This window comes from Pasteurella sp. P03HT, from assembly GCF_054052285.1.
In genome coordinates this window covers 115,344-173,014 of record NZ_JBSIUM010000003.1, presented here as the reverse complement: position 1 = coordinate 173,014, position 57,671 = coordinate 115,344, and the positions used below count along the sequence as shown (strand labels likewise).

Sequence of the window (57,671 nt, the reverse complement as noted above, 5' to 3'; positions counted from 1 at the left end):
GAGTTAAGTAAGTATTCCTTTGCGGATAACGGAACTTTAGTGTTGTGCAAATATAACTTTTTAGCGACAGATTATTTGTTTATTGCCTTATTAGATAGTCGTGCCAGTATGCTGGTGGATGAAAACTTAGAGATTCATCGTACTGAATATTTAGAGATTAGCCAATTTGATATTGCTGCGCGAATTAATCTTACGGAATTGACGCTAGATGCAACATCAAATCGTTATTTGACTTTTGTGAAAGGGCGTGTAGGACGTAAAGTTGGGGATTTCTTCATGGATTTTTTAGGTGCAGAAGAAGGATTAAACCCACGCGTTCAGAACCAATGCTTATTACAGGCAGTGAGTGATTATTGTGAGCAAGGCGAATTAAATGCTGAACAAGTTCAGACAGTCAAAAAACAAGTGTTTGATTATTGCAAAGGGCAGATTCATTCTGGGGAAGATATTGAATTAATGGAACTTTCTGCCACTATGCCGACTCTAAATGAGCGAGCATTTGCTGACTTTACTGCAGAACAAGATTATGGATTAGAAAGTCATATTCCACCAGTTCGTTCTGCGTTAAGAGCATTGACAACGTTTTCAGGTGCTGGAAAAGGCGTAACGATTAGCTTTGATGCGGCACTGATTAATCAGCGTATTTTTTGGGATGAAACGACAGACACTTTAACTATTAAAGGCTTGCCACCTAATTTACGTGATCAATTACAACGACAATTGAAGGAGTAGAATTGATTTGGCAATCGAATAAAGTTTCGGTATTATCATTTCATCATTTGCAGGGTATAAAAAGGTAAAAACTATGCAATTTAAATCAGTTATCAGTGTTATCGTACTTGCACTCAGTGTTACCGCGTGCTCAAGTATCGATAAAATCGTTTATCGTATTGATGTGCCACAAGGCAATTATTTAGAAGCGGCCACGGTAAAACAATTACAAGTTGGCATGACCGCACAGCAAGTTCAATATTTGTTGGGAACCCCAGTATTAATTGAGCCTTTTAATAGTGGTAAGTGGTACTACGTCTTTTTACAACAGAAAGCTTATCAAACACCAGAACAATATACGTTAGTGGTGAATTTTGATCAGCGTGGTATGGTGACCAGCTTTGATTTGGATAAACCTTTACCCGATGAGAGTAAACCTGATGTAAATAATGCCATTATTCAGGCAGAAAATATGGCACCAAAATACTGGTGGCAGTTCTGGAAGTAATCACACATATGTAGCACGTTATCAGAATAACGTGCTTTTTCTTGATGAGCCAACATTGAGGATAGTCTATGCCTAAGATTTTATTAGTTGATGATGATGTTGAATTAATTGAATTGCTTGCTGAGTTATTAACGTTAGAAGGCTTTGAGATTGATATGGCAAATAACGGTTTAGAGGCGTTAAAAAAATTAGATCTCAGTTATGATTTGGTCTTATTAGATATCATGATGCCTGTTTTAAATGGCGTTGAAACATTGAAAAAAATTCGTCAGGAATTCAGTGTGCCTGTTATTATGCTCACGGCTCGTGGTGATGATATTGATCGTATTCTTGGTTTAGAACTTGGTGCAGATGACTATATTCCAAAACCATTTAATGATCGAGAGCTTGTTGCGAGAATTAAGGCGATTTTACGTCGAACTCAGCAACCATCTGCTTTAGCGATTGAGCCCAAAGATAGTCGAAATGAGTTCGTTTTCTGTGGCATTACGCTTTATCCAGGACGTCAACAAGCATTTTGTAATGATCAAGACTTAGAGTTAACGGGCACTGAATTTGCGTTATTACAAAAACTTGTTTTAAATCCAGGACAAATTCTTTCAAGAGAGTCGTTAAGTATTGAAATTTTAGGTAAGCAACTGACACCATTTGATCGTGCGATTGATATGCACATGTCAAATTTACGTAAGAAACTTCCACCACGTAAAGACGGGTCACCTTGGTTTAAAACACTAAGAGGACGCGGTTATTTATTGGTATCAGAAAAGTAAGATAACAAGGCATAGTTTTTTGCCTTAATTTGAGGGTTGTATGCCGTTTGCTAACGAAAGTTTTTTTAATACGATTTCATTCCGTATTTTTGCATTTTTCTGGCTAACATTTTCGTTGTTATCAATTCTTATTTTTTCTATTCCTTATTTTGACTCAAGAATTTATTCAGAATTAAGTGATAAAGAGCTTTCTTCCTATCAACAAGAAATCATTACCTCAATTCGTCATAATCAAATTGCTCGTATTTTAGCGGGTGTTCCCCTATCACATGCAGATCGTTTTGATGCAATTCGTCCTATTTTAGTCGATGAAACAGATGATCATAATATTTTAGGGGCAACTGCCGCTGAATCTGTATTGTTGTCACAATTTATGTATTCCTCATCGAATCCCGCTAAACCACTGAAAAAAGTCTTTGGTGATGTGCGTATTGTGGGGCCTTTTTCCATTCATCTCGGTGGTGAAGAAAACAAATCTTATACGCTTTATTTTATTGATCGTGTTAATGCTCAAAAAGAAATAATGAGCTTTGTGTTTGCGAATCCAGTGGTACTTGTTGCCTTATTGATTTTGGTTTCTACGCCTTTGCTTTGGTGGTTGGCTCGCAGTATTGGTAAACCCATCAAGAATTTACAAATGTCGGCTAAAGCCGTCGCTTTGGGGGATTTTAAAGTAAATAAAGACTTAGAAACTAAAGGTTCATTGGAGTTGCGACAAGTTGGGCAAAGTTTCAATCAGATGACCGAATCGTTAGAAGAATTATTGTCTAGTCAACAAGTATTGCTTTCTTCCATTTCGCATGAATTGCGTACCCCGCTTACTCGTTTACAGCTTGCATTAGCATTATTACGTCGTCGCTTTGGTGAAGAAAATACAGAAATCCAGCGTATTGAAATTGAAGCAAAACGTTTAGATAACATGATCAATGATTTGTTGCTTTTATCTCGGCAGCAACTCAATAGCCATGTCGTGCGAGAAATTTTTCCAATTAATGAGCTGTGGGATGAAGTGTTAGAAGATGCGATGTTTGAGGCAGAGCAACGTAAGCTGGATTTTGTCGTTAGGTTAAATGTTGTTCAGCCGAGTAAATATTATATCAATGGTAATAAAAGCTTATTAGTCAGTGCAGTGGAAAATGTCATTCGGAATGCACTCAAATATACGCAAAGTGAGATTAAAGTATCAATTTTCTTGAAAAAACAAGAGGTTATGATTGTAATTGATGATAATGGAAAAGGGCTAGATGCCTCTGAATATGACAAAATTTTTCAACCATTCTATCGTGTAGATGAAACGCGAACGAGAGAAACGGGTGGGACGGGACTTGGTTTAGCGATTGTGGCAAATGTTGTAAAAGAACATCACGGTGCTGTTTGGGCAAGTGCGAGCCATTTGGGTGGCTTATGTATTAATTTACGTATTCCTCTTTGGATTAATAATTAGTCAAAAAAGATGTAATAAAAAATGCCACAAGCGATTGTGGCGTTTTGTTTTGTTAAGATACGAACTGTGCTTTAACCGTCAGTGCTTGAATCTTGCGTAAAATAAGATTGAGTACGACACCATAAGCGGGCACAAATAATAAGATCCCTACGGCGAGCTTAAATAAATAATCAACGAAACCGAGTTCCATCCAATGTTCCGCCATGAATGGATCGCTACTGGCGTAGAATGCAATCGCGAAAAACAAGAAGGTATCTGCCATTGAGCCAAATACCATTGAGCTTGTTGGAGCAACCCACCAGGTTTTTAATTGACGTAAACGATTGAATACTAAAACATCTAATAATTGACCGAAGACGTAAGCAAAGAAACTCGCAATCGCAATACGGAAGACAAATAAATTAAATGTGGTTAAAGCGGCTAAGCCTTGATACTGCGTATCTGAAAATAATGTTGAAATCACATAACTGATAAACAACGCTGGAATCATGACAACAAAGATAATCCATCTTGCTTCTTTTGCACCAAAAATCCGCACCGTTAAGTCAGTGGCTAAAAAGATAAAAGGAAAAGTCAGGGTTCCCCAAGTGCTATGAAAGCTGAAATCGGTTCTGGCACCCAGTTGAGTCAGAGGAAGTGTGATTTCAAAGGGAAGTTGGACTAAGTAGTTACTCGCCGCAATAATAAAAATATGAAAGAAACTCAATATCATGAGTGCACGACGAGTTTGTTGATCTGTAAAGATCGAAAATGTATGTTTCATGTTGTACCTTTTTGATTGTGAATTGGGGTGAGGGAACCCAAATGTGAATACTAACTTCTCTTTCGCAATATGCGAGGGGCAGATCATACGGATTTTCGTTCAGAATGCAAGCAGCTTTGTTGATTAAACATTTGCAGGGCAAGGGAATCTCGCTACAATAAGTTAAATGTTAATAAGTTAGGACAATTATGTTTATTCTTTATACTCTAATAGCACTTGCTGCGGGCGTTGCTCTGGCTTCTCAAGCGGCGATTAATTCACAATTGGCGAAAGCAATGGGAGATGAACCATTAATTGCAACATTCATCTCATTTGGGACAGGGGCGTTGCTTTTACTAGTGATTACAGCTATTAAAACAGATTTAGTGACTCATCTTTCTACTGTGACACAACATTCGTGGTGGAAGTTTATTGGTGGAACACTAGGCGTAATAGTGGTGTTTACGACGATTTTGTTATCGCCCAAAATGGGGATTACGAATATGCTGTTTTTTATTATCGTCGGACAATTGATTACCGCAATGATTATCGACCACTATGGATTAATTCATATGCCAGTGCGAGAAGTGAATGTGTTCAAACTGATTGGACTGGGGATTGTCGGGGTAGGACTTGTGACTTTCTTTTTTGGTGATAAGCTAATGAAGCTGTTCAATTGATATAAGATGAAACGTGCGGTCGATTTTCAGCAAATTTTGGTTATACTAAGTACCTCATGTTGAGGTGGAGACGGAGTTAATTATGCAAAAAGTAACATTAAAAATTGAAGGTATGCATTGTGGCGGTTGTACTAAAAGTGTCACTCGTCTTTTACAAGAATTTGAAGGAGTTGCCCTTGCAGAAGTCAGTTTAGATACCGCGAGTGCAGAGGTGACTTTTGATCAAAGTAAAGTGAGTATTGGAGAGCTGATTGACGCCATTGAAAATGCAGGATTTGATGCACAACAAGCGTAGGCGTGCATGACAAGAATAGACTGATTGCTCAGTCTATTTTTTTATGAAAATAAATCAGGCGTGGATAGGATAGTAAATGCAACAGAAAATCACGATTCAAGTTGAAGGCATGACGTGTCAGGCTTGTGCAAGCCGGATAGAGAAAGTATTAAATAAAAAACCATTTGTACAACAAGCGGTAGTAAATTTTGCAAGTGAGCAGGCACAAGTCACCTTTGATGACGCGGAAAAATCGATAGATGATATTTTACAAATTATTCAGAATACGGGTTTTTCGGGAAAAATTAAGCAAGACAAGCAATTTACGCTAAATGAAAAAATGGCACCACCTTGGCGTTTATGGATCTTATTATTGATTAATATTCCATTCGTGATCGGTATGTTTGGGATGATGTTAGGTTACCATCATTGGATGTTGCCAGCGCCATGGCAAGCAGCCTTAGCGACAATTGTTCAATTTTGGTTAGCTGTGCCATTCTATAAAAGTGCATGGGGCAGTATTAAAGGTGGGCTAGCCAATATGGATGTATTAGTCAGTTTAGGTACACTAAGCATCTATTTTTATTCTCTTTTTATGTTGTTCTACTATGCTGACTTGTCAACAGATGTCATGCCACCCGTGTATTTTGAAGCTGGTGTGATGGTGTTAGGTTTTGTAAGCTTAGGCAAATATTTAGAAGAACGGACAAAAAAACACAGTTTAAATAGTTTAGGATTACTCCTGAAATTGACCCCAAAACAAGTGAATGTGTTACGAGACCAGCAGTGGCAAAGGATTCCGTTAGATCAGGTACAAGTCGGTGAAATATTACGTGTTAATCAGGGAGAACGGATTGCAGCAGATGGGATCGTGGAAAATGGAAGTGGCTGGGCAGATGAAAGTCATTTAACAGGAGAAGCAAAACCAGAAATTAAACAAGCTGGAAGCAAAGTATTGGCTGGCGCTGTGCTGAGTGAAGGGGCATTAGTGTATCGGGCGGAACAACTAGGGAGTCATACTTTGTTAGGTGACATGATGAATGCCTTATCAGAAGCACAAGGCAGTAAGGCTCCAATTGCGCGCTTTGCTGATAAAGTTGCCGCGGTATTTGTCCCTACTGTGATTGCTCTTGCTTTCATCACGTTCGTGTTAACGTATTGGATAAAGCAAGAGGCGGTGACGGCTTTGATTCATGCAGTGGCAGTGTTAGTTATCGCTTGTCCTTGTGCATTAGGGCTCGCTACGCCCGCTGCGATTATGGTGGGAATGGGAAATGCAGTGACACGGGGAATCTGGTTTAAAGATGCTGCTGCAATGGAAGAAAGTGCTCGAGTTAATGCTGTGGTGTTGGATAAAACAGGAACCTTAACGGAAGGAAAACCACAGGTTGTTGCCTATTGGTTAGCACAACATTGTGAGTATTCAGAAAATGAACTATTACAACTTGCTGCTTCAGTTGAACAGAATGCGACTCATCCTTTGGCGAAAGCGATTGTGAAGCAAGCAACAGAACGACAACTTTCCTTCTTGCAAGCGACACATATTCAGACCGCACTGGGAGCAGGCATTCAAGCAGAAGTCGACAATATCGGTACGGTTAAAGTGGGGAAGGCAGAATATTGTGCGCTTTCGCTCCCTGCAATGCGTGACAAAATTTGGCAGATCGCAAGTGTTGTCGCTGTTTCTGTCAATGATCGTCCTATTGGTGCCTTTGCCATTGCAGATCAATTGAAAACTGACTCAGTGATAGCAATTGAACGTTTGAAAAAACAACATATTGATGTTTATATTATGAGTGGTGATCAACAAAGTGCGGTCGACTATATTGCACAACAGCTTGGTATTCAAGAGGCGTATGGCAATTTATCGCCACGTGATAAAGCTGCGAAGATTCAGCAACTTCGTCAACAAGGAAAAGTCGTAGCGATGGTTGGGGATGGTATTAATGATGCGCCTGCGTTAGCCACTGCGAATGTGAGTTTTGCGATGAAAGATGGCGCAGATGTAGCAGAACATACTGCTTCTGCTACCTTAATGCAACATTCTGTTAATCAACTGGTTGACGCATTATGTGTTTCACAGGCGACATTAAAGAATATTAAACAGAATCTCTTTTTTGCTTTCATTTATAATATTCTCGGTATTCCACTTGCCGCCTTTGGTTTACTGAGTCCGATTATTGCAGGGGCTGCCATGGCAATGAGCTCTGTTTCTGTCTTGATGAATGCGCTGCGCTTAAAGTCATTAAAACTTGAACGCTAGCATATCCCCAAAAAGATAAACGCCGAGTATATTGCTAATATGCTCGGCTTTTGATGAGCGTAGCTTAGTCTGTTTTCTTTGCCACAAGGATGAGAAAGCGCAGATCATAAGGATTGTTCTCATCCGCTGAGCGCCACGCTTCATATTCGATGTGCCAGGTATCCCAATTGATTGCAGGGAAATAGGTATCGCCTTCTAACTCTGTTTGGATTTCCGTCAGATAGAGTTTATCCGCTTGAGGTAAATATTGTTTAAACAGTTCACCTCCCCCAATCAGCATCACCTCACTGGAATTTTTTACGTAATCTATCGCACTTTCAAGACTCTCTTTCCAAATCACACCAGGGTGTGTATAGGGCTGGCGTGACAGTACAATATTCGTTCTTTTTGGCAGTGGGCGCCCAATACTTTCGAAAGTTTTACGCCCCATGATGACAGGCTTACCCGTTGTGTTTTGTTTAAACCAAGCTAAGTCAGCAGGTAAGTGCCAAGGCATTTGGTTATCTTTGCCAATCACGGAATTTTTGGTCATGGCAACAATGAGGCTTAACGTCATAGATGCGTCCTAGAATGTTGGAATCAATAAGATTACTATAGCATAACTTTTATTTGAGAAAAGCACTTATCTCCTTGTTTTTAGAATGATAAAACGGGTGCTTTTTTTACCGATTAATGATAAGTTAGCCACCAATTTTGAACAAAAAACATAAGATAATAAACGGTATGAGAACAGAGAAAACTATTGTAGTGAAATTTGGTACCAGTACCTTAACTCAAGGTTCTGCCAAATTAAACTTACCTCATATGATGGAGATTGTGCGCCAATTAGCGCAGCTTCATCAAGCGGGGTTTCGTTTAGTGATTGTCACTTCAGGCGCGATTGCAGCAGGGCGTCATTATTTGAATCAACCACAATTGCCCCCTACGATTGCATCAAAACAATTATTAGCAGCGGTGGGACAAAGTCAGCTGATTCAAACTTGGGAAAGATTATTTGCGATTTATGATATTCATATTGGGCAGATTTTGTTAACCCGTGCAGATATAGAAGATCGTGAGCGTTTTTTGAATGCACGAGATACATTACATGCGTTACTTGATAACCACATTGTCCCCGTCATTAATGAAAATGATGCTGTTGCTACATCGGAAATTAAAGTGGGGGATAATGATAATTTATCTGCGTTAGTTGCGATTTTGGTTCAAGCAGAGCAACTTTATTTATTAACTGATCAACAAGGTTTATTTGATTGTGATCCACGTAAAAATCCAGACGCGACCTTGATCGCAGAGGTGGATAAAATTACTGATCAGATTCGTGCGATTGCAGGAGGAAGTGGTACAGCGTTGGGGACAGGTGGGATGTCTACAAAAATCATGGCAGCGGATGTAGCAACACGTTCTGGCATTGAAACCATTATTGCACCAGGAAATCGTGCTAATGTGATGATAGATTTAGCCTATGGTGAGGCGATTGGGACGAAATTTAACGCACAAGCAGATCGTTTGGAAAGCCGTAAGCAATGGCTTTATGCCGCACCTTCTGCAGGTATTGTCACTATTGATGAAGGAGCGGAAAGTGCGGTACTCATTCAGCATAAATCATTATTACCCGCGGGGATCATTCAAGTAGAAGGCCGTTTTTCTCGCGGTGAAGTGGTGCGTATTCGTACTGCAAAAGGCAAAGATATTGCTCTGGGCATGCCGCGCTACAATAGTGACGCGCTAATGTTACTGAAAGGAAAAAAATCCCAAGATATTGAACACGTATTGGGATATGAATATGGTCCAGTGGCGGTACATCGTGATGATATGATCGTATTGTGAGGCATGCAAAATGAGCAATAAGAATGGATTATTAGTCGGCATAATGATCTTGGGGGGAATACGCTGTACTCCACTTCAGCCTATTGAACCACTCATCGAGGCACATCAGCCTTTTGCTGTTACTGCAAGTGAAAAGCGCATTAATACGATGGTTTGTCACGATAAGGATGACTGGTATTTAGATGGATATCGTGTGGGTAAATCTTTTCGTACTTACCAACAAAAGCTGTTAAAGCAACGCACAGTTTATTGTGAGAAACAAACCAAACAGCCTATTTCAACGGGGTTGTTGAAAGCCTGGCAGAAAGGCTATCAGCAAGGAATAAAGTGAGGGCTGACAAAAAGAAAAGCGGTGAATCTCACCGCTTTTTTATTTAAAGAATAGCTAATAATTCGACTTCAAAGACTAATGTACTGAATGGGGGAATTGAAGCACCCGCACCACGTTCACCGTAAGCAAGGTTGTGAGGAATAGTTAAACGCCATTTTGAACCCACAGGCATCATAGATAATGCCTCAATCCAGCCAGCAATAACGCCATTTACTGGAAATTCAGCTGGTTGACCACGTTTGACCGAGCTATCAAATACCGTGCCATCGATTAGTGTGCCAGTGTAATGTACACGAACCTTGTCTTCACGAGCAGGAACCTTGCCGTTGCCTTCGACTAGCACTTCATATTGCAAACCCGATTCGGTGGTGTTTACGCCTGCTTTTTGTGCATTTTCGGCTAAGAATTGTTGACCTGCAATTTCAATTTCTTTGAATTGTGCCTGTTGTGCTTCAACAGCTTGTTGTTGTAACGCGTGTAACGCTTGGCTGACTTCATTTAATTCAAGCGCAGGTGGTTGTTGATTAAGAACATCAAAGATCCCTTTGGCTACGGCTTCTGCGCTGACATCAATCTGACTTTCTAATAATTGTTGACCGATTTGTAAACCGATACCATAGCTACCTTTTGCAGACAGACTTTCTAATGATACGTTATCGAAAAATTGTTGGCTCATTGTTTTTCCTATGTAGTTAAAAGTGGTTAAATATTACTTTTGGTGTGCAAGAATTTCACCCATACGAACAGGGCTGTCTACTTGTAAATGATCGGCAAGTTGTACCCGATCTTTTGCAAATAAATTGATTACCGTTGAACCTAATTGGAAGGCACCCATTTCTTGACCTTTCATCAATTTGATCGCTTTTTCACTTTCATAAGTCCAAGTAGTGACTTGATTTGGGCGCGGGGGATTAATGACACCCGCCCAGACTGTACTCATGCTCGCTGTAATTGTTGCACCAACGAGAATTTGGATCATCTTGCCAAATTCCGTATCAAAGGCACAAATCAGGCGTTCATTACGCGCAAAAAGATTCGGTACGTGTTCGGCTAAGAAAGGATTGACTGAAAATAAATCACCAGGCACGTAAATCATTTGGCGCAATGTTGCATCGCATGGCATATGAACACGGTGGTAATCACGTGGTGAAAGATAAATTGTCGCAAATTCACCATCTTGAAATTGTTCTACTAGCTCTTGGTTACCCGCAAGTAAGTCATGCAAACTGAAATGATGACCTTTCGCTTGCAGTAAGAGATCGTTGTCAATATGACCTATTTGGCTAATTCGACCATCTGCGGGTAAACAAAGTGCGGTTGGATTTTGGTTAATTGGTCGAGCATTTTCTGCTAATGGACGAATAAAAAATTCGTTGAAGCTAGCGTAGTCACTAAATGCAGGTCGAGCGGCCTCACTCATATTGACTTGATATTTTTTGGCAAATAATTTAATCACAAGATGTGTGACTGCGCCCCATTGTTGTTTAGCAAACCAACCTGCCAGTTGGGTTAAGTAAAGCTGTGGCATCACATATTGGAATGCAATTTTGATACGTTGCCAATAACTAAGTTGTGGTTTTTTTAATACATTCATACCGATAAATCATCTTTAAAGTGAAAATAATAGGCGTTAAAAGCCAAATGCTCGGCGATTATAACAAGTTATTCCATTTATGTAAGTATTTGTGTGTATTTATAGCAACATGTCGAAAACAGAAAAGAAGCGGATTTATCCATCTATTGATTGAAATGCGTATACTGATTTCTTGTCCGCCACAAGAAAGAGTGAGGTGCAGGTCGTGAAAAATAAACAACCGCACAAATGGTGCGGTTGTGTGATTTAATTAGATTTGAAACATGCCACAAAGTGATGGTTTTGTCCCTTCAAAATGGGTTTATCTGCAATGCAGTGTTGATCGGCAAGTGGACAACGTGTTCTAAACACACAGCCAGAAGGCGGATTGATTGGTGAAGGGAGATCCCCTTCAAGCAATTGGATCTGTTTGTTTCGCTCTAATCTTGGATCAGGAATCGGTACGGCAGACATTAACGCTTTGGTATAAGGATGTTTCGTATCATGATAGACCTGATCGTAATCGCCTAATTCAACCGCATTGCCTAAATACATCACCAACACACGATCGGAAATATGTTTAACCACAGCAAGATCGTGGGCAATGAAAATCAATGATAAGCCCATTTCACGTTGTAATGATTTTAGCAAGTTCACGACTTGGGCTTGAATCGACACGTCTAACGCAGAAACAGGTTCATCACAAATAATCAATTTCGGTTCAACGATTAAGGCACGAGCAATACCGATACGTTGACATTGACCACCAGAAAATTCGTGCGGATAACGGTTGATTAAGTTCGGCAATAAGCCCACTTTCATCATCATCGCACGCACTTTTTCTTTCACTTCTTCATTGGTTAAGTGCGGTTGATAAATTTTCAGTGGCTCAGCAATAATACTACCAATGGTCATACGTGGGTTCAGTGACGCAAGGGGATCTTGGAAGATCATTTGAATATCACTGCGCACATTTTTCCATGCTTTTGCATTTTGCTTCGTTAAGTCTTTGCCCAACCATAAAATGTTGCCACCAGAACTACTTACTAAACCAGTAATCGCACGTGCAAGCGTCGATTTACCGCAACCAGACTCACCCACCACACCTAAGGTTTCGCCTTCATACAAATCAAAAGAAACGTGGTTTACGGCTTTTAAGGTTTGGTGTTTGCTAAACAGCAACGATTTTGTATCTTTAATTTTAAAATGGACGCTTAAATCTCTGACTTGGAGAATCACTTTTTTTTCTGCGTTCATGATGCGTTACCTCTTATTAATTGCTCCGCAGGGACAAAACAAGCGCGTAAACGTTGATCCGCTAATAAATCTAAACTTGGCGCTTTTAAGCAGCGTTCAGTGGCGTGAACACAACGTGGTTGGAATGGACAGCCACTTGGTAAATGTAACAAGTTTGGTGGGTTACCAGGAATAGTGATCAACTCTTCTTCTTGTCCGTCAACACGTGGTACCGCACCAATTAAACCCATTGAATATGGGTGGCTTGGCGTATAGAAAATTTGCTCTGCTGTGCCATATTCCATTGTGCGACCCGCGTACATCACTAACACGTTATCGCAAATTCCAGCCACGACACCAAGGTCGTGGGTAATCATAATAATCGCAGTATTAAACTCGCGCTTTAGTTCATTCAATAAGGTCATAATTTGCGCTTGTACGGTTACGTCTAACGCAGTGGTTGGTTCGTCCGCAATTAATAATTTCGGGCGACAAAGCAATGCCATTGCAATCATTACACGTTGGCGCATACCGCCTGAAAATTCGTGCGGGTACATATTCATACGTTTGCGTGATTCTGGCATTTTCACTGCATCAAGCATACGTACAGATTCTTCAAATGCGGTTTTACGATCCATTCCTTTATGCAAAATCAGTACTTCCATTAACTGTTCACCAATTTTCATATAAGGGTTGAGTGAGGTCATGGGATCTTGGAAGATCATTGCAATTTGTTCTGCACGCAAGCGGTTAAGTTGTGCTTCAGGCAAATTCAAGATTTCTTGACCATTGAATTTTGCAGATCCTGCAATGCGACCGTTATCTGCCAGTAAGCCCATTAAGGCAAATGCAGTTTGTGATTTGCCTGAGCCTGATTCACCCACGATCCCTAAGGTTTCACCAGCTTTTAATGAAAATGTTAAATTATTGACCGCAGTTACATCACCGTCAGGGGTTTTAAACGTAACACGTAAGTCTTGCACATCGAGTAGTAAGTCATTTGTTGTCATTTTTCTCTCCAAGAACGTGTATTAGCGATCTTTCGGGTCTAGCGCATCACGCAGGCCATCACCGATAAAGTTAAAACAAAATAGCGTAATTACTAAGAATAGGGCTGGGAAAACCAACAACCAAGGCGCAGCTTCCATGGATTTTGCACCGTCATTTAATAATCCACCCCAGCTACTTAGCGGCTCTTGTGTCCCTAATCCTAAGAAACTTAAGAAAGATTCAAATAAGATCATGCCTGGTACAAGTAATGAAGCATAAACCACCACAACACCAAGCACATTCGGCACGATATGACGCCATACAATTTGGCGTGACGACACACCACATACGATAGCCGCTTCAATAAATTCTTTTTGTTTTAAGCTTAATGTTTGACCGCGCACAATCCTTGCCATATCAAGCCAAGACACCATCCCAATCGCTACAAAAATGAGGAAAATATTGCGACCGAAGAACGTCACTAACAAAATGACAAAAAACATGAAAGGGAAAGAATTCAGAATTTCAAGGAAACGCATCATAAACGTATCGATTTTTCCCCCTAAATAACCTGAAGTTGCACCGTATAAAGTACCAACTAATACAGCAATGAGGGCCCCCGCAATACCGACTAATAATGAAATACGTCCGCCAATTGCTACGCGAACTAATAAATCACGTCCCGAAGCATCTGTACCAAAGTAGTGCATACTTTCCCATTCTGGTGGCATCGAAATCGCCGTGAAATCTAATTCGTCATAAGGATAAGGTATTAACATTGGCGCAAAGATCACGAAAAGGCTAATACAAAATAAAACAAATAAACTGGTTAAGGCAGCTTTATTATGAAAAAAACGACGGCGGGCATCTTGCCATAAACTGCGACCTTCCACGGTATCCAGTTTTTCTGCCACGTTTTCGAGTAGTACGGAATCTTTTTGATTTTTTAACATACTTGTCTTCCTGTCATCACAGCAAAATTAATAACGGATTTTTGGATCAATAATGGCGTATAAAATGTCTACGATGGCATTAAATGCAATCGTTAACGCACCGACTAAAATTGTTAAACTTAACACTAAGGAGTAGTCACGATTTAATGCTCCGTTAACGAAAAGTTGACCAATACCAGGAATACCAAAAATACTTTCAATCACCATTGAACCTGTGATAATCCCCACGAATGCAGGACCCATATAAGAAATAACAGGCAATAATGCGGGACGTAATGCGTGTTTCAATAAAATACGGCGCATTGGTAAGCCCTTGGCTTTTGCAGTACGAATAAAGTTGGAATGAAGTACTTCAATCATTGAGCCACGAGTAATACGGGCAATACTTGCGATGTAAGATAAGCAAAGTGCAATCATTGGCATGAGCATAAACTTAAATGCGCCCCCTTCCCAGCCACCTGAGGGCAACCACTGTAATGAAATAGAAAAAATCAGAACAAGTAGCGGAGCAACAACGAAACTTGGAATGACCACCCCCGTCATTGCAAATGTCATAATCAGATAATCAATCCATTTATTTTGTTTTAAAGCTGCAATCGTTCCTGCGGTGACGCCGAGCGTGAGCGCAATCAAAAAAGCGGAAAAGCCTAATTTAAAGGAAACGGGGAAAGCGGCAGACACGAGCTGATTAACAGTATAATCTTTATATTTAAAAGAAGGCCCAAAATCACCATGCGAAAGGTCTTTCAAATAAATAAAATATTGCTTATAGAGCGGTTCATTTAAGTGATATTTGGCTTCAATATTAGCGATGACTTCTGGCGGGTAATTTTTTTCACTAGTAAATGGGCTGCCTGGTGCCAAACGCATCATGAAAAAAGAAATAGTAATTAATATAAACAGTGTTGGAATTGCCTGTAAAAGACGACGAAGAATTAATTTAAACATACAAGATAATCCAATCCAAACATCGCAATGTGCGAAAAAGAAGAAAAGTGCGGTCGGGTTTAAAGCAAGATTGACCGCACTAAATTAAAAATAATAAAAATTAATGTTTAACTAGGTAAACATCTTTCAAGTAGAAGTTTTTACCAGGATGGTTGATTGGGAAACCTTTTACATAAGGTTTAACCATACGTGGATCAACATAGTAATACATTGGGATCAACGCTGCATCATTGGCTAATTGTGCTTCCAACTTCGCATAAATTTCAGCACGTTGTTCATCAGTCTCTGCTAAATAAGTGTCTGACAGTAACTTATCAAATTCGGCACTATTATAGAATGCAGTGTTGTTACTACTGGTTGATAAGAAGTAGTTCAAGAACGTACTTGCTTCGTTATAGTCAGCACACCAACCCGCGCGTGTCACTTGGTAGTTACCTTGGTGACGCGTATCTAAGTAAGTTTTCCATTCTTGGTTTTCTAACGACACTTTCACCGCACCACCTAAGTTTTTCTGCCATAAAGAGCTTGCAGCAAGTGCAATTTTCTTATGGTTTTCAGAGGTGTTGTATAACAACGTGAAATTCAATGGATTGCTCTTATCGAAACCAGCTTCTTTTAACAATTCAATCGCTTTTTTGTTACGATCCGCTTGAGATAATTCTGCCCAGTCTGGTTTGGCAATTTTCTCACCACCATTAATATATGGAGGCGTAAAACTATAAGCAGGAACTTGACCTTGAGCCGTCACTTTTTCAGTGATGATATTGCGATCCATTGCCATAGCAAGCGCTTTTCTTACACGTACATCGTCAAATGGTGCTTTCTTGTGATTGATTTCATATAAATAAGTACATAATGAAGACGGCGTATACACTTCATTCGGATATTCTTTTTTCAGTTTAGTGAATAATTCCACTGGCAACGCATGGTTCGTGATATCGAGATCACCTGCACGGTAGCGTGCTACGTCAGTATTTTCTGATTCGATTGGATAGAGTGTGACATTCGTTAAGACCGTTTTAGCATGATCCCAGTAATGTGGGTTCGGAACTAATTCTAATTTTTCGTTGATCGTCCAGCTGGCAACTTTAAATGCGCCGTTACCCACGATGTTTTTCACATCAGTCCATTTATCACCAAATTGCTCAACTAATTTTTTATTTACTGGCGCTAATACATAGTGTTCGCTGAGTTTATCTGCATAAGGGACACTTGCTGATAAGGTTAATTCTAATGTGTGATCATCCAATGCTTTCACACCTAGCTCTGTCACAGGTTTTTTACCTGCAACTACGTCTTCAGCGTTGAGTAATTTCAGGTAGTTTAAATAGCTTGAATAAGGTGATGCGGTTTTCGGATCAGCTAAACGTTGGAAAGAAAAGACAAAGTCTTCAGCGGTAACGGGGTCGCCATTTGACCATTTTGCATCGGGACGAAGATAGAACGTCCATTTTTTAAAGTCAGGACTGTGTTCCCATTTGATCGCAGCACCAGGAATGATGTGACCTTCTGCATCTGAAATCACAAGGGTTTCAAATAATTGACGAGAGGCAAAACCCTCTGGGGTTCCTTCGATTTTATGAGGATCTAATGATGCTGGATTTGAACCAATATTCCAACGTAGTTCTTGTTTTGCTGCGAGCTCTGTACCCGCAGGGACAGTCGCGGCAAGAGTAGCGTGTGCTGCAAAGAGACCCAATGCGCTTGTTAACGCAATGTTAAGAAATGTTTTTTTCATTGTGTTTGCCATAATTTTACCTTTTTTTGTGAGTAAAAGAGTTTCTATTAATAAAGGAAAAATGGGGGACTGTAAAGCCTTGAGCGTATTATTTGTGAACTATATTCTAATAATTTGATTTAGATTATTCGTTTAATCTTAAGTTTTGGAGTTTTTCTACAGATTCTCTTTTATTCATCTCGGGAGAGGGAAAACGATTTGAACAGAATGAGAAAACGCATTTTGTTAACATTTATCGTGATGTTGTGCCAAAAAATAATAATTTCCTTTGACTATTTTGTTCTCAAAAGGTAATATTCACGCCCTATGCAAAAGGTAAAATTACCCCTAACTGTTGACCCAGTCAAAGATGCGCAACGTCGATTAGATTACGATGGCTATTATGCTATCAATCAGTTACAGCGTCTTTCTGAGTCAGTAAGTAAAGTGCTCAGCGATGCACAGGTTAGATTATCGTTTTTTATTGATCCACAAAAATTAGTGGTCATGAAAGGGCAGGCAACCGTTGAAGTAGAACTTATCTGTCAACGTTGTGAGACGCCTTTTGTGCAAACTGTTGATTGTACATTTTGTTACAGTCCTGTGGCTAATTTGGATCAAGCCGATGTATTGCCCGAAATTTATGAGCCAATCGAATTTAATGAGTTTGGTGAAATAGATTTACTTGGTGCGATTGAAGATGAATTAATTTTAAGTCTACCGATTGTACCAATGCATTCATCTGAACACTGTGAAGTGTCCGTGGCTGAACAGGTTTTTGGCGAATTGCCCGAAGAGCTGGCAAAAAAACCGAACCCGTTCGCTGTATTAGCTAGTTTAAAGCAAAAGTAAATTTAGGAGTATAGCCAATGGCTGTTCAACAAAACAAAAAATCTCGTTCACGTCGTGATATGCGTCGTTCACACGATGCCTTAACCACTGCAGCAGTATCAGTTGATAAAGCAAGTGGTGAAACGCATTTACGTCACCATGTAACTGCTGATGGTTACTATCGTGGTCGTAAAGTGATTAACAAATAATTTCTATATTATTTAGAAAAAGGTAATCACTTGAGTCGTCTAACCCTTGCGTTAGATGTGATGGGCGGGGACATAGGTCCCCGTATTACTATCCCCGCATCCATGATTGCGTTGGAAAAAGATCCAATGCTCTCTTTATTATTGTTTGGCGATAGCCAACAAATTATTCCTTTACTTGAAACTCTTCCTGTCTCAATTCAACAGCGTGTTACGGTTTGTCATTGCTCACGAACGATCGATAATGAGCATGGTATTTCTTATGCTTTAAGACATAGCAAAGGCACATCGATGCGTTTAGCGATCGAAGCAGTGCAGAAAGGTGAAGCGCAAGGATGTGTCAGCGCAGGCAATACTGCAGCACTTATGGGACTTTCAAAAATTTTACTACAGCCACTGAAACGGATTCAACGACCCGCGTTAATTTCTGTTATACCAACTGTTGATGGTAAAAAAAGTGTGATGCTTGATCTTGGTGCGAATATTGACTGTGATGCAGAAAATTTATATCAATTTGCATTAATGGGCAGTATTTTTGCTGAAAACACGTTGAATTTAGTCTATCCTAGAATCGCGTTACTGAATATTGGCAGTGAAGATATTAAAGGTCATAAGTCTATTCGCGATGCAGCAGCACTGTTAGAGAAAGATAGTGCGCTAAATTATATTGGTTTTATTGAGGGTAACTTCTTATTAAATGGCAAGGCTGATGTCATTGTAAGTGACGGTTTTGCAGGCAATGTGGCGCTGAAAACTCTTGAGGGTGCAGCAAAAAATGTGATTACCTTGTTAAAAGGTAAATCAAAAAATAGTGTATTGAAACCCGTATTTTCTTGGTTATTGCGTCATTTATTTAAAGAAAATTATCAGCGTTTAAAACAAATTAATCCAGATGAATATAATGGCGCATCTTTGATTGGATTGACATCTGTTGTCGTAAAAAGCCATGGTGGTGCAAATGTTGAGGCATTTTCTTATGCAATTGCAGATGCCGCATTCCAAGTGCGTCAACAAATTCCCTCAAAAATTTTGGCTGGTCTCGAAAAATACGAGTAACCTCAGTATATAAGAATAAACGTAATCATTAATTGACGATGGCAAGTTCGCTATCATTTTTAACGAGATTTATTATGTACAGTAAAATCTTATCAACGGGTAGTTATTTACCGAAAAATATTCGTACGAATGCGGATTTAGAAAAAATGGTGGAAACCTCTGATGAATGGATTTCCGAACGTACGGGTATTAAAGAACGTCGTATTGCTGATACACATGAAACGGTTGCAACAATGGGGTTTGAAGCAGCCAAAAAATGTCTAGACATGTCACCATTTGATGTCAATGAAATTGACTTAATTATCGTGGCAACAACAAGTTCTCCGCATGCGTTTCCAAGTACAGCGTGCCAAATTCAAAAAATGCTTGAGATTAAAGATGCGATTGCTTTTGATGTTGCTGCAGCTTGTTCGGGCTTCGTTTATGCTTTAACTGTTGCGGATCAATTTATTCGTACTGGCAAAGTAAAAAAAGCTTTGGTTATTGGGGCTGACCTTTTTTCTCGCGCATTAAACCCAGAAGATCGTGGCACCATTATTTTATTTGGTGACGGTGCTGGTGCGGTGATGTTAGAAAGCTCGACTGAACCTGGCATTATTTCGACCCATTTACATGCAACGGGTGAAAGTGCGGAAGTATTGACCCTTGCAAATCAAGCACGTGGCATTGAAACGGATCCTGCTTATCTTGAAATGCAAGGCAATGCGACATTTAAGATTGCTGTACGCGAATTAGCCAATGTGGTTGAAGAAACCCTAGAAGCGAATCAGTTAGATAAGAAAGATATTGATTGGTTAGTTCCTCACCAAGCGAATTTACGGATTATTGCTGCAACGGCGAAGAAATTAGATATGGATATGTCACAAGTGGTGGTGACGTTAGATCGTCATGGTAATACATCCGCAGGAAGTATTCCGAGTGCATTAGATGAAGCAGTGCGCGACGGGCGTATTCAACGTGGTCAAATGTTATTGTTAGAAGCGTTTGGTGGTGGTCTGACTTGGGGATCTGCGCTAATTCGGTTTTAATAGCATGAGTTAATCATAAAAAGTGCGGTCGATTTTTACAACGTTTTAAAAGAATAAGGAAAATAAGATGAAAAAATTCGCAATGGTTTTTCCAGGTCAGGGGTCACAAGCGGTTGGTATGCTAGCAGAATTAGCAACAGAATATGCAGTTGTAGAAGAAACTTTCCAACAAGCTTCTGAGGCATTAGGATATGATTTGTGGCAACTTGTACAACAAGGCCCAGCGGAAGAATTAAATAAAACGTGGCAAACTCAGCCTGCACTTTTAGCGGCTTCTGTGGCAATTTATCGTGTATGGCAACAAAAATACCCACAATTAAAACCTACAGTAATGGCGGGACACAGTTTAGGTGAGTATTCTGCATTAGTCTGTGCTGATGTGCTTGATTTCCAAGATGCGATTAAATTAGTGGAATTACGCGGTAAATTAATGCAACAAGCTGTGCCAGAAGGCACTGGTGCAATGTATGCAATTATTGGTTTAGATAACGAGTCAATTATCAAAGCTTGTGCTGATTCAGCACAAGGTGAAGTGGTTTCAGCAGTGAATTTTAATTCACCAGGTCAAGTGGTGATTGCTGGTGCGAAAGCGGCGGTTGAACGTGCAGCAGCAGCCTGTAAAGAAGCAGGGGCAAAACGTGCATTACCATTAGCAGTGAGTGTGCCTTCACATTGTGCATTAATGAAACCCGCGGCAGATCAGTTAGCGGTTTCGTTAGACAATATCGCGGTGAAAGTGCCAAGTACCGCAGTGATTAATAACGTGGATGTTAGAACTGAAACAGAAAGTACAGAAATTCGTACTGCACTGGTACGTCAGCTTTATAGCCCAGTACGTTGGACTGAAACTGTAGAAGCTATGGCGAAAGATGGGGTGGAAGTATTAGTGGAAATCGGTCCAAATAAAGTGTTGACTGGTTTAACGAAACGTATTGTGGCAGATTTACAAGCAACAGCAGTAAATGATCTGGCGTCATTAAATGCAGTTGAAGCAGTATTAGCATAACTTATTAAGATTCAAAAAGGGGATAGTCAATGCAAGGTAAAATTGCGTTAGTAACAGGGGCAACGCGTGGTATTGGTCGTGCGATTGCAGAAGAATTAAGTGCAAAAGGTGCATTTGTGATTGGTACGGCGACATCAGAAAAAGGTGCTGAAAGTATTTCTGCATATTTGGGTGAAAAAGGGAAAGGCCTTGTACTAAATGTCACAGATCTTACTTCAATCGAAGCAACATTAGATAAAATTAAAGCAGACTTTGGTGATATTGATATTTTAGTTAACAATGCAGGGATCACTCGTGACAACCTGTTAATGCGTATGAAAGATGAAGAGTGGTTTGATATTATGCAAACTAATTTAACGTCGGTATATCACTTATCAAAAGCGATGTTACGTTCAATGATGAAAAAACGTTTTGGTCGTATCATCACTATTGGTTCTGTGGTTGGCTCAATGGGTAATCCAGGACAAGCTAACTACTGTGCGGCAAAAGCGGGTGTGATTGGCTTTAGCAAAGCACTTGCAAAAGAAGTGGCATCTCGTGGCATCACCGTTAACGTGGTTGCGCCAGGCTTTATTGCAACGGATATGACTGATGTTTTGACAGAAGATCAAAAAGCAGGCATTTTATCACAAGTACCTGCAGGTCGTTTAGGCGATCCTAAAGATATTGCAAAAGCAGTTTCATTTTTGGCGTCTGATGACGCGAGCTATATTACGGGGACTACATTGCATGTAAATGGTGGAATGTTCACCAATTAGGGTGTATAAATCAATTACAGATTTTAAGGGATAAAAGCATAGCCAAAGGTTGAGGTTAATGTTAAAATCCGAATCGCAATGTAACTTGGTTACGCCACTTTAAGCGTAAATGAAGTAACGTAACTGTATTTTTTAACGGTATGTATTTTTGAAAATAGGCTTTTGAGGTTTGACCACCAATAAAAAGCGTTGTAAGTTAGGAAAAAATACATACACTAATTAACTCGTCGCAGTGAGCGAAAAACTAAACTATAGGAAGAAACAAATGAGCATTGAAGAACGCGTAAAAAAAATCATCGTTGAACAATTAGGCGTTAAAGAAGACGAAGTAAAATCTGAAGCGTCTTTCGTTGAAGATTTAGGTGCGGATTCTTTAGACACTGTTGAATTAGTCATGGCTTTAGAAGAAGAATTTGATATCGAAATTCCAGATGAAGAAGCTGAAAAAATCACAACAGTTCAATCTGCGATTGATTACGTTCAAAACAATCAATAATTCTTATTTAGGCGGTGATTAAACCGCCTAAATTTTTTCTTGCCTTATTTCCATTTTTCTTTTCTTCTCTCCCTCAAAAATCCCTTATTTTTATACGTATTTTATTTTTTGATTTAAACCAAACAATTGTTTGATTTTTTACGAAAAGCACACAAAAGATGAGCAAAATGATTGTGTACAAATATAAATCAAGTATGATAGCTACATCATTTTTTGTAACATTTTAGAGGTAGTATTATGCTGTATTTAGAGTTTTTATTCCTACTATTTATGCTGTATGTAGGCAGTCGTTTTGGTGGTATCGGATTAGGGGTCGTATCGGGTATTGGCTTAGTCATTGAAGTCTTTATTTTCCGTATGCCAGTCGGAAAAGCACCAGTGGATGTGATGTTAATTATCTTATCTGTTGTCACTTGTGCGTCAATTTTAGAGGCTGCAGGCGGTTTGAAATTTATGCTACAAATTGCAGAACGTATTTTACGTAGCAATCCTAAGCGTATTACTTTACTTGGACCAATCGTGACCTACTTAATGACTTTTATGCTTGGTACAGGTCACTCTGTTTATTCCATCATGCCAATCATTGGTGATGTGGCGTTAAAAAATAAAATTCGTCCAGAGCGTCCAATGGCGGCATCTTCTGTGGCGTCTCAATTAGCGATTACCTCAAGCCCACTTTCCGCGGCTGTAGTATTCTATTTAGGCAAAATTGTTGAATTACCAGGCTTTGAACATATTTCATTACTCGATATTATTTGTGTCACCGTACCTGCAACATTCGCGGGAACAATGGCACTCGCGCTTTATAGTATGCGTCGTGGTAAAGAATTAGAGGATGATCCAGAATATCAACGTCGTTTACAAGATCCAATTTGGCGCGATCGTATTTTAAGTACCACAAGTACCACATTGAATGAAGCATTACCGCCTGCGGCAAAACAATCAGTTTACTTATTCTTATTGTCATTAGTAGTGATTGTGATTGTGGCGATGTTGCCAGAAATCCGTACGATCGGGGTAGGCGAGAAAATTAAACCGATTTCTATGTCATTAATCATTCAAATGATGATGCTCTGCTTTGGTGGTATTATTTTATTAGTCACTAAAACTAACCCACAAATCGTACCAAATGGCGTAGTGTTTAAATCTGGTATGGTGGCTGCAATTGCGATTTTTGGTATTGCATGGATGAGTGATACGTACTTCAAATTTGCAATGCCTGAATTTAGAGAAGGGATTACCTCAATGGTAAGACATTACCCTTGGACCTTTGCGCTTGCGCTCTTTGCTGTGTCAGTAGTGATTAACAGCCAAGCTGCGACAGCCGTTATGATGTTACCTGTTGGTCTGGAATTAGGCTTGCCTGCGCCATTATTAGTGGGCTTAATGCCAGCTACTTATGCTTACTTCTTTATCCCTAATTACCCATCGGATATTGCAACAGTAAACTTTGACGTAACAGGTACGACGAAAATTGGTAAATATTATTTTAACCATAGCTTTATGATGCCAGGTCTCATTGGGGTGACAACAGCTTGTTTAGTGGGGGTGGCGATTGCAAACATTGTGATTGCATAAAGTTTAGAGCTAACTTGAATATGTTGAGATGTGCGGTCAAATTTTGCGAAAATTGACCGCACTTTTTTATTCATGATATTCAGCGAATCATTGTAATAAAAAAGCCGCATTACTTGCGGCTTTTCTTGTGATTATCATTGACGCATTATGAACGCTTCATAATTTCAAAAAACTCATCATTGGTTTTTGCTACCATGAGTTTATCAATAAGGAATTCCATTGCTTCCACTTCACCCATTGGGTTAAGGATTTTACGCAGAATCCACATTTTTTGTAGTTCATCAGGTGTTGTGAGTAAGTCTTCTTTACGTGTACCAGAACGGTTGAAATCGATAGCAGGGAAAACGCGTTTTTCTGCGATTTTACGTGAAAGATGTAACTCCATGTTCCCTGTTCCTTTGAACTCTTCAAAGATCACTTCATCCATTTTTGAGCCAGTGTCGACTAAGGCTGTCGCGATGATGGTTAAGCTACCACCTTCTTCTACATTACGTGCGGCACCAAAGAAGCGTTTTGGACGATGTAATGCGTTGGCATCCACACCACCAGATAAGATTTTACCTGAGGCTGGCGTCACAGTGTTGTAAGCACGAGCTAGACGTGTAATAGAATCAAGTAAAATGACCACGTCTTTTTTGTGTTCAACAGAGCGTTTTGCTTTTTCGATTACCATTTCAGCAACTTGAACGTGACGAGTTGCTGGTTCGTCAAAGGTTGAAGCAATCACTTCCCCTTTTACTGAGCGCTGCATTTCAGTGACTTCTTCAGGACGTTCATCGATAAGTAAAACGATTAACTCACATTCTGGATAGTTGTGGGTAATGCTTTGTGCAATATTTTGTAACAACATCGTTTTACCCGCTTTAGGTGGTGCAACGATTAGACCACGTTGACCTTTACCAATTGGCGAGGCTAAGTCAAGAATACGCGCAGTTAAATCTTCCGTTGAACCATTACCCCGTTCCATTCTTAAACGTGAGTTAGCGTGAAGTGGGGTTAAGTTTTCAAATAGGATTTTACTACGTGAAACTTCGGGTCTATCGTCGTTGACTTGGTCAACTTTGAGTAATGCAAAATAGCGTTCACCTTCTTTAGGTGGGCGAATTTTGCCTTCAATTTTGTCACCTGTTTGTAAGTTAAAACGACGAATTTGGCTCGGTGAGACATAGATATCGTCTGGACCAGCAAGATAAGAGCTGTCGGCGGAACGTAAGAAACCGAAACCATCTGGTAAAATTTCAAGTACACCACCGCCGAAAATATCTTCGCCACTTTTAGCGTGTTGTTTTAGGATCGCAAAAACGATGTCTTGTTTACGTAAACGAGCTAAGTTTTCTAAGCCCATTTGACCTTCACCAAGTTCCACAAGTTCAGAAACTGGTCTATTTTTTAGTTCTGTAAGATGCATAATATTTGAGGGTTGTTATTGATTTGATATAAAAGAATAAATGAATGAATATGTGATGTTTTTGAATAGGCGTAAATTATCACTAAAACCCGTTACTGTCTAGTTTTAGCGCCGACTTTTATGAAAAAATTGGAAAAGTACGTGCATTTTTTGGGGATTTTTGTACTTCGTGCTATTCTTAGCACAATTTTTTTCAGAGATTTATCATTTTTTATGCAAGAGAATTATTTAACACCATGTCGTTTTGCGGATTTACCTTTAAATAGCAATGTCTTACAAGCACTTCAAGCGAAAGGGTTTGATTATTGCACGCCTATTCAGGCGTTGTCTTTGCCAATAAGTTTAATGGGAAAAGATGTGGCAGGACAAGCGCAAACAGGAACAGGTAAAACCATGGCATTTTTAACAGCTACGTTTCATCATTTATTAGAGAAACGAGAAAAAGTATCTACTACCTGTTTACCACCACGCGCCTTAATTTTAGCCCCAACTCGTGAGTTGGCTGTCCAAATTAGCAATGATGCCGAATTGTTAGTCAAAGCGACAGGATTAAAAACGGGACTTGCGTATGGGGGGGATGGTTATGATAAGCAGTTAAAAGCGATTGAAGAGGGCGTGGATATTCTCATTGGGACGACGGGTCGTGTGATTGATTATGTGAAGCAAGGGATTGTGCGTCTAGATCATATTCAAGTTGTTGTATTAGATGAAGCGGATCGTATGTTTGATTTAGGATTTATCAAAGATATTCGTTATCTATTACGGAAATGCCCCGCACCACAACAGCGTTTAACGATGCTTTTTTCTGCAACGTTGTCTTACAAAGTAAGAGAATTAGCGTTTGAAGACATGAATAATCCTGAATATGTAGAAATTGAGCCTTTACAAAAGACAGGTCATCGGATTAAAGAAGAGCTTTTTTATCCTTCAAATCAAGACAAAATGGCGCTATTGCTGACATTATTAGAAGAAGAGTGGCCAGAGCGTTGTATCGTGTTTGCAAACACTAAACACCGTTGTGAAGATATTTGGGGGTATTTGGCGGCAGATGGTCATCGTGTTGGTTTGTTGACTGGCGATGTAGCTCAGAAAAAACGTCTTTCATTATTGAAACAATTTACAGAAGGACAATTGGATATTTTAGTGGCAACTGATGTGGCAGCACGTGGTTTACACATCGCGGATGTGACGCATGTATTTAATTATGATTTACCTGATGATCGAGAGGACTATGTTCATCGGATAGGTCGTACGGGACGCGCAGGCGAAAGCGGGGTGTCGATTAGTTTTGCTTGTGAAGAATACGCGATGAATTTACCCGCTATTGAAGAGTATATCGGGCACAGTATTCCAGTGAGTCAGTATGATGTTCATGCACTATTAACACTGCCAAAGCCTTATCGTGTAAAACGCCATACTTCAATGGCAAAAAATCATTCACATTCTAACCGCACATTGCCGAATAAACGCCATGTTAAACGCAGTTTTTAAAGCACAAAAGGACAAGCACTTGAAAACCTTAACTGATTTTTTAATTGACAAATTAGATACTCTAAAAGCAACAGATATTCGACATCTTGATGTTCGTGGTAAATCGCCTATTACAGATGATATGGTGATTTGTACTGGGACATCCAGTCGTCATGTTGCTTCATTAGCACAAAATTTGATTACAGAATGTAAGTTAGCAGGTTTTGAAACATTTGGTGATGAAGGAATGGACACTGCGGATTGGGTAGTGGTCGATTTAGGTCAAGCAATCGTGCATATTATGCAGGCAGAAAGCCGTGAGTTGTATCAGTTAGAAAAATTGTGGAGCTAATTTGTGAAGATCCAATTGATTGCTGTCGGGACAAAAATGCCAGGCTGGGTCAGCACGGGTTTTGAAGAATACCAACGACGTTTCCCTAAAGATATGCCTTTCGAATTAATTGAAATTGCCGCAGGGAAACGGGGTAAAAATGCAGATATTAAACGCATTTTAGATCAAGAAGGTAAGTCGATGTTGGCTGCTTGTGGTAGAAATCGCATTGTGACACTTGATATTCCAGGTAAGCCTTGGACAACGGAACAATTGGCGTGTCAATTAGAAGCCTGGAAACAAGATGGTCGTGATGTATGCTTGCTGATTGGTGGACCTGAAGGGTTATCTCCTGAATGTAAAGCAGCAGCAGAACAGAGTTGGTCTTTATCGCCTCTTACTTTACCGCACCCTTTAGTTCGTGTTGTGGTTGCTGAGAGTTTGTATCGAGCATGGTCACTGACGACTAATCATCCTTACCATCGTGAATAACAGACAGATTCGTTTATGAAATTAAAAAAATTGTTGTCACAACCACAACAAGAATTAATTCGAGATAAAAAATCGGAGCGTAATTTATTTGCTCGTCGTGCCTTAGTCTCCTTTATTTTCGTATTAATTTTGTCTGCTATTTTGGCAACCAATTTATATCATTTGCAAATCGTGAATTATGAAAGTTACCAAACACGCTCAAATGGTAATCGGATTAAACTCCTTCCTTTGCCGCCCACTCGCGGTTTAATTTACGATCGACATGGTAAATTATTAGCAGAAAATTTGACCTTTTTTGGTTTGTATATTGTGCCTGAAAAAGTAGAAAACTTAGACCGCACTTTTGATGAGCTTAGGACGCTTGTTGGTTTAACGGATGAGGATATTGAGGCATTTAAAAAAGAGCGTCGTCGCTCGTCGCGCTATACCCCAATTTTATTAAAGTCAGATTTAACGGAAGAACAAATTGCGCGTTTCTCTGTGAATCAGTATCGTTTTACCAGTTTAGAAGTGAAACCTTATTTTAAACGTCATTATTTATACGGCGAGCCGCTAACGCATATTTTAGGTTATGTGGCTAAAATTAATGACAAAGATGTAGAACGTTTGAAACAAGAAGGGAAGTATGCCAATTACGCAGGCACTCATGATATCGGAAAGCTTGGTATTGAACGATATTACGAATCACAACTTCATGGTACAACAGGATTTGAAGAGGTTGAAGTGAATAACCGCGGTAAAGTGATTCGTAAATTACGTGAGCAACCTGCTATTGCTGGTAAAAGTATTCATTTAACCATTGATTTAGAATTACAACGTTACATTACGGATTTATTGGGCAATCAAAAAGGTGCCGTTGTCGTGTTGGATCCGAAAGATAATAGTATTTTAGCGATGGTTTCTACGCCAAGTTATGATAACAATTTGTTTGTGGGTGGGATTTCTAGTACGGACTATAAACGTTTATTAAATGATCCGAGTCGTCCGCTTTATAGCCGAGTGACCCAAGGTGCCTATCCTCCAGCTTCAACTGTTAAGCCATTTATTAGTGTTGCCGCTCTTGAGGAGGACGTCATTACACAGAATATGACCATTTTTGACCCTGGATATTGGGTTTTACCAAATACGACTAAGCGATTTCGAGATTGGAAAAAAACAGGTCATGGACAAACTGATTTGAATAAAGCGATTGTTGAATCGTCTGATACGTATTTTTATCAGACGGCTTATAACATGGGTATCGATCGTCTGTCAGATTGGATGAAACGCTTTGGTTTCGGAGTACCAACGGGGATAGATATTCAAGAAGAAACAGCGGGGATTATGCCGAGTCGAGAATGGAAACAAAAACGGCATAAACGACCTTGGGTACAAGGTGATACGATCTCTGTGGGAATTGGTCAAGGGTATTGGATTGCCACGCCGCTACAAGTTGCAAAAGCGACCAGTGTGTTAGTGAATAATGGTAAAGTCCATACGCCACACTTAATGAAAAGTATCGAAGGCAGTGCGGTTGAATTGTATCAAGATCCGCTGTTATATGATGATATTACGGAACCGAAACAAGCTTATTGGGACGCGGCAAAACGAGGTATGTATAATGTGATCAATTCAGCGAATGGTACAGGACGTAAAGCCTTTGTTGGAACAAATTATCGTGTTGCGGGAAAATCAGGAACAGCACAAGTTTTTAGTTTAAAAGAAAATCAAACTTATGATGCCAGTGGACTGAAAAAAGAGTTACATGACCATGCGTGGTTTACGGCTTATGCTCCCTATGACGAACCCCAAGTTGTGATTTCTATTATTTTAGAAAATGCGGGGGGAGGATCGAGTGTGGCTGCGCCCGTAGTGAGACAAATCATGGATTATTATTTGAATCAGCGTTTACCACAAGTCAATCAGCTATCGAGTGAGCAAACTATGACATCAGAGGTCACAGACTAATGCACGAGAAAAATGTATGGCGCTCATTATGGCGTAAGTTACATATTGATTTATGGCTGTTATTCGGTCTCATTGCCATTTCAGGTTATGGCTTATTAGTACTGTATAGTGCATCTGGTGGAAATGAAACGATGTTTAAAACACGTTTGGTTCAAGTAGCGCTTGGCTTTACAGTAATGTTTGTAATGGCACAGCTTCCGCCAAAATTTTATCAACGTATAGCCCCTGTATTATTTGGCGTAGGGATTGTGTTACTTATTTTGGTCGATGCGATTGGTACAACGAGTAAAGGGGCGCAACGTTGGCTAGATTTAGGATTGTTTCGTTTTCAACCATCTGAAATTGTAAAATTAGCCGTGCCGCTTATGGTCGCGGTGTATTTAGGAAAACGCCCTTTACCTCCTAAACTCAGTCATACGTTTATCGCTTTAATTTTAATTTTAGTCCCAACGTTATTAGTCGCCATTCAACCAGATTTAGGTACGGCTATTTTGGTGAGTGCATCGGGGTTATTTGTCGTTTTCCTGGCGGGGATGAGTTGGTGGCTCATTCTTATTGCGCTGATCGGTCTAGCGGGTTTTATTCCCATTATGTGGTTTTATCTCATGCATGATTACCAACGTACTCGAGTATTAACGTTATTTGATCCTGAAAAAGACCCGTTAGGCGCGGGCTTCCACATTCTGCAATCTAAAATTGCGATTGGCTCGGGAGGGTTAAGTGGAAAAGGTTGGATGGAGGGGACACAATCACAACTGGAATTTTTACCAGAGCCTCATACGGATTTTATTTTTGCCGTGTTGAGTGAAGAATATGGCATGATCGGTTTCCTTATCTTAATGGCAATGTATTTGTTTATTGTCGGAAGAGGATTGATTATTGGTTTAAATGCACAGACTGCATTTGGGCGCATTCTTGTTGGTGCCATTACATTAATTTTCTTTATTTATGTGTTTGTTAATATTGGGATGGTGAGTGGTATTTTGCCTGTTGTAGGGGTTCCTTTGCCGCTCTTTAGTTATGGCGGAACATCATTTGTGACACTCATGGCAGGTTTTGGCCTCATTATGTCCATTCATACTCATAAAGAACATTTTCTTAAGGGAACTAATTAGTATTTTAATCATCTTAGATTATGATTAAAAAATAACAGAGCTGATTTATGATTAAACAAAAAACTTTTCGAATTTTTACCGCACTTTTAGTTGCCTTGTTTGCAGTAGGGGCGCAAGCTGAAACCACAAAGAAGTTATTTGGGCTACAAGGCCCTAGTCTTCTGCACCAACAACCCGAAATAAAATCACATACCTATGTGGTGAGAGGCGTTCGCCATCGTACTCAGACAACCTATGAGGCAAGAAACTATTCCGATGAAGGTTTTGCGAGTTTTTATCATCGTAAGTTTCATGGAAAAAGAACATCAAATGGAGAAATGTATAACGAAAACCTTTATACTGCCGCACATAGAAGTTTACCAATGAATGCTTATGTATTGGTCACGAATTTACGGAATAATCGTAAAGTGGTTGTGCGTATTAATGATAGAGGACCTTTCATTAAGAATAGAATTATTGATTTATCTCGTGCTGCAGCAAGAGAAATTGGTCTTATAGGAAGTGGCGTCAGTAAAGTCCGAGTTGAAGTATTTTCAGTCGATCAACACGGGAAAATTTCAGGTCCAGCCACTCAAACATTAGCAAAACTGGCGAAAAATCAAGACGTATTGAATCAATTAGAACCGCCAGTGGTTGTGGATAATGAAAACCGTCATATCAATGGCGGACGTGAGAAAAATAAAAAGCCAGAAAATATCACAACATATAAAATTCACTTGCTCAATTTTGAAACTAAGAACTCAGCCTTGGCGTTAATTAGACGACTTGGGCGAGACGATATTCATGTTGAGCTGAAAGAAAATGGAAACCGATTTGAGCTTCATTTTGGACCTTTGATTGAAAAGTCTCAAGTGGAAGAATTAAAAGCACAATTAAGAAAACTTAATTATTCAAAACCATTAATTGTGTATACATTTAGTAATTAACCTACATGTAGGATAGGGATAGTATGTTCAAAAAAGTTGTAAAAAAGACACCAATTATTTTGGCAGCAAGTTTATTTATTGCACCAGCCACATTAGCACAGGAAACAGACTATGGCATTGCCGCGCCGCAGTTGAATGCACAAACATTTATTTTAATGGACTATCATTCTGGTGCCGTACTTGCGTCACTTAATCCAGATCAGCGTCAATACCCAGCCTCACTCACAAAAATGATGACGAGCTATGTAGTTGGCGATGCCTTGAAGCAAGGGCGAATTCATCATAACGATATGGTGACAATTGGTGAGAGTGCTTGGGGTAAAAATTTCCCTGGCTCTTCCAAAATGTTTTTAAATCTAAACCAACAAGTTTCAGTTTCAGACTTAAATCGTGGTGTGATTATTGTCTCTGGAAATGATGCCTCTGTGGCAATTGCAGAGCATGTTGCAGGCTCTGTGCCTGCGTTTGTCAATGCGATGAATAAATATGCAGCACAGTTTGGATTAAAGAATACGAATTTTACCACGGTACATGGATTAGATGATGAAAACCAATATTCTTCCGCACGTGATATGGCAATTATCGGTGCACGTTTAATTCATGATTTGCCTGATGAATATCGTATTTATGCAGAAAAAGATTTTACTTTTAATAAAATTAAACAGAATAACCGCAATGGTTTATTGTGGGATAAAACCTTACAAGTCGATGGGATTAAAACAGGTCATACGGACAAAGCAGGTTATAACCTCGTTTCTTCTGCCGTAAATGGCAATAGTATGCGTTTAATTTCGGTGGTTATGGGGGTCCCAACAATTAAAGGTAGAGAGGTTGAAACCAAAAAATTATTACAATGGGGTTTTGCTAACTTTGATACTTTTAAAACATTAGAAGCAGGAAAAGCGGTTTCTGAACAAGCGGTATACTATGGAAATAGCAGCAATGTAGCTTTGGGTGTATTAAAAGACAGTTTTATTACAGTACCGAAAGGGAAACAGACGGATCTCAAAGCCCGTTATGAATTGCAAACAAAATATTTAAAAGCGCCTTTAGTAAAAGGACAAGTGGTTGGTCAAGTGGTCTATCAACTTGATGGTAAAGATGTCGCGAAAGTGGATTTACAAGTGATGCAAGATGTACCAGAAGGGAGTATTTTTGGCAAAGTGTGGGATTGGTTAGTATTAACCGTAAAAAGTTTATTTGATTAATTGAAAATCATCCCCATATTGAAACCACAACGTTACTCGGTGATTTTCGTACTGACATGGTTTCAGTGCGATGAAGATTTGATTATTTTTGGGATAAAAACATGACAAATAAAACAGTACAACTTAACGATCTTCCACAAGCTAAATTGAAAGATCTTTTAGAGTTCCCTTGTGCTTTCACGTTTAAAGTCGTGGGCGCCAATCGCATTGATTTGATTGATGATGTGGTTGTGGTAGTACAAAAACATGCAAAAGGCGATTATAACCCGCGTCAACAATTGAGCAGTAAGGGAACGTATAATTCTGTATCTATTGATATTATTGCAGAGCATATTGAGCAAGTTGAAGTGCTTTATGTTGAGTTAGCGAAAATTGATGGCGTAAGAATGGTGTTATAGTAAAAATGAGTGAACCAATGACCCTTGTGGTACGCCAATTAGGTGTACAAGATTACCAGACTGTGTGGCATCAGATGCAAACGTTTACCGATGAACGTGGTGTGGATACGCAAGATGAAATTTGGTTAGTGCAACATCCTGCAGTATTCACACAAGGGCAGGCGGGGAAAGCGGAGCACTTATTACAGCAGACGGAGATTCCTGTTGTTCAGTCAGATCGAGGCGGGCAAATCACTTATCATGGACCAGGTCAGCAAGTGATGTATGTCCTTATTGATATTAAACGCCAAAAAGCGCTTGGGCGTGATTTGACGGTGCGTGATTTAGTGACGGCTCTTGAACAGGCAGTCGTCAATACACTGGCGGATTATGACATTCAAGCTTATCCAAAACCAGATGCACCAGGTGTATACATTAACGAAAAGAAAATTTGTTCTTTGGGATTGAGAATTCGTAAAGGCTGTTCATTCCATGGGCTTGCCTTCAATATTAATATGGATTTATCGCCTTTCCATTTTATTAATCCTTGCGGCTATGCGGGACTAGAAATGTGTCAATTAGCGGATTTTATTGAACGCTCGGAAGCTACTTGCGAAAAAGTTGCCCCTAAATTAGTTACACACTTTGCCCAATTATTAGGATATAATGCAACAAAATTTTAACATATCAACGAAATTTGAAAAGTCATGAAACAAGACCGCACTTTTCAGATTGCCTGATTCGAGGAAGGAAGTAAAATGGGCACACCTTTTAAAATGGAACGTGGCGTAAAATATCGTGATGCTGCAAAAACGTCCATTATCCCAGTGAAAAATATCGATCCTAATCAAGAGCTATTGAAAAAGCCTGATTGGATGAAAATCAAGTTACCCGCGAACTCTGCAAAAATTGATAGTATCAAAAATGGTATGCGTCGCCATGGATTACATTCCGTGTGTGAAGAGGCATCTTGTCCTAATTTGCATGAGTGTTTTAATCATGGTACGGCGACTTTCATGATCTTAGGGGCAATTTGTACCCGTCGTTGCCCTTTCTGTGATGTGGCACATGGTAAACCCCTTCCGCCTGATCCAGAAGAACCGCGTAAATTAGCCGAAACTATTCAGGATATGAAACTACGGTATGTGGTGATTACTTCTGTAGACCGAGATGATTTGCCTGATCGTGGTGCTGGGCATTTTGCAGAATGTGTAAAGGAAATTCGTAAGCTGAATCCTGAAATCAAAATTGAAATTTTGGTGCCAGATTTTCGTGGACGAATTGACCAAGCATTAGATAAATTGAAAGATAACCCACCTGATGTATTTAATCACAATTTAGAGAATGTACCCCGTTTATATCGTGAAATTCGTCCTGGGGCAGATTATGAGTGGTCATTAAAACTCTTGAAAGATTTCAAAGCCATGTTTCCACATATTCCAACAAAGTCTGGGTTAATGGTTGGCTTAGGTGAAACGAACGAAGAGATTCTGCAGGTAATGCAAGATCTTCGCGATCATGGCGTAACTATGCTGACTTTAGGACAATATTTACAGCCAAGTCGCCATCATTTACCTGTTGCACGTTATGTACCACCTGCAGAGTTTGATGAATTTCGTGATAAAGCGCAGGCAATGGGATTTGAACATGCAGCTTGTGGACCGTTTGTTCGTTCGTCTTATCATGCAGATCTACAAGCCAAAGGTGAAATCGTGAAATAATCACTCTAGACAAACAAAAAATGGAAAGTTGTTATACTTTCCATTTTTGTAGGTCGTGAAGTGCAAAAATTATGAAATAGGATAAGCGCGATTTAAGTCATGCTTAAATAGCACAATCGCCATGCCGATTAGCAGAATATCTTTAAAAATAAACCCATTAAAGCCAAGTTGAAACAGCAAACTTACTGTGACTATTGCAGTGACAAAGACTAAAAAACTGCCTATAAGTGCAACTTTCGGTCTACTGAATCCTATTGCCAAACTGATATAAGCAAGGGTTTCAACAACACCTAACAAATAACTTGTTTTATGAAAGCCTAAGGTATCATAAAGAAAATGTAACCAGCTGTTTGAAATAATGGGTTTTAATCCTTCTACTTCAAACTCAAACCATTTAGTATTACCGAAGACAAAGAATAGTATAATCACCATGAGGCGAAGTATTACTATATCAATATCAGATTGTTGAAATTTTTGTCGCCACATCTGCATTGTATTTCCCTTTTTATTCTGCTAGATAAAAACAGCAACAAATTAGACGAGTAAAACCAATTTGTCTTACAGGATATTTGTTTTAGTAGTGAAATATTGCAGTGTTAATGGCACGCCCTATTGGATTCGAACCAATGACCTACGGCTTAGAAGGCCGTTGCTCTATCCAGCTGAGCTAAGGGCGCATTTCAAATGGATATCTAAACTTAGGAAGTGGTCGGCGAGATAGGATTTGAACCTACGACCCACTGGTCCCAAACCAGTTGCGCTACCAAGCTGCGCTACTCGCCGACGAATGTGTAGCATTATAGTTTTCTTTTAATTGCAGTCAATTAATTTTTTCTATTTTTCAATCAATCGGTTAAATTTATCTCAATTTTACTTACATTTAGTCTCTTTTTCTGACAAAATAGCAAACGTTTTCTTTCACTAAAATAAAGGGCAAATCAATGACGGCACAAGTGATTTCTGGGACGGAACTGTCAAAAAAAATTAAATCAGATGTAGCACAAAAAATTGGACAATATTTACAACAAAATAAACGTGCTCCTGGTTTAGCTGTGATTTTAGTTGGCGCGGATCCCGCTTCTCAGGTTTATGTTGGTAGCAAACGTAAGAGTTGTGCAGAAATTGGTATTCAATCACAATCTTATGATTTACCTGAAACGACCTCAGAATTGGCGTTGTTGACCTTAATTGATCAACTCAATCGTGATGAGCAAGTTGATGGAATTTTAGTGCAATTACCGTTACCAAAACATATTGACAGCACAAAAGTGATTGAACGCATTGCGCCAGAAAAAGATGTGGATGGTTTTCACCCTTATAATGTTGGGCGTTTATGTCAACGTATCCCTACCTTACGTGCATGTACGCCTTATGGTGTAATGAAACTGCTCGAAACAACAGGTGTGGATTTACATGGTCAACATGCAGTGATTGTCGGCGCATCCAATATTGTTGGGCGCCCGATGGCGCTTGAGCTGTTACTCGCAGGTTGTACTGTCACAGTGACACATCGTTTTACTAAAGATCTTCAACAACATGTTCGGCAAGCGGATATTTTGGTTGTTGCAGTGGGTAAGCCTCAATTTATTCCAGGCGATTGGATTAAAGAAGGCGCGATAGTGATTGATGTCGGAATTAACCGCCTTGAAGGTAAATTAGTCGGGGATGTGGAATATCACGTTGCTGCCCAAAAAGCCAGTTATATTACCCCAGTTCCAGGTGGGGTGGGTCCTATGACGGTTGCTATGCTAATGTTTAACACACTTGCTGCATACGAAATGCATCAAAAATAGCACATAGATCTGGGCGGTTTTTAGGAAAAATACCCCTCATAATCATGTTGCTTTTTTCATCCTCTTATTTTACATTTGTTTGAAAAGCAAACAAATAATGAGGGGATGAAAATGAATTCAACTCAAGTAGATCGTAAAGAGATTGCGATTGCTTTGTCTGGCGGTGGGATTCGCGCGATGGTATTTCACCTTGGTGTCTTAACTTACCTAGCTGAACAGAAACGTTTGGAGCAAATTACACATATTTCCTCGGTGTCAGGTGGAAGCTTGATTGTCGGGTTGATTTTTCAAGAAGCAGGGATGCAGTGGCCAACTTCTGAAATCTTTCTTCAACGTGTTGCACCACGAGTTAAGCAGATTTTATGTACTAAAAGTCTCATTTCTGGCACATTAAAACAATTTATTAACCCTCTTAATTTAAAATATCTTTTTTCCCGTGCAAATGTTGTTTCAAAAGCATTGGCAGCAGAATGGCAAATCCACGCAAAATTAACGGATTTACCCGATTTACCTTATTGGAGCATTAATGGTACGGTTGGGGAAACAGGGAAGCGCTTTCGTTTTAAAAAACAGAATTTTGGTGATTATGAGTCTGGCTATGTGAAAAGCACGGAAAAGGATTTCTCATTAGCTGATGCCATGGCGGTCTCTGCTGCTTTTCCTGTGGGGATTGGTCCGCTTTCTTTGGAGACTAAAGCGTACACTTGGTATAAACGAAAATGGAACCAACCACCTGAAGCAGAAAAAGTTTATCTGCCTAAACAAGAGACGTTACATCTTTATGATGGTGGGGTGTATGATAACTTAGGGCTAGAAGCTTTCTTTGATATTGCAACCAATTCGCGTAAAGCAAAATTATCTGATAAGACGGTGTTAATTGTATCGGATGCGAGTTCTCCATTGGATGAAAAAGTACCGAGTTTGTATAAGATTGCTACTCGCTTTATACATATTATTGATATTATTTATAACCAAAATCGTTCGTTACGTATCCGAAACTTACTCAACTATTTAAAACAAAATAAAGGTGTGTATTTACCGATTAAAACTCAGATTCCTCATGCAAATGGTGATGATCAATTTGCGATGACTTTTTCAACCAGTTTGAAAAAATTAACGCCTGAGGAGTTTGATAAATTGTATCAGCATGGTTATAACGTTTGCCGTAAATATTATTTCTTTATTGCAGAAAAAGCAGAGTATGAAGCACAAATGGATGCAGATATCTTTTGATGTCTAATAACGTAGAAAAATCACCGCACTTTAGTGAGGTAATAAAAAAACGCAAGTGAGCAACTTGCGTTTTTTATATCTGGTTGTGCTATTAGAATGGAATATTATCTTCCTCAAAGCCCATATCCATTGGGGGTTCGTTTTGTGGAGCAGGTTTTGTCGCTGGACGAGCGGGTTGTGAACCAAAATTGTTGCTCGGTGCTGAGTAAGATGAACCGTATTGCGATGCAGGTGCTTGTGGTGCATAGCCACCAGCTTGTTGACGGTCGTTACGGCTGTCCAGCATTTGTAAAACATCGCCTTGGATTTCAGTGGTATAGCGCTCTTGACCATTTTGATCTTGCCATTTACGTGTTCTTAAGCGACCTTCCACATAAACTTTTGAACCTTTGCGTAAATATTCTCCCGCAACTTCTGCTTGACGGCGGTAGAATACGATACGGTGCCATTCGGTGACTTCACGGCGTTCGTTGGTGTTCTTATCAAGCCAACTTTCACTGGTGGCAACACTGATATTGGCAACTGCCTCACCGTTTGGCATGGTACGAATTTCTGGATCGTTACCTAAATTCCCTACGATGATAACTTTATTTACTCCAGCCATATAATCCTCTTTCTCTCTTTTAGATTGGGTGATAATTCTTATTATTTTGCCTCAAAATCGAAAAAAAATCTATGATAAAAATGTATCTTAACTGGATATTTGCACAGTTATTTCAGAATGTGCGATAATGATCGCAATTTGAACACTTTTTAATGGTTTTTGGTATTTATGGATAATATTGAAGTACGTGGGGCGCGGACCCATAATCTAAAAAATATTAATTTAACAATTCCTCGTGATAAATTAATTGTGATTACTGGGTTGTCAGGATCAGGGAAGTCCTCTTTAGCATTTGATACGTTGTATGCAGAAGGGCAACGTCGTTATGTAGAGTCGCTTTCTGCTTATGCACGTCAATTTTTATCACTGATGGAAAAGCCTGATGTCGATCATATTGAAGGATTGTCGCCTGCGATTTCCATTGAACAAAAATCCACCTCTCATAACCCACGTTCTACGGTGGGGACAGTCACTGAAATTCACGATTATTTACGTCTTCTGTTTGCGCGTGTAGGGGAGCCTCGTTGTCCGCAGCATGATGTCCCTCTTACTGCACAAACGATCAGTCAAATGGTCGATAATGTGTTGAATTTGCCTGAAGACAGCAAAATGATGTTGTTAGCACCTGTTGTCAAAGAGCGTAAAGGGGAACATGTTAAGCTGCTAGAACAAATTGCGGCTCAAGGGTATATTCGCGCTCGTATTGATGGCGAAATTTACGATTTATCTGATGCACCAAAACTAGAGTTACACAAAAAACATACGATTGAAGTCGTGGTGGATCGCTTTAAAGTGCGGTCAGATTTAGCCACAAGATTAGCGGAGTCATTTGAGACTGCATTGGAATTATCAGGGGGAACAGCAGTCGTTGCGTCAATGGAGGAGACGGGTGCAGAAGAGTTAGTCTTTTCAGCGAATTTTGCGTGTCCACATTGTGGGTATGCGATACCAGAATTAGAGCCTCGTTTGTTTTCTTTCAATAACCCTGCAGGAGCGTGCCCAACTTGTGATGGATTAGGGGTGCAACAATATTTTGATGAAAAACGTATTGTACAAAATCCAAGTATTTCGTTAGCAAGTGGGGCAATCAAAGGATGGGATCGCCGCAACTTTTATTATTATCAGATGTTAACATCGCTTGCTAAACATTATGATTTCGATATTGAACAACCTTTTGAAGCATTACCGAAGAAAATCCAACAGATTATTCTAAATGGTTCTGGCAAAGAGGAAATTGAATTTCAATATATGAATGATCGTGGCGATGTTGTTGTGCGTCATCATACTTTTGAAGGCATTCTGAATAATATGGCTCGCCGTTACAAAGAAACCGAGTCAATGTCAGTGCGTGAGGAATTGGCGAAAAACATTAGCACTTGCCCATGTCAGGATTGCCAAGGTTCGCGTTTGCGTCAAGAAGCACGCCATGTTTATATTGGAACAACAAATTTGCCTAATATTGCGGAAAAAAGTATTGGGGAAACGTTACAGTTTTTTAGTGAGTTGAATCTCGTCGGGCAACGTGCACACATTGCGGACAAGATTCTGAAAGAAATTAAGGAACGTCTACAATTTTTAGTCAATGTTGGTCTAGATTATTTGTCGCTTTCTCGTTCGGCTGAAACATTATCAGGGGGAGAAGCACAACGTATTCGATTAGCCAGTCAAATTGGCGCTGGCTTAGTGGGTGTGATGTATGTGCTGGATGAACCGTCAATTGGATTACACCAACGTGATAACGAGCGTTTGTTAAATACGTTAATCCATTTGCGTAATTTGGGGAATACAGTAATCGTTGTTGAACACGATGAAGATGCGATTATGGCAGCAGACCATATTATTGATATTGGGCCAGGTGCGGGTGTGCATGGTGGGCAAGTTGTCGCAGAAGGCACTGCAAAAGCGATTATGGCGAATGAAAACTCAATTACAGGTAAATTTTTATCTGGTGTTGAGAAAATCGAAATTCCGAAAAAACGCACCGCACTTGATAAGCAAAAAATACTGAAGCTTAATGGCGCAACGGGGAATAATTTAAAATCAGTGAATTTAGAGATCCCCGTCGGGCTATTTACTTGTGTGACGGGCGTGTCAGGCTCAGGAAAATCAACGCTAATTAATGATACTTTATTCCCATTGGCGCAAAATGCCCTGAACCGTGCTGAGAATACGCAGTATGCGCCGTATAAATCCATTTCAGGTTTAGAATTTTTTGATAAGGTGATTGATATTGACCAAAGCCCAATTGGTCGAACTCCGCGTTCAAACCCAGCAACTTATACGGGATTATTTACGCCAATTCGTGAATTATTTTCAGGTGTGCCCGAGGCAAGAGCAAGAGGATATAATCCTGGACGTTTTAGTTTTAATGTGCGGGGGGGACGCTGTGAAGCGTGCCAAGGGGACGGTGTAATTAAAGTTGAAATGCATTTCTTGCCAGATGTGTATGTACCTTGTGAGCATTGTAAAGGTAAACGTTATAACCGCGAAACGTTAGAGATTCGTTATAAAGGGAAGACGATTCATCAAGTGCTGGATATGACCGTCGAGGAGGCGCGCGAGTTTTTTGATGCGATTCCGCAAATTGCGCGTAAACTACAAACGTTAATGGATGTGGGGTTATCGTATATCCGTTTAGGGCAATCTTCGACAACGTTATCTGGTGGAGAAGCCCAACGTGTGAAATTGGCAACAGAATTGTCTAAACGCGATACAGGAAAAACTTTGTATGTATTGGATGAGCCAACAACAGGCTTGCATTTTGCGGATATTAAACAGCTGTTGACTGTTTTACACCGTTTACGTGATCAAGGAAATACCATTGTAGTGATTGAGCATAATTTAGATGTAATCAAAACAGCGGATTGGATTGTTGATCTAGGACCAGAAGGAGGCAATGGTGGTGGACAAATTATTGCAACGGGTACGCCTGAGCAAGTTGCAGAAGTGAATGGGTCACATACTGCGCGTTTCTTAAAAACAATCTTACAAAAAGGCTGAACACCATTGGGATTTTAGGATAAAATAAATCAGACTGTTTAGTCTGATTTTTTTATACAACGAGGAGACTTATATGAAAAAAACAGTATTAGCACTTATGCTATCATGTGGTGTTGCGGTATCCGCATTAGCGCATAACCATGCAGCTGATCATAAACACACTGGCGAAATGCTAGAAGTGAAAGTGGAATTGCTTGACCCTGTAAAAGGTAATCAAGATGTGGGTAAAGTTGTGATTACTGAATCAGCTTATGGTTTAGTGTTTACTCCAGAACTCAAAGGCTTAACAGCAGGTTTACATGGTTTCCATATTCACCAAAATCCAAGCTGTGATGCAAAAGAAAAAGATGGCAAATTAGTTGCTGGTCTAGCCGCAGGTGGTCACTGGGATCCAAAAAATGCGGGTAAACACGGTCACCCTTGGTCTGATGAAGCTCACTTAGGCGATTTACCTGCCTTAACAGTAAACGCAGACGGTACATCAACTAACCCTGTTTTAGCACCACGTTTAAAACATTTAGAAGAGGTGAAAGGTCGCTCATTAATGATCCATGAAGGTGGCGATAACCACTCAGATCATCCTGCACCATTAGGCGGTGGCGGTCCACGTATGGCTTGTGGTGTGATTAAATAATTAGACCCCGTGCAATAAAAAAGCCTAGTAGTCGATACTGGGCTTTTTTATTCATCAAGTGCGGTGAATGGAGAGAAAATATTACCCCAAACGTTGTCTCACAATCTCAAATAAGCATACGCCTGTTGCTACAGACACGTTTAAGGAAGACACCGACCCCGCCATCGGAATACTAACCAGTTGATCACAATGTTCACGTGTTAATCGGCGCATACCCTCACCTTCCGCGCCCATCACTAAGGCTAAACCACCTGTTAGTTTAGTTTGATACAACGTCTCAGTAGCCTCGCCCGCGGTGCCAATGACCCAAATATTGTGGTCATTTTGCAAGTCACGTAAGGTACGCGCTAAGTTAGTCACTCGAATTAACGGCATCGTTTCTGCTGCACCGCAAGCCACTTTGCGCGCGATAGAGGTTAACTGTGCTGATTTATCTTTTGGCACAATCACCGCACATACACCAGCGGCGTCTGCAGTACGTAAACACGCCCCTAAATTATGTGGGTCAGTCACGCCATCCAGGACTAATAAAAGAGGATTTTGCTTGTGCTGCAAAATAGTGTCTAAATCTGCCTCATTCAATTCTTTTGCAGGTTGTACGCGTGCAATAATACCTTGGTGTACTTCGCCATCTGCTTTTTTATCTAAGGTTTGACGGTTAACAAATTGCACTGAAATGCCTAAGCGATGCAGTTCATTTAACAAGGGTTGCAGGCGTTTGTCTTCACGCCCTTTTAATGCATATACTTCAATTAAACGCTCAGGTGCGTTACTCAAAAAGGCACTCACTGCATGAATGCCATAAATGTTTTCACTCATCTATTTTCTCTTTTTTTCTGATTTTTTCTTACTTTTCTTGGCAGTGGAAGAGGTTGAAACGTTGGATTTTTTTGCCGCACTTTTATGCCCTTTACTTTTCGAACGTTGTTTTTCGATACTTTCAGCATAACGCAGATTTTTCTTCATCTTGTCTTTCAATGTTTTGCCTTCACGCAATGGCTTGCGCTCACTTGAAACTAAAGAGAAATCTACTTGGCGTTGTTCAAGGCTGACAGCTTCCACACGAATTTTAACCTTATCACCGATACGATAGATCATACCACTGTTTTCGCCGATTAAACGTTGTTTTGATAAATCAAATTGGTAATAGTCATTATCTAAAGTGGAAATGTGAACCAGTCCATCAATAAATAAATCATCCAAACGCACAAATAAACCGAAGCCCGTGACAGAGGAAATGACACCACTAAATTCTTCGCCCACGTGATCTTGCATATATTCACATTTTAGCCAATCAGCTACATCACGTGTTGCGTCATCGGCGCGACGTTCAGTCATGGAACAATGATCGCCTAATAGATCCATTTCATCGAAAGAATAATGGTAGCCCCCCGTTTCTGTCGTTTTCCGTTTTGAGCCCTTTAATTTGGCTAAAATAAATTTGATACCACGATGGAGTGTTAGATCGGGATAGCGGCGAATTGGCGAAGTAAAGTGCGCATATTCTTCTAATGCGAGACCAAAGTGCCCAATATTATCGGGAGAATAGACCGCCTGACTTAAAGAACGTAATAGCATGGTTTGAATTAATTCGTGATCAGGTCGTTCACGTACTTGCTCTAATAATTCAGCATAATCTGCTGTTGTTGGTTTTGTTCCACCACCTAGCCCTAAGCCACATTCGTTCAAGAAACTACGAAATGCAGTTGTTTTTTCTTCGCTTGGTCCCGCATGAATGCGGAATAATGCAGGTTCTTGGTGTTTCTCAACGAAGTTTGCCGCAGCAATATTAGCAAGAATCATACATTCCTCAATGATTTTATGGGCATCATTACGGATAACAGGTTCAATGCGTTCAATCCGTCCCATTTCATTAAAGACAAACTTGCTTTCGATTGTTTCAAAATCAATGGCACCACGTTGATGACGGGCATCCACTAAGGCTTGATACATTTTGTGTAATTCAAGCAAGTGCGGTACTAAATTATGGTAGCGTTCGCAAAGCTCTTCATCGCCCTCTAAGATGCGAGCGACTTTGGTATAAGTTAAACGAGCGTGAGAATTCATTACCGCTTCGTAGAACTCATAGCCTGTAATTTTGCCTTTTGCTGAAACATTGAGCTCGCACACCATACACAAGCGATCAACTTGTGGGTTTAACGAGCAAAGCCCATTAGAAAGCACTTCTGGCAACATTGGCACGACACGGTTTGGAAAATATACAGAATTGCCTCGTGCGTGTGCTTCGGTATCCAATGCAGTGCGTTGACGAACATAATAGCTCACATCAGCAATTGCCACCCACAATTTCCAACCGCCCCCACGTTTTTTCTGACAGAAAACCGCATCGTCAAAATCGCGCGCATCTTCACCATCAATTGTGACTAATGGTAATTGGCGTAAATCAACGCGCCCCTCTTTTGCTTGTTCAGGCACTTCTTCGCTGAGTTTTGAAACCTGTTTTAAGACGGCATCAGGGAACACGTGTGGAATATCGTGGTTACGGATCGCAATTTCCACCTCCATGCCTTTCGCCATGTTTTCACCCAAAATTTCAGTGATTACACCAACAGGTTGGCTAAAGGTTGCAGTGCGAGGTTTTAATTCAACCACTACAACTTGTCCCATTCGAGCACCTTGGCGATGTTCATTCGGGATTAAAATATCTCGATTGATACGGCTATCATCAGGCACCACATAACCGATGCCATCTTCTAAGAAAAAACGCCCAACAATTTGTTTTTTACGTTGTTGTAGCACACGTACAATACGGACTTCTTGCCGTCCACGGCGATCTTGTCCACTGAGTTGCGCGAGTACATAATCACCGTGCATGACCTTTTGCATTTGATTATTAGGAATAAACCAATCGCTATCTTTTCCTTCAACTTGCAAAAAACCATAGCCATCACGATGACCAAGTACGGTTCCTTTTAATAGGTCTAATTTTTCAGGCAAAGCATAGCGTTTACGTTTAGTAAACACTAACTGTCCATCATTTTCCATTGCCCGTAAACGACGGCGCATAGATTCTTGTTGTTCTTCATCCGTGATGGATAAAGTATGAAAGAGTTCTTCTTTAGAAATTGGTGCGTGATGTTGTCGAATGATATCGAGAATAAATTCTCGACTAGGAATAGGGTTTTCATATTTGGCAAGTTCTTCGTGATAATTGGGATCTTGCAGCAACGGTGTTTTCTTACTTTTTGACATAATTGTTCCTTTTCGAATGAAAAATGACATTCGCTAAACTGGACCCAGTTTGACACTCCGCGATCGTGAAAGCAAGCAGAATACGTTGTAGAGAGATAACTCATTGAGTATAAGGCTATTAAAGTTTGTCTCAAGTAGAAAGACAAGGCAATTTTCGATAATTTACAGAAAATCTTCTGTTATAAAGGTACATTTTTTGGTACATTTAGGACAATTTTTTTAATACTCAAACGCGAGTCTTCATCATTCAATTTAGTTCAACGGAATCCTTATGTTATTCAAAAAAATTCGTGGTTTATTTTCAAATGATCTTTCTATCGATCTCGGTACCGCTAATACGTTAATTTATGTAAAAGGGCAAGGTATTGTACTTGATGAGCCGTCTGTTGTTGCAATTCGTCAAGAGCGCTCAGGTGCATTAAAAAGCATTGCGGCGGTGGGAAAAGACGCAAAATTAATGCTAGGCCGTACACCAAAAAGTATTGCAGCCATTCGTCCAATGAAGGATGGTGTGATTGCGGATTTTTTTGTGACAGAGAAAATGTTGCAATATTTCATCAAGCAAGTGCACAGCGGCAATTTTATGCGCCCAAGTCCACGTGTGTTGGTTTGCGTCCCTGCTGGTGCGACGCAAGTCGAGCGTCGAGCAATTAAAGAGTCAGCGATTGGAGCGGGTGCTCGCGAAGTCTATTTAATCGAGGAGCCGATGGCTGCCGCAATCGGTGCAAAATTACCAGTGTCGACCGCAACGGGATCAATGGTGATTGATATTGGTGGTGGTACAACAGAAGTCGCGGTGATTTCGTTGAATGGCATTGTGTATTCTTCTTCTGTTCGTATCGGTGGCGACCGTTTTGATGAAGCCATTATTTCTTATGTTCGTAAAACATTTGGTTCAATTATTGGTGAACCGACGGCTGAACGAATTAAACAAGAAATTGGTACGGCATATATCCAAGAAGGTGATGAAATTCGTGAGATTGAAGTGCATGGTCATAATTTAGCAGAAGGTGCACCTCGTTCTTTTAAATTGACATCTCGTGATGTGTTAGAAGCTATTCAACAACCCCTTAATGGCATTGTGGCGGCTGTTCGTACAGCACTTGAAGAATGTCAACCTGAGCATGCAGCAGATATTTTTGAACGTGGCATGGTCTTGACAGGAGGGGGGGCGCTTATTCGTAATATTGATGTGCTACTTTCTAAAGAGACAGGGGTGCCAGTGATTATCGCAGAGGACCCACTTACTTGTGTTGCGCGTGGTGGTGGCGAGGCATTAGAAATGATCGACATGCACGGTGGCGATATTTTCAGTGATGATATCTAATGAGATAGAAAAGTGCGGTGAAGTTTACCGCACTTTTTCCCTAACCTCTTATAACGGATAACGCTTAGTTTAATTCATATATGAAACCCATTTTTGGTAAGGCGCCTCCTCTCGGTCTTCGGTTGATTTTAGCCATTATTGCTTCTTTGGCATTAATGCTCTCTGATGGACAAACAAATGCGATGATCAAAGCACGCAGTGTGATGGAAACGGCAATCGGAGGTCTGTATTATTTGGCAAACACGCCTCGAACAGTACTGGATGGGGTGTCAGATAATCTCGTAGATACCAATAAATTGCAAATTGAAAACAAAGTATTACGTGAGCAATTACGTGAAAAAAATGCCGATTTGCTTTTATTAGATCAACTCAAAGTCGAAAATCAACGTCTTCGCTTATTATTGAACTCCCCACTCCGTACAGATGAATATAAAAAAATTGCGGAAGTACTCACTGCTGAAACAGACGTTTATCGTAATCAAGTGGTGATTAATCAAGGCTTTCGTGATGGGGCTTATGTTGGACAACCGATCATTGATGAGAAAGGGATCGTAGGTCAAATTATTTCAGTGGGGGACAAGACCAGTCGTGTGTTGTTATTGACCGACGTGACGCATTCGATTCCTGTACAAGTATTACGCAATGATGTGCGTTTGATTGCGAGTGGCACAGGGCGTAATGATGAATTAACCTTAGACAATGTTCCGCGTTCTGTTGATATTGTCAAAGGGGATTTGCTTGTTACATCTGGTCTGGGGGGACGTTTTTTAGAAGGTTATCCAGTTGCGATTGTAGAATCGGTTTCTCGTGATGGGCAAAATTATTTTGCCACCGTGAGTGCCAAGCCCCTCGCCTCAATTGAACGTCTGCGCTATGTATTACTCTTATGGCCAACGAATGAAGAAATGAGAAACGTGCAATCTATTTCACCAGAAGATATTCGTAGAACAGTACAGCAACGATTAGAAAATCAGGGAGTAGAGGCGAATCGAGTAAAAAAAGCATTGGTACAAGATGAGCCAGAACCTCATGCGGCTGCGCTAGAAGAGCCTGCAACAACATTAGAAAATCCTGCAGAAAATAATCAAGCGTTGCCTCTTCCAGAACCTGTACATAAAGAGGAAGAATAATGCAAAAACACTTTTTATTACAGTTAGTGATTGTCGCATGCACCTTTATTGTGGCTTTAGTGATGGAGATTTCACCTTGGCCAAGTGATTTCCAGCATTTTAAGCCTGCTTGGTTAGTGCTCGTGTTGTTATATTGGACACTTGCTGTTCCTACAAAAATTAGTATCGGTTCCGCATTTGTTTTAGGTGTGGCGTGGGATTTAGTATTAGGATCAATATTAGGGGTTCATGCCTTAGTGTTGTCTGTATTTATCTATTTAGTTGCGGTCAATCATCTTATCTTGCGTAATTTATCGTTGTGGATGCAAAGCTTATTAGTCGTTGCATTTATCTTCTGTATTCGAATTGGTATTTTCCTGATTGAGTTATTTTTACACAGTGCATCATTTAATTGGCAAGAAATTTATGGTGCCCTCGCCAGTGGTCTGTTATGGCCTTGGGTTTTCTTGTTATTACGCCGTATTCGGCGTCAATTGCAATTGCGTTAATGTCATGAATCAAAAAAACGCACGTTTACTTGTGTGCGTTTTTTATTTAGGTATTTGGCGTTATTTGAGAAAAATACTTTTTTCTTCCTCTTCTGCGACTTGTCCTTTTCTCCATTCTATTGCACTGAATAGTCCAAGTGAATTATCGACTAAACGGACGTAGTCTAAGTCAACGGCCCAAATAGATAATTGCCTAATCAGCTGATGTGAATAGCTGGCTTCATAGTATAATCGGGCTAATTCCGCTTCTTCACCAAACAATTGTTTCGCTTTGCCTGTAAATTGTACACCCTGTAAAGAAGGAACAAATCGGGTCGGTACAAAGATAGTCCCCGCAACTTGAGGATTTTTGCTCATGATCTGTGCATGCTGTGTTTGTTCTCCCGTGACATAGATCAAACGCTTCAAGTGTTCATCAAAGACATAGTAAAGGGCATTTGCCCAAGGCATATTGTTGTCTACGCAGGCTAGCGTAAATAAATACTGTTTCTTAATAAAGTCAGCGACGCGTTTTTGCATGTTGTGTTCTCATTATCTGTGACCAAATCTATATTTGATTAGTCTCCTATTCTGATCTCGTTGAGATTCAGGCGTAAATAACACAGAACAGTATGTCACGAGATAAATCTCTTTGTTCACCTCATATTAGAAAAAATGAGGTGAACAGGGTAAGAATGTACGATAGATATGTTCTTGCGTTTTCTTATTTAGCGTAGAAAGGCTGGGATCTGTCTCTCATAGGCTGCAATTTTATCTTCATGCTGTAAGGTTAATCCAATATTGTCTAAACCGTTAAGCAAGCAATGACGACGGAAACTGTCGATTTCAAAATGATAAACTTTGTTATTGGCTGCAACAGTTTGCGCCTCTAAATCCACAGAAATCGTTGCCCCTTCATTTGCCACCACATATTTGAATAATTCATCGACTTCGTGTTCAGTTAAACGAATCGGTAGCATTTGGTTATTCAAGCTATTGCCATAGAAAATATCCGCAAAGCTTGGTGCAATAATTACACGGATACCATAATCATCTAACGCCCAAGGCGCGTGTTCACGTGAAGAGCCACACCCAAAATTTTCACGTGCTAATAAAATGCTAGCGCCTTGATAGCGAGGGTAGTTGAGCACGAAATCAGGGTTGGGCTGTTTTCCGTCATCATCTAAAAAGCGCCATTCGTGGAATAAATGAGCACCAAAGCCGACACGTGTGACTTTTTGTAAAAATTGCTTTGGAATAATGGCATCCGTATCCACATTTGAGGCATCAAGTGGAACAGCAATGCCAGTGTGTTGTTTAAATTCGTTAGGCATAGGTTTTCTCTCTTAATTAATTTTTTGTTACCGCTACCATTGTCATCACTTTTCTTAGTATTTCTTCTCTCCTTTTTTGTTTGTGCAAAAAAGGAGTAAAGAAACACCCCCCGACTAAACTGCTTGTCCTCTTTCCGTGTGGATTTTTTCACGAAAAATAAGTTGTCTTCGCTTTGCTACGCAACCTTATTTTCCTAAAAATCCTCACTGCTCTCGGGCAGTTTACACGGGGATATTATTGGTATCTGTGAAAAAGTGCGGTTGATTTTAAAAAGTTTTCCTTCTATTAGGTAAATAGGGCTAGGGAAATTAATTCAATTCAACATTTCTAATATCCACAAACTTGCCGAACACTGCGGCTGCGGCTGCCATTGCTGGACTGACTAAGTGGGTGCGACCACCACGCCCTTGGCGCCCCTCAAAGTTGCGGTTGCTGGTCGAAGCACAACGCTCACCGGGTTCTAAACGGTCATTGTTCATGGCTAAGCACATTGAGCAACCGGGCAAACGCCACTCAAAACCAGCCTCAATAAAGATTTTGTCCAAACCTTCTTTTTCCGCTTGTTCACGCACTAAGCCTGAACCTGGAACGACGAGTGCTTGTACGCCTTCTGCAACTTTTCGGCCTTTTGCCACTGCGGCTGCCGCACGTAAATCTTCAATGCGAGAATTAGTGCAAGAGCCAATAAACACTTTATCGATGTTCACATCTGTTAATTTAATGCTGTGTGGTAAATCCATATAGGCTAAGGCTTTTTCTGCCGACTGGCGTTCAATTGGATCTTGCATATTTGCTGGGTTTGGGATTGCTTGGTCGATACCAATCACTTGTCCAGGGTTAGTTCCCCAAGTGACTTGTGGTTGAATTTCACTGGCTTCTAATGTCACCACGGTATCAAATTCCGCCCCTTCATCTGTGTGTAAGGTTTTCCAATAAGCGACGGCATCTTCCCAATCTTTGCCTTTTGGTGCATAAGGTTTGTCTTTTAAGTAGGCAAACGTGGTGTCATCTGGGGCGATAATGCCTGATTTTGCCCCTAATTCGATCGCCATATTGCAAACGGTCATACGACCTTCCATGGAAAGATCGCGGATTGCTTCGCCACAAAATTCCACAACGTGCCCAGTGCCACCACCCATAGTGGTTTTACCGATGATTGCCAATACAATATCTTTAGCTGTAATGCCTTCTTGTACCTTACCACGCACTTCAATTTTCATTTTTTTCGCACGCGCTTGTTTGATGGTTTGTGTGGCAAGCACGTGTTCGACTTCGGATGTGCCAATGCCGAAAGCCAAGGCACCAAATGCACCGTGAGTAGCGGTGTGCGAGTCGCCACATACGATGGTCATTCCTGGCAATGTTAAGCCCTGTTCAGGCCCCATTACGTGCACAATCCCTTGGTTAATATGGTTGATGTCGTAAAGCGTGATCCCAAATTGGTCGGTATTTTTGGCAAGTTCTACCATTTGCACACGTCCCATTTCACCCGAGCCACCTAAATCGCGGCTATCGGTTGGCACGTTATGATCCATTGTTGCCACCGTTTTACTTGGTTGGCGAACCGTACGCCCCATTGCACGTAAGCCGTCAAAGGCTTGCGGGGACGTCACTTCGTGCACTAAATGACGGTTGATATAAATTAAAGGGGTTTCGCCTTTGGCTTCGTGGACGACGTGAGCGTCGAAGAGTTTTTCGTATAGGGTCTTGGACATTGTGTTTTCCTAATCAATTTAGCTTTGAATTATTTTTATCGATTTTTTTGCGTTTACTCCCTCCTTTTTTGCTTGTGCAAAAAAGGAGCAAAAAACACACCCCGACTAAACTGCTTGTCCTCTTTCCGTGTGGATTTTCTTTACGCAAAATAAGTTGTCTTCGCTTTGCTACGCAACTTTATTTTCCTAAAAATCCCCACTGCTCTCGGGCAGTTTACACGGGGATAAAATTTCTATTTTTTATTAAAAAGTGCGGTGGTTTTTCTAAAAATTTTATTTCACTGCTTGTGCAATTAAGTCTCCCATTTCTTTGGTTGAAACAGGTTGGCTTTCGTCAGCTAAGTCTGCGGTGCGGTGTCCGTTTGCTAGCACTTCTTTTACTGCATTTTCAATTGCTGTCGCCGCTTCGTTTAAGTTGAAGCTGTGGCGTAACATCATCGCTGCCGATAGAATTTGAGCGATTGGGTTGGCGATGCCTTTGCCAGCAATGTCTGGGGCAGAACCGCCAGCAGGTTCGTATAAGCCGAAACCTTGTTCGTTTAAACTGGCGGAAGGCAACATTCCCATTGAACCTGTGATCATTGCACACTCATCGGAAATGATGTCACCGAAGATATTGGAGCAAAGCAATACATCAAAAAATTCAGGTTGTTTGATTAATTGCATTGTGGCGTTGTCGATATAGATATGATCCAACGTCACTTCTGGATAATCTTTTGCCACTTCGCACACCACTTCACGCCATAACACCGAGCTGATTAACACATTGGCTTTATCAACAGAAGTAACGTGTTTAGTGCGTTTCATTGCGGTTTTAAACGCAACGCGTGCGATGCGTTCAATCTCATAGCGGTGATACACTTCTGTATCAAAGGCTTTTTCATTGGCGCCTTCGCCCTCACGTCCTTTCGGTTGTCCAAAGTAAATCCCACCCGTTAATTCACGCACGGTTACCATATCAAAGCCTTTGGCAGCAATATCCGCTCGTAATGGACAAAATTTTTCTAAGCCTTTGTAAAGGGTGGCGGGGCGTAAATTGCAGAATAAAGCAAAGTGTTTGCGTAACGGTAATAATGCGCCACGTTCAGGTTGTTGTGCTGGTGGTAAGTTTTCCCATTTTGGACCGCCCACTGAACCAAATAAAATCGCATCACTTTCTTCACAACCTTTTAAGGTGTCTGCAGGTAATGGCGTGCCGTGGTTATCAATTGCGATACCGCCCACATCAAAAGTGCGGTAGTTTAATTTGAAGTTGTATTTTTGTTGGACGACATCTAACACTTTGATGGCTTCTGCCATAATTTCAGGGCCGATGCCGTCGCCACTTAATACTGCTATGTTGAATGTTTGCATTTGGTGTTTCCTTTTATCTTTTAATGAATTTGTATTGGATGTAGGTAATTAATTTAATTTTTCACTATTCCTGTTACTTTTCTTTGCGTCGCCATCTCTTTCTACTTTTTTGCTTGTACAAAAAAGTAGCAAAAAATACCCCCCGACTAAACTGCATTTCCTCATGCCAAAGAAATTTTCTTTACGCAAAATAAGTTGTCTTCGCTTTGCTATGCAACCTTATTTTTCTAAAAATTTCTTTTGCATTCGGGCAGTTTACACGGGGATAAACTGCCTATTTGTAAGCTGAAAAGTGCGGTGCATTTTGGAAAAGTTTTATACACCTGCAATTTTATGTAATTTTAAGTCTGCGACTTTTTGTGAACGGTAGATTGCATTGATGGCGTGGATTAACGCTCTGGCGGAGGATTCCACAATATCGGTGGCTAAACCTACGCCGTGGAAGCGTCTGCCGTCGTGTTCGACGACGATATCCACTTGCCCTAACGCTTCTGCGCCTTCGCCTTTAGCGGTTAAGTTATAGTGCAACATTTTCACATTTAAACCTGTAATGGCTAAAATCGCGTTGTAAACCGCATCGACAGGACCGTTACCGCCACTTGAAACTTGGCTCACTTTCTTGCCGTCTAATTCCACTTGCACAAAAGCGGATGCTGGCAAATGGCTGATACATTGTGAAGTGATCACGTCTAAAGTTAAGCGATCTTCATCACCTTGCTGCATATCAATAAAGGCAAGCGCTTCTAAGTCATAATCAAAGACTTGACCTTTCTTATCCGCTAATTTCAAAAACGCATCATATAATTTATCTAAATCATAATCGTGATCTTGGTAGCCCATTTCTTGCATATGATTTCGTACAGCCGCTCTGCCAGAACGTGCGGTTAAATTTAATTTTTCTTTTTTCAAACCAATGGTTTCTGGTGACATAATTTCGTACGTGTTTTTATGTTTCACCATACCGTCTTGGTGGATACCAGACGAGTGGGCGAATGCATTAGAACCCACAATCGCTTTGTTTGGCTGGATTGGCATATTGCATAATTGGCTGACCATTTGGCTGACACGATGGATTTCTTGTGTGTTAATGCGAGTGTCTAAACCTTTAAACATATCTTGGCGTGTTTTGATTGCCATCACCACTTCTTCTAACGCTGTATTGCCTGCACGTTCACCGATACCGTTGATGGTACATTCAATTTGTCTTGCACCATATTGCACTGCGGTTAATGAGTTGGCGGTCGCCATACCTAAATCATTGTGGCAGTGCACAGAAATGACGGCTTTATCGATGTTTGGCACACGATGCATCACGTTATGGATAATGTCGCCAAATTGGGTGGGTAAAGTGTAGCCTACCGTGTCTGGAATGTTGATCGTGGTCGCCCCCGCATTGATTGCTGCTTCCACAATGCGACAAATATTATCAATGCCTGTGCGCCCCGCATCTTCGCAAGAAAATTCCACGTCATCAGTATAATTTCTCGCACGCTTCACAGCGTGGATCGCCATCTCAACCACATCATCAAAAGTGCGGCGTAATTTTGCTTCGACATGTAAGGCTGAAGTGGCAATAAAAGTATGAATGCGGAAGGCGTCAGCCACTTTCAAGGCTTCGGCAGCGGCATCAATGTCTTTATCTACTGCACGAGATAATGCACACACTCGGCTGTTTTTGACATGGCGAGCGATGGTTTGCACTGATTCAAAATCCCCCGCAGAAGAAACGGGGAAACCCACTTCCATGACATCAACGCCTAAACGTTCTAAAGCCAAGGCAATTTGTAATTTTTCTTTCACCGTCAAACTGGCTTTTAAAGCTTGCTCGCCGTCACGCAATGTGGTGTCAAAAATGATGATGTTGTTGTTTGCCATAGTGTTGTCCTTGCTTTTATTTTTTGACTAAAGTGCAATGTATTTTTAAAAAATTGGTATAAAAAAACCCGCCTAGTGAGTGCGGGTTAAATTAACTGGATTTTTTTACTCTTTTTTTATCCACAACTTAACCGCACAGCGAGTGTGAGAGGCATAAGTTGAGTGATAAAGAAACAATATTAAACATAAAATGACATCGTTATTTAAAATGAGATGTTTTTCATCTTACTGATAAAAAATAAGCTGTCAAATAAAATTTTAGTGTTTAATCTTTTTATCTGTGTTGTTTTTATCTATTTTAAAGTTATAAATGTTGAATTTGTTTAAATTATTGTTTTTTTATTCTGAGTCAGCCGATGAATTGATGTTTTTTACATCTATTTTATGGTGGATTAAAGATAAAATATTTCTTTGCGAAAAACGTCATCTTTTTGGCATGCGCACAAGATCGAATCTTCTTGTACGCACATAGCCGCAAATAGACGAGCTTATTGAAAGGTATGGCATTGGTTAGGATCACCTGTATTTAACCCGATTTTAAACCATTGCAAACGTTGAGCCGAAGTACCATGAGTAAAGCTATCAGGCACGACATAGCCTTGACTACGCTTTTGTAAGCGATCATCGCCGACAGCTTCTGCTGCACGAAAGGCACGTTCTATATCACCTGCTTCAAAAAGACCTGTTTTTGAGGCTTGGTGTGCCCAAACACCAGCAAAACAATCGGCTTGTAATTCTAATTTTACCGATAAATGATTTGCTTCTGTTTTATGACTTTGTTGACGTAAGCGATTGACTTGAGAAAGGATACCGAGCTGGTTTTGAATGTGGTGCCCTACTTCATGTGCAATGACGTAAGCAAATGCGGCTTCGCCCCCTGCGCCTAATTGCGTTTTCATATCGTGGTAGAACGATAAATCAAGATAAACTTTGTTGTCATTTGGACAATAAAAAGGCCCCATTGCAGATTGTCCCGTTCCACAAGCAGTATGTGTCGCGCCTTGGTATAACACCATAACAGGTGCTTGGTAATGCCGATTGTGGCGAAAAAAATAATTTCCCCATACGGTTTCTGTATCTGCTAATACTACGCGTGATAAACGATTTAGCTCATCTTCTTCTTGTGAATTGAGCGTTCGAGATTGCTGGGCACTAAAATCGGGCGTGCCGACTAAGCCAGATAAATCGACACCATAATAAGCTCCAATTAACAAAATAATCAGCCCTAAAATACCTGTTTTTTTACCGCCTCTCACGTTACTGCCATCTGAACGACGATCCTCAACATTTGTACTTTCTCTACGACCACGCCAACGCATCTTTACACCCTTGATTACTTTGTTTGAAAAACACATTCTAACGTAAGTTGCTTAAAGTGCGGTCAAATTTAAGAAAGAATTTTCAAGTAGTGTAAATATTCATCTTATTAATAGACTTCGTGCGGAGATTTGGTTAAGGTGAAAAAGATTTTTTAATAACAAAAGGAACTTACTATGGGATTATTTGATTTTGTCAGTGAAATTGGTCGTAAACTTTTTTCTAAAGCAGAAGATGCAGCAGAAGCCGTAACCAAACACATTCACGAAGACAATCCAGGTCTTGAAAATGTAGTCGTGAAAGTAGAAGATGGTGTCGCTTTTATTGAAGGGATAGCAGAATCAGCCAGCGCCTTAGAAAAAGCGGTGTTAATGGTGGGTAACGTTGAAGGTATCACTTCTGTAAACGTAGATAAAGTCGTGATCAAAAATGGTGAAAGTTTGGCTGGCGATGATGAGTTCTATGTAATTCAAAAAGGCGACACACTTTGGAAAATCGCTGAAAAAACCTATGGTAATGGGACAAAATATACGGCTATCGTCGCGGCGAATAAAGAAGTGATCAAAGATGCGGATAAAATTTTCCCAGGACAGAAAATTCGTTTACCAAAAGTGCTGTAATTGAACCGTATTCGTTGAAAAAAAGGAAAACTCAAGAAATTGGGTTTTCCTTTTTTGTTCTTTTAGGTTAAAAAATGCACAAATATGCGTTTTTATTTTGCATTTCCTCGACTGATGTCTTTTATCTCGTTATAATTCGTCGGTTATTTTTAACTTTAATTTTTACTAACGTGTTCGGTGTGTGCGTTCGCCGAGTGCAAATTCATTTTGAGGTAATATAATGTCATTTACTATTGAAACAACTCAAGGTCTTGAGCGTCGTGTTCAAATCACCGTTCCATCTGACACTGTTGAAGGTGCAGTACGTGAAGAATTAAAACGTGTTGCGAAAACAGCACGCGTTGACGGTTTCCGCAAAGGTAAAGTGCCACCGCACATTATTGAAAAACGTTTTGGACCATCAGTTCGTCACGATGTATTAGGCGAATTATTACAAAGCCATTTCTTCAACGTGATGATTGAGCAAAAAGTTAATCTTGCAGGTCGTCCATCTTTCGCAGTTGAACAATTTGAAGCAGGTAAAGATTTAGTTTTCACTGCAACGTTTGAAGTCTATCCAGAAGTGGAATTAAAAGGTTTAGATCAAATCAAAGTTGAGAAACCTGTTGTTGAAATCACAGATGCTGACATCGAAAAAATGATCGAAGTATTACGTAAACAACAAGCGACTTGGGCTGAAAGCACCGAAGCGGCAAAATCGGAAGATCGTGTTGTGATCGACTTTGTTGGTTCTGTTGATGGTGAAGAATTTGAAGGTGGTAAAGCAGAAGACTTCACATTATTTATGGGTCAAGGTCGCATGATCCCTGGTTTCGAAGACGGTATCGTGGGTCACAAAGCAGGCGAACAATTTGATATCAACGTGACTTTCCCAGAAGACTATCACGCTGAAAACTTAAAAGGTAAAGCAGCGAAATTTGCAATCAACTTGAAAAAAGTTGAAGTCATGGTGTTACCAGAATTAACAGATGAGTTTGTTGCTAAATTTGGTCCAAATACTAAAACAGTAGAGGATTTACGTAACGAAATTCGTAAAAACATGCAACGTGAATTGAAAAATGCGTTAACTGCAAAAGTAAAAGGTCAAGTCATTGATGGTTTATTAGCGCAAAATGAAATTGACGTACCCGCATC

General features: G+C 40.2%; 56 protein-coding genes and 2 tRNA genes (2 of these 58 cut by a window edge). 36 read left to right on the top strand and 22 right to left on the bottom strand.

From position 1 onward, the window contains the following. From yejK to cpxA, 4 genes are all read left to right on the top strand, one after another. Positions 1–732 carry the 3' portion of a nucleoid-associated protein YejK gene (gene yejK / locus ACWIT3_RS04085; protein WP_457161530.1) on the top strand. It extends 279 nt beyond the left edge of the window, so the window shows 732 of its 1,011 coding nt (coding positions 280–1,011); the start codon falls outside the window, past its left edge; it ends in the stop codon at positions 730–732. A gap of 73 nt (positions 733–805) precedes the next feature. Next, positions 806–1,219 carry an outer membrane protein assembly factor BamE gene (gene bamE / locus ACWIT3_RS04080; protein WP_046339117.1) on the top strand — a complete coding sequence of 138 codons (414 nt, stop codon included), beginning with the start codon at positions 806–808 and terminating at the stop codon, positions 1,217–1,219. A gap of 68 nt (positions 1,220–1,287) precedes the next feature. After that, entirely contained in the window at positions 1,288–1,989 is a 702-nt protein-coding gene (locus ACWIT3_RS04075; protein WP_457161529.1) for a response regulator, read from the top strand. A 40-nt stretch (positions 1,990–2,029) separates the two neighbouring features. Continuing rightward, entirely contained in the window at positions 2,030–3,433 is a 1,404-nt protein-coding gene (cpxA, locus tag ACWIT3_RS04070) for an envelope stress sensor histidine kinase CpxA (RefSeq protein ID WP_457161528.1), read from the top strand. A 52-nt stretch (positions 3,434–3,485) separates the two neighbouring features. On the opposite strand, the gene ACWIT3_RS04065 is transcribed toward cpxA, so the two are convergent. Beyond that, the gene (locus ACWIT3_RS04065) at positions 3,486–4,196 is read right to left on the bottom strand and encodes a 7-cyano-7-deazaguanine/7-aminomethyl-7-deazaguanine transporter (protein WP_457161527.1); all 711 of its coding nucleotides are present in this window, start codon (positions 4,194–4,196) and stop codon (positions 3,486–3,488) included. 188 nt (positions 4,197–4,384) lie between these two features. Here ACWIT3_RS04065 and ACWIT3_RS04060 point away from each other — a divergent pair, with 188 nt between their 5' ends. From ACWIT3_RS04060 to ACWIT3_RS04050, 3 genes are all read left to right on the top strand, one after another. Next, positions 4,385–4,855: a DMT family transporter gene (locus tag ACWIT3_RS04060; RefSeq protein WP_457161526.1), complete on the top strand. Its 471-nt coding sequence runs from the start codon at positions 4,385–4,387 to the stop codon at positions 4,853–4,855. Positions 4,856–4,937: 82 nt separating this feature from the next. Next, on the top strand, positions 4,938–5,150 hold the full coding sequence (locus ACWIT3_RS04055; RefSeq protein ID WP_457161525.1) for a heavy-metal-associated domain-containing protein: 213 nt from the start codon (positions 4,938–4,940) through the stop codon (positions 5,148–5,150). A 76-nt stretch (positions 5,151–5,226) separates the two neighbouring features. After that, positions 5,227–7,392: a heavy metal translocating P-type ATPase gene (locus tag ACWIT3_RS04050; protein WP_457161524.1), complete on the top strand. Its 2,166-nt coding sequence runs from the start codon at positions 5,227–5,229 to the stop codon at positions 7,390–7,392. A gap of 64 nt (positions 7,393–7,456) precedes the next feature. On the opposite strand, the gene folA is transcribed toward ACWIT3_RS04050, so the two are convergent. Further along, a complete protein-coding gene (folA, locus tag ACWIT3_RS04045) occupies positions 7,457–7,948 on the bottom strand; it encodes a type 3 dihydrofolate reductase (protein ID WP_457161523.1) in 492 nt (163 codons plus the stop codon). A gap of 167 nt (positions 7,949–8,115) precedes the next feature. On the opposite strand from folA, the gene proB reads away from it, so the two are divergent. Together proB and ACWIT3_RS04035 are read left to right on the top strand one after the other, a co-directional pair. Continuing rightward, positions 8,116–9,219, top strand: a complete 1,104-nt coding sequence (proB, locus tag ACWIT3_RS04040) for a glutamate 5-kinase (RefSeq protein WP_457161522.1) — start codon at positions 8,116–8,118, stop codon at positions 9,217–9,219. Positions 9,220–9,262: 43 nt separating this feature from the next. Beyond that, positions 9,263–9,550: a hypothetical protein gene (locus ACWIT3_RS04035; RefSeq protein ID WP_457161570.1), complete on the top strand. Its 288-nt coding sequence runs from the start codon at positions 9,263–9,265 to the stop codon at positions 9,548–9,550. A 43-nt stretch (positions 9,551–9,593) separates the two neighbouring features. On the opposite strand, the gene ACWIT3_RS04030 is transcribed toward ACWIT3_RS04035, so the two are convergent. The 7 genes from ACWIT3_RS04030 to ACWIT3_RS04000 all read right to left on the bottom strand — a co-directional run bounded on the left by ACWIT3_RS04030 (position 9,594) and on the right by ACWIT3_RS04000 (position 17,000). After that, a complete protein-coding gene (locus ACWIT3_RS04030) occupies positions 9,594–10,226 on the bottom strand; it encodes an FKBP-type peptidyl-prolyl cis-trans isomerase (protein ID WP_457161521.1) in 633 nt (210 codons plus the stop codon). A gap of 33 nt (positions 10,227–10,259) precedes the next feature. Further along, positions 10,260–11,144, bottom strand: coding sequence for an archaetidylserine decarboxylase (asd, locus tag ACWIT3_RS04025; protein ID WP_457161520.1), 885 nt, complete (start codon positions 11,142–11,144; stop codon positions 10,260–10,262). Between the two features lie 246 nt (positions 11,145–11,390). After that, complete coding sequence (oppF, locus tag ACWIT3_RS04020; protein WP_457161519.1) at positions 11,391–12,380, bottom strand: murein tripeptide/oligopeptide ABC transporter ATP binding protein OppF; 990 nt, start codon at positions 12,378–12,380, stop codon at positions 11,391–11,393. Further along, positions 12,377–13,369 (bottom strand): oligopeptide ABC transporter ATP-binding protein OppD, encoded by a 993-nt coding sequence (oppD, locus tag ACWIT3_RS04015; protein ID WP_457161518.1) that lies wholly within the window; start codon positions 13,367–13,369, stop codon positions 12,377–12,379. The genes oppF and oppD overlap by 4 nt, the downstream gene beginning before the upstream one ends. A 21-nt stretch (positions 13,370–13,390) precedes the next feature. Further along, entirely contained in the window at positions 13,391–14,302 is a 912-nt protein-coding gene (oppC, locus tag ACWIT3_RS04010) for an oligopeptide ABC transporter permease OppC (protein WP_457161517.1), read from the bottom strand. Between the two features lie 27 nt (positions 14,303–14,329). Beyond that, complete coding sequence (gene oppB, locus ACWIT3_RS04005; RefSeq protein WP_457161516.1) at positions 14,330–15,250, bottom strand: oligopeptide ABC transporter permease OppB; 921 nt, start codon at positions 15,248–15,250, stop codon at positions 14,330–14,332. Between the two features lie 100 nt (positions 15,251–15,350). After that, entirely contained in the window at positions 15,351–17,000 is a 1,650-nt protein-coding gene (locus ACWIT3_RS04000) for an ABC transporter substrate-binding protein (protein ID WP_457161515.1), read from the bottom strand. A 294-nt stretch (positions 17,001–17,294) separates the two neighbouring features. Here ACWIT3_RS04000 and yceD point away from each other — a divergent pair, with 294 nt between their 5' ends. The 8 genes from yceD (at position 17,295) to ACWIT3_RS03960 (ending at position 23,926) form a co-directional block, all read left to right on the top strand. Next, positions 17,295–17,819, top strand: a complete 525-nt coding sequence (gene yceD / locus ACWIT3_RS03995; RefSeq protein WP_457161514.1) for a 23S rRNA accumulation protein YceD — start codon at positions 17,295–17,297, stop codon at positions 17,817–17,819. A gap of 17 nt (positions 17,820–17,836) precedes the next feature. Then, positions 17,837–18,007 (top strand): 50S ribosomal protein L32, encoded by a 171-nt coding sequence (gene rpmF, locus ACWIT3_RS03990; RefSeq protein WP_005544470.1) that lies wholly within the window; start codon positions 17,837–17,839, stop codon positions 18,005–18,007. Positions 18,008–18,037: 30 nt separating this feature from the next. Continuing rightward, entirely contained in the window at positions 18,038–19,060 is a 1,023-nt protein-coding gene (gene plsX, locus ACWIT3_RS03985; protein WP_457161513.1) for a phosphate acyltransferase PlsX, read from the top strand. Between the two features lie 74 nt (positions 19,061–19,134). Continuing rightward, positions 19,135–20,088 (top strand): beta-ketoacyl-ACP synthase III, encoded by a 954-nt coding sequence (locus ACWIT3_RS03980; protein WP_457161512.1) that lies wholly within the window; start codon positions 19,135–19,137, stop codon positions 20,086–20,088. A gap of 67 nt (positions 20,089–20,155) precedes the next feature. Continuing rightward, positions 20,156–21,094: an ACP S-malonyltransferase gene (fabD, locus tag ACWIT3_RS03975; RefSeq protein ID WP_457161511.1), complete on the top strand. Its 939-nt coding sequence runs from the start codon at positions 20,156–20,158 to the stop codon at positions 21,092–21,094. 29 nt (positions 21,095–21,123) lie between these two features. Next, positions 21,124–21,852, top strand: a complete 729-nt coding sequence (gene fabG, locus ACWIT3_RS03970; RefSeq protein WP_457161510.1) for a 3-oxoacyl-ACP reductase FabG — start codon at positions 21,124–21,126, stop codon at positions 21,850–21,852. 265 nt (positions 21,853–22,117) lie between these two features. Then, positions 22,118–22,348, top strand: a complete 231-nt coding sequence (acpP, locus tag ACWIT3_RS03965) for an acyl carrier protein (protein WP_034617387.1) — start codon at positions 22,118–22,120, stop codon at positions 22,346–22,348. A gap of 237 nt (positions 22,349–22,585) precedes the next feature. Then, a complete protein-coding gene (locus ACWIT3_RS03960; protein ID WP_457161509.1) occupies positions 22,586–23,926 on the top strand; it encodes an anaerobic C4-dicarboxylate transporter in 1,341 nt (446 codons plus the stop codon). A 145-nt stretch (positions 23,927–24,071) separates the two neighbouring features. Here ACWIT3_RS03960 and rho read toward each other — a convergent pair whose 3' ends face one another. Further along, positions 24,072–25,334, bottom strand: a complete 1,263-nt coding sequence (rho, locus tag ACWIT3_RS03955) for a transcription termination factor Rho (protein WP_046339095.1) — start codon at positions 25,332–25,334, stop codon at positions 24,072–24,074. A gap of 213 nt (positions 25,335–25,547) precedes the next feature. Here rho and rhlB point away from each other — a divergent pair, with 213 nt between their 5' ends. From rhlB to lipA, 10 genes are all read left to right on the top strand, one after another. Then, positions 25,548–26,825 carry an ATP-dependent RNA helicase RhlB gene (gene rhlB / locus ACWIT3_RS03950; RefSeq protein ID WP_457161508.1) on the top strand — a complete coding sequence of 426 codons (1,278 nt, stop codon included), beginning with the start codon at positions 25,548–25,550 and terminating at the stop codon, positions 26,823–26,825. A 19-nt stretch (positions 26,826–26,844) separates the two neighbouring features. Beyond that, a complete protein-coding gene (rsfS, locus tag ACWIT3_RS03945; protein ID WP_457161507.1) occupies positions 26,845–27,156 on the top strand; it encodes a ribosome silencing factor in 312 nt (103 codons plus the stop codon). 3 nt (positions 27,157–27,159) lie between these two features. Next, positions 27,160–27,627, top strand: a complete 468-nt coding sequence (gene rlmH / locus ACWIT3_RS03940; protein WP_457161506.1) for a 23S rRNA (pseudouridine(1915)-N(3))-methyltransferase RlmH — start codon at positions 27,160–27,162, stop codon at positions 27,625–27,627. A gap of 15 nt (positions 27,628–27,642) precedes the next feature. Then, positions 27,643–29,574: a penicillin-binding protein 2 gene (mrdA, locus tag ACWIT3_RS03935; protein ID WP_457161505.1), complete on the top strand. Its 1,932-nt coding sequence runs from the start codon at positions 27,643–27,645 to the stop codon at positions 29,572–29,574. Beyond that, positions 29,574–30,689, top strand: a complete 1,116-nt coding sequence (rodA, locus tag ACWIT3_RS03930; protein WP_457161504.1) for a rod shape-determining protein RodA — start codon at positions 29,574–29,576, stop codon at positions 30,687–30,689. Before mrdA ends, rodA begins: the two co-directional genes overlap by 1 nt. A 47-nt stretch (positions 30,690–30,736) precedes the next feature. Beyond that, entirely contained in the window at positions 30,737–31,615 is an 879-nt protein-coding gene (locus ACWIT3_RS03925) for a septal ring lytic transglycosylase RlpA family protein (protein ID WP_457161503.1), read from the top strand. A gap of 23 nt (positions 31,616–31,638) precedes the next feature. After that, on the top strand, positions 31,639–32,823 hold the full coding sequence (locus tag ACWIT3_RS03920; protein WP_457161502.1) for a serine hydrolase: 1,185 nt from the start codon (positions 31,639–31,641) through the stop codon (positions 32,821–32,823). Between the two features lie 101 nt (positions 32,824–32,924). Next, on the top strand, positions 32,925–33,221 hold the full coding sequence (gene ybeD / locus ACWIT3_RS03915; protein WP_046339088.1) for a DUF493 family protein YbeD: 297 nt from the start codon (positions 32,925–32,927) through the stop codon (positions 33,219–33,221). A 5-nt stretch (positions 33,222–33,226) separates the two neighbouring features. Continuing rightward, positions 33,227–33,883, top strand: a complete 657-nt coding sequence (gene lipB, locus ACWIT3_RS03910; RefSeq protein WP_457161501.1) for a lipoyl(octanoyl) transferase LipB — start codon at positions 33,227–33,229, stop codon at positions 33,881–33,883. A gap of 75 nt (positions 33,884–33,958) precedes the next feature. Next, on the top strand, positions 33,959–34,921 hold the full coding sequence (gene lipA / locus ACWIT3_RS03905; RefSeq protein ID WP_457161500.1) for a lipoyl synthase: 963 nt from the start codon (positions 33,959–33,961) through the stop codon (positions 34,919–34,921). Positions 34,922–34,990: 69 nt separating this feature from the next. Here lipA and ACWIT3_RS03900 read toward each other — a convergent pair whose 3' ends face one another. The 3 genes from ACWIT3_RS03900 to ACWIT3_RS03890 form a co-directional block, all read right to left on the bottom strand. Then, positions 34,991–35,413: a DUF417 family protein gene (locus ACWIT3_RS03900; protein ID WP_457161499.1), complete on the bottom strand. Its 423-nt coding sequence runs from the start codon at positions 35,411–35,413 to the stop codon at positions 34,991–34,993. Between the two features lie 108 nt (positions 35,414–35,521). Then, a tRNA-Arg gene (locus tag ACWIT3_RS03895) sits at positions 35,522–35,598 on the bottom strand. A 29-nt stretch (positions 35,599–35,627) separates the two neighbouring features. Further along, a tRNA-Pro gene (locus ACWIT3_RS03890) sits at positions 35,628–35,704 on the bottom strand. 158 nt (positions 35,705–35,862) lie between these two features. Between ACWIT3_RS03890 and folD the strand changes: the two genes are divergently transcribed. Both folD and ACWIT3_RS03880 read left to right on the top strand, forming a co-directional pair. Further along, on the top strand, positions 35,863–36,714 hold the full coding sequence (folD, locus tag ACWIT3_RS03885; RefSeq protein WP_046339031.1) for a bifunctional methylenetetrahydrofolate dehydrogenase/methenyltetrahydrofolate cyclohydrolase FolD: 852 nt from the start codon (positions 35,863–35,865) through the stop codon (positions 36,712–36,714). Positions 36,715–36,825: 111 nt separating this feature from the next. Continuing rightward, positions 36,826–37,947, top strand: coding sequence for a patatin-like phospholipase family protein (locus ACWIT3_RS03880; protein ID WP_457161498.1), 1,122 nt, complete (start codon positions 36,826–36,828; stop codon positions 37,945–37,947). 91 nt (positions 37,948–38,038) lie between these two features. Here ACWIT3_RS03880 and ACWIT3_RS03875 read toward each other — a convergent pair whose 3' ends face one another. Further along, positions 38,039–38,551, bottom strand: a complete 513-nt coding sequence (locus tag ACWIT3_RS03875) for a single-stranded DNA-binding protein (protein ID WP_046339026.1) — start codon at positions 38,549–38,551, stop codon at positions 38,039–38,041. 168 nt (positions 38,552–38,719) lie between these two features. Here ACWIT3_RS03875 and uvrA point away from each other — a divergent pair, with 168 nt between their 5' ends. Then, positions 38,720–41,551, top strand: a complete 2,832-nt coding sequence (uvrA, locus tag ACWIT3_RS03870) for an excinuclease ABC subunit UvrA (RefSeq protein WP_457161497.1) — start codon at positions 38,720–38,722, stop codon at positions 41,549–41,551. Positions 41,552–41,624: 73 nt separating this feature from the next. Beyond that, positions 41,625–42,185, top strand: a complete 561-nt coding sequence (gene sodC / locus ACWIT3_RS03865; RefSeq protein WP_457161496.1) for a superoxide dismutase [Cu-Zn] SodC — start codon at positions 41,625–41,627, stop codon at positions 42,183–42,185. 81 nt (positions 42,186–42,266) lie between these two features. On the opposite strand, the gene rlmB is transcribed toward sodC, so the two are convergent. Continuing rightward, complete coding sequence (rlmB, locus tag ACWIT3_RS03860) at positions 42,267–43,004, bottom strand: 23S rRNA (guanosine(2251)-2'-O)-methyltransferase RlmB (RefSeq protein ID WP_457161495.1); 738 nt, start codon at positions 43,002–43,004, stop codon at positions 42,267–42,269. After that, positions 43,005–45,398 carry a ribonuclease R gene (gene rnr, locus ACWIT3_RS03855; protein ID WP_457161494.1) on the bottom strand — a complete coding sequence of 798 codons (2,394 nt, stop codon included), beginning with the start codon at positions 45,396–45,398 and terminating at the stop codon, positions 43,005–43,007. Between the two features lie 271 nt (positions 45,399–45,669). Between rnr and ACWIT3_RS03850 the strand changes: the two genes are divergently transcribed. From ACWIT3_RS03850 to mreD, 3 genes are all read left to right on the top strand, one after another. Further along, on the top strand, positions 45,670–46,725 hold the full coding sequence (locus tag ACWIT3_RS03850) for a rod shape-determining protein (RefSeq protein ID WP_046339021.1): 1,056 nt from the start codon (positions 45,670–45,672) through the stop codon (positions 46,723–46,725). Positions 46,726–46,805: 80 nt separating this feature from the next. Next, entirely contained in the window at positions 46,806–47,855 is a 1,050-nt protein-coding gene (gene mreC / locus ACWIT3_RS03845) for a rod shape-determining protein MreC (protein WP_457161493.1), read from the top strand. Then, positions 47,855–48,343 (top strand): rod shape-determining protein MreD, encoded by a 489-nt coding sequence (gene mreD / locus ACWIT3_RS03840; protein WP_457161492.1) that lies wholly within the window; start codon positions 47,855–47,857, stop codon positions 48,341–48,343. Before mreC ends, mreD begins: the two co-directional genes overlap by 1 nt. 60 nt (positions 48,344–48,403) lie before the next feature. Here the strand turns inward: mreD and ACWIT3_RS03835 are convergent, their stop codons facing one another. The 6 genes from ACWIT3_RS03835 to ypfJ form a co-directional block, all read right to left on the bottom strand. Next, entirely contained in the window at positions 48,404–48,862 is a 459-nt protein-coding gene (locus ACWIT3_RS03835; protein WP_457161491.1) for a pyridoxamine 5'-phosphate oxidase family protein, read from the bottom strand. Between the two features lie 188 nt (positions 48,863–49,050). Next, positions 49,051–49,656, bottom strand: coding sequence for a 3-isopropylmalate dehydratase small subunit (gene leuD, locus ACWIT3_RS03830; protein WP_457161490.1), 606 nt, complete (start codon positions 49,654–49,656; stop codon positions 49,051–49,053). 309 nt (positions 49,657–49,965) lie between these two features. Continuing rightward, the gene (leuC, locus tag ACWIT3_RS03825) at positions 49,966–51,372 is read right to left on the bottom strand and encodes a 3-isopropylmalate dehydratase large subunit (protein ID WP_457161489.1); all 1,407 of its coding nucleotides are present in this window, start codon (positions 51,370–51,372) and stop codon (positions 49,966–49,968) included. A gap of 273 nt (positions 51,373–51,645) precedes the next feature. Then, positions 51,646–52,725: a 3-isopropylmalate dehydrogenase gene (gene leuB, locus ACWIT3_RS03820; RefSeq protein WP_457161488.1), complete on the bottom strand. Its 1,080-nt coding sequence runs from the start codon at positions 52,723–52,725 to the stop codon at positions 51,646–51,648. Between the two features lie 315 nt (positions 52,726–53,040). Continuing rightward, positions 53,041–54,600 carry a 2-isopropylmalate synthase gene (gene leuA, locus ACWIT3_RS03815; RefSeq protein ID WP_457161487.1) on the bottom strand — a complete coding sequence of 520 codons (1,560 nt, stop codon included), beginning with the start codon at positions 54,598–54,600 and terminating at the stop codon, positions 53,041–53,043. A 488-nt stretch (positions 54,601–55,088) separates the two neighbouring features. Further along, complete coding sequence (gene ypfJ / locus ACWIT3_RS03810) at positions 55,089–55,919, bottom strand: KPN_02809 family neutral zinc metallopeptidase (protein ID WP_457161486.1); 831 nt, start codon at positions 55,917–55,919, stop codon at positions 55,089–55,091. Positions 55,920–56,093: 174 nt separating this feature from the next. On the opposite strand from ypfJ, the gene lysM reads away from it, so the two are divergent. Together lysM and tig are read left to right on the top strand one after the other, a co-directional pair. Then, entirely contained in the window at positions 56,094–56,537 is a 444-nt protein-coding gene (gene lysM / locus ACWIT3_RS03805) for a peptidoglycan-binding protein LysM (protein WP_457161485.1), read from the top strand. Positions 56,538–56,757: 220 nt separating this feature from the next. Next, positions 56,758–57,671: the 5' portion of a trigger factor gene (gene tig, locus ACWIT3_RS03800; RefSeq protein WP_457161484.1), read on the top strand. The gene runs 385 nt beyond the window's last position; the window shows 914 of its 1,299 coding nt (coding positions 1–914); the start codon lies at positions 56,758–56,760; the stop codon falls past the right edge of the window.

What these genes read in the sequence shown, in the direction of transcription:
- ybeD (WP_046339088.1), top strand. Translation starts at nt 32,925, where the DNA reads ATGACAAATAAAACAGTACAACTTAACGATCTTCCACAAGCTAAATTG.
- ACWIT3_RS04065 (WP_457161527.1), bottom strand. Translation starts at nt 4,196, where the DNA reads ATGAAACATACATTTTCGATCTTTACAGATCAACAAACTCGTCGTGCA.
- oppC (WP_457161517.1), bottom strand. Translation starts at nt 14,302, where the DNA reads ATGTTAAAAAATCAAAAAGATTCCGTACTACTCGAAAACGTGGCAGAA.
- ACWIT3_RS03850 (WP_046339021.1), top strand. Translation starts at nt 45,670, where the DNA reads ATGTTATTCAAAAAAATTCGTGGTTTATTTTCAAATGATCTTTCTATC.
- sodC (WP_457161496.1), top strand. Translation starts at nt 41,625, where the DNA reads ATGAAAAAAACAGTATTAGCACTTATGCTATCATGTGGTGTTGCGGTA.
- mreC (WP_457161493.1), top strand. Translation starts at nt 46,806, where the DNA reads ATGAAACCCATTTTTGGTAAGGCGCCTCCTCTCGGTCTTCGGTTGATT.
- folD (WP_046339031.1), top strand. Translation starts at nt 35,863, where the DNA reads ATGACGGCACAAGTGATTTCTGGGACGGAACTGTCAAAAAAAATTAAA.
- ACWIT3_RS04075 (WP_457161529.1), top strand. Translation starts at nt 1,288, where the DNA reads ATGCCTAAGATTTTATTAGTTGATGATGATGTTGAATTAATTGAATTG.
- mreD (WP_457161492.1), top strand. Translation starts at nt 47,855, where the DNA reads ATGCAAAAACACTTTTTATTACAGTTAGTGATTGTCGCATGCACCTTT.
- ACWIT3_RS03880 (WP_457161498.1), top strand. Translation starts at nt 36,826, where the DNA reads ATGAATTCAACTCAAGTAGATCGTAAAGAGATTGCGATTGCTTTGTCT.
- ACWIT3_RS04060 (WP_457161526.1), top strand. Translation starts at nt 4,385, where the DNA reads ATGTTTATTCTTTATACTCTAATAGCACTTGCTGCGGGCGTTGCTCTG.
- leuA (WP_457161487.1), bottom strand. Translation starts at nt 54,600, where the DNA reads ATGGCAAACAACAACATCATCATTTTTGACACCACATTGCGTGACGGC.
- ACWIT3_RS03980 (WP_457161512.1), top strand. Translation starts at nt 19,135, where the DNA reads ATGTACAGTAAAATCTTATCAACGGGTAGTTATTTACCGAAAAATATT.
- lipB (WP_457161501.1), top strand. Translation starts at nt 33,227, where the DNA reads ATGAGTGAACCAATGACCCTTGTGGTACGCCAATTAGGTGTACAAGAT.
- leuB (WP_457161488.1), bottom strand. Translation starts at nt 52,725, where the DNA reads ATGCAAACATTCAACATAGCAGTATTAAGTGGCGACGGCATCGGCCCT.
- ACWIT3_RS03925 (WP_457161503.1), top strand. Translation starts at nt 30,737, where the DNA reads ATGATTAAACAAAAAACTTTTCGAATTTTTACCGCACTTTTAGTTGCC.
- leuC (WP_457161489.1), bottom strand. Translation starts at nt 51,372, where the DNA reads ATGTCCAAGACCCTATACGAAAAACTCTTCGACGCTCACGTCGTCCAC.
- yceD (WP_457161514.1), top strand. Translation starts at nt 17,295, where the DNA reads ATGCAAAAGGTAAAATTACCCCTAACTGTTGACCCAGTCAAAGATGCG.
- mrdA (WP_457161505.1), top strand. Translation starts at nt 27,643, where the DNA reads ATGAAATTAAAAAAATTGTTGTCACAACCACAACAAGAATTAATTCGA.
- asd (WP_457161520.1), bottom strand. Translation starts at nt 11,144, where the DNA reads ATGAATGTATTAAAAAAACCACAACTTAGTTATTGGCAACGTATCAAA.
- ACWIT3_RS04055 (WP_457161525.1), top strand. Translation starts at nt 4,938, where the DNA reads ATGCAAAAAGTAACATTAAAAATTGAAGGTATGCATTGTGGCGGTTGT.
- lysM (WP_457161485.1), top strand. Translation starts at nt 56,094, where the DNA reads ATGGGATTATTTGATTTTGTCAGTGAAATTGGTCGTAAACTTTTTTCT.
- ACWIT3_RS03960 (WP_457161509.1), top strand. Translation starts at nt 22,586, where the DNA reads ATGCTGTATTTAGAGTTTTTATTCCTACTATTTATGCTGTATGTAGGC.
- lipA (WP_457161500.1), top strand. Translation starts at nt 33,959, where the DNA reads ATGGGCACACCTTTTAAAATGGAACGTGGCGTAAAATATCGTGATGCT.
- cpxA (WP_457161528.1), top strand. Translation starts at nt 2,030, where the DNA reads ATGCCGTTTGCTAACGAAAGTTTTTTTAATACGATTTCATTCCGTATT.
- ACWIT3_RS04035 (WP_457161570.1), top strand. Translation starts at nt 9,263, where the DNA reads ATGATCTTGGGGGGAATACGCTGTACTCCACTTCAGCCTATTGAACCA.
- uvrA (WP_457161497.1), top strand. Translation starts at nt 38,720, where the DNA reads ATGGATAATATTGAAGTACGTGGGGCGCGGACCCATAATCTAAAAAAT.
- ACWIT3_RS03875 (WP_046339026.1), bottom strand. Translation starts at nt 38,551, where the DNA reads ATGGCTGGAGTAAATAAAGTTATCATCGTAGGGAATTTAGGTAACGAT.
- ypfJ (WP_457161486.1), bottom strand. Translation starts at nt 55,919, where the DNA reads ATGCGTTGGCGTGGTCGTAGAGAAAGTACAAATGTTGAGGATCGTCGT.
- fabD (WP_457161511.1), top strand. Translation starts at nt 20,156, where the DNA reads ATGAAAAAATTCGCAATGGTTTTTCCAGGTCAGGGGTCACAAGCGGTT.
- ACWIT3_RS04050 (WP_457161524.1), top strand. Translation starts at nt 5,227, where the DNA reads ATGCAACAGAAAATCACGATTCAAGTTGAAGGCATGACGTGTCAGGCT.
- oppB (WP_457161516.1), bottom strand. Translation starts at nt 15,250, where the DNA reads ATGTTTAAATTAATTCTTCGTCGTCTTTTACAGGCAATTCCAACACTG.
- folA (WP_457161523.1), bottom strand. Translation starts at nt 7,948, where the DNA reads ATGACGTTAAGCCTCATTGTTGCCATGACCAAAAATTCCGTGATTGGC.
- fabG (WP_457161510.1), top strand. Translation starts at nt 21,124, where the DNA reads ATGCAAGGTAAAATTGCGTTAGTAACAGGGGCAACGCGTGGTATTGGT.
- oppF (WP_457161519.1), bottom strand. Translation starts at nt 12,380, where the DNA reads ATGAACGCAGAAAAAAAAGTGATTCTCCAAGTCAGAGATTTAAGCGTC.
- ACWIT3_RS03900 (WP_457161499.1), bottom strand. Translation starts at nt 35,413, where the DNA reads ATGCAGATGTGGCGACAAAAATTTCAACAATCTGATATTGATATAGTA.
- acpP (WP_034617387.1), top strand. Translation starts at nt 22,118, where the DNA reads ATGAGCATTGAAGAACGCGTAAAAAAAATCATCGTTGAACAATTAGGC.
- bamE (WP_046339117.1), top strand. Translation starts at nt 806, where the DNA reads ATGCAATTTAAATCAGTTATCAGTGTTATCGTACTTGCACTCAGTGTT.
- oppD (WP_457161518.1), bottom strand. Translation starts at nt 13,369, where the DNA reads ATGACAACAAATGACTTACTACTCGATGTGCAAGACTTACGTGTTACG.
- ACWIT3_RS04030 (WP_457161521.1), bottom strand. Translation starts at nt 10,226, where the DNA reads ATGAGCCAACAATTTTTCGATAACGTATCATTAGAAAGTCTGTCTGCA.
- rlmB (WP_457161495.1), bottom strand. Translation starts at nt 43,004, where the DNA reads ATGAGTGAAAACATTTATGGCATTCATGCAGTGAGTGCCTTTTTGAGT.
- rho (WP_046339095.1), bottom strand. Translation starts at nt 25,334, where the DNA reads ATGCATCTTACAGAACTAAAAAATAGACCAGTTTCTGAACTTGTGGAA.
- proB (WP_457161522.1), top strand. Translation starts at nt 8,116, where the DNA reads ATGAGAACAGAGAAAACTATTGTAGTGAAATTTGGTACCAGTACCTTA.
- leuD (WP_457161490.1), bottom strand. Translation starts at nt 49,656, where the DNA reads ATGCCTAACGAATTTAAACAACACACTGGCATTGCTGTTCCACTTGAT.
- rodA (WP_457161504.1), top strand. Translation starts at nt 29,574, where the DNA reads ATGCACGAGAAAAATGTATGGCGCTCATTATGGCGTAAGTTACATATT.
- ACWIT3_RS03835 (WP_457161491.1), bottom strand. Translation starts at nt 48,862, where the DNA reads ATGCAAAAACGCGTCGCTGACTTTATTAAGAAACAGTATTTATTTACG.
- rhlB (WP_457161508.1), top strand. Translation starts at nt 25,548, where the DNA reads ATGCAAGAGAATTATTTAACACCATGTCGTTTTGCGGATTTACCTTTA.
- ACWIT3_RS04000 (WP_457161515.1), bottom strand. Translation starts at nt 17,000, where the DNA reads ATGGCAAACACAATGAAAAAAACATTTCTTAACATTGCGTTAACAAGC.
- rpmF (WP_005544470.1), top strand. Translation starts at nt 17,837, where the DNA reads ATGGCTGTTCAACAAAACAAAAAATCTCGTTCACGTCGTGATATGCGT.
- ACWIT3_RS03920 (WP_457161502.1), top strand. Translation starts at nt 31,639, where the DNA reads ATGTTCAAAAAAGTTGTAAAAAAGACACCAATTATTTTGGCAGCAAGT.
- rnr (WP_457161494.1), bottom strand. Translation starts at nt 45,398, where the DNA reads ATGTCAAAAAGTAAGAAAACACCGTTGCTGCAAGATCCCAATTATCAC.